Annotated in this window: 52 protein-coding genes (1 of these 52 running past the window's edge); 37 read left to right on the forward strand and 15 right to left on the reverse strand. The window is 36.4% G+C overall.

Annotated features, from left to right (window positions below):
* The first annotated feature begins 415 nt into the window (after positions 1-415).
* The 5 genes from BEN26_RS08875 (at position 416) to BEN26_RS08895 (ending at position 7,239) form a co-directional block, all read left to right on the forward strand.
* On the forward strand, positions 416-2,311 hold the full coding sequence (locus BEN26_RS08875; protein ID WP_068722572.1) for a PrkA family serine protein kinase: 1,896 nt from the start codon (positions 416-418) through the stop codon (positions 2,309-2,311).
* A 16-nt stretch (positions 2,312-2,327) separates the two neighbouring features.
* The gene (gene yhbH, locus BEN26_RS08880; RefSeq protein WP_069797804.1) at positions 2,328-3,479 is read left to right on the forward strand and encodes a sporulation protein YhbH; all 1,152 of its coding nucleotides are present in this window, start codon (positions 2,328-2,330) and stop codon (positions 3,477-3,479) included.
* A 14-nt stretch (positions 3,480-3,493) separates the two neighbouring features.
* A complete protein-coding gene (locus BEN26_RS08885) occupies positions 3,494-4,897 on the forward strand; it encodes a SpoVR family protein (protein ID WP_069797828.1) in 1,404 nt (467 codons plus the stop codon).
* 426 nt (positions 4,898-5,323) lie between these two features.
* Entirely contained in the window at positions 5,324-6,184 is an 861-nt protein-coding gene (locus BEN26_RS08890; protein WP_069797802.1) for a DegV family protein, read from the forward strand.
* Positions 6,185-6,741: 557 nt separating this feature from the next.
* Positions 6,742-7,239, forward strand: coding sequence for a DoxX family protein (locus BEN26_RS08895; protein ID WP_069797800.1), 498 nt, complete (start codon positions 6,742-6,744; stop codon positions 7,237-7,239).
* A gap of 78 nt (positions 7,240-7,317) precedes the next feature.
* On the opposite strand, the gene BEN26_RS08900 is transcribed toward BEN26_RS08895, so the two are convergent.
* Entirely contained in the window at positions 7,318-7,842 is a 525-nt protein-coding gene (locus tag BEN26_RS08900; RefSeq protein ID WP_069797826.1) for a gamma carbonic anhydrase, read from the reverse strand.
* 124 nt (positions 7,843-7,966) lie between these two features.
* Here BEN26_RS08900 and BEN26_RS08905 point away from each other — a divergent pair, with 124 nt between their 5' ends.
* Positions 7,967-9,235 (forward strand): BaiN/RdsA family NAD(P)/FAD-dependent oxidoreductase, encoded by a 1,269-nt coding sequence (locus BEN26_RS08905; protein ID WP_069797824.1) that lies wholly within the window; start codon positions 7,967-7,969, stop codon positions 9,233-9,235.
* Positions 9,236-9,284: 49 nt separating this feature from the next.
* Here the strand turns inward: BEN26_RS08905 and map are convergent, their stop codons facing one another.
* Positions 9,285-10,037 (reverse strand): type I methionyl aminopeptidase, encoded by a 753-nt coding sequence (gene map, locus BEN26_RS08910; RefSeq protein WP_255421879.1) that lies wholly within the window; start codon positions 10,035-10,037, stop codon positions 9,285-9,287.
* A 149-nt stretch (positions 10,038-10,186) separates the two neighbouring features.
* Between map and BEN26_RS08915 the strand changes: the two genes are divergently transcribed.
* A complete protein-coding gene (locus tag BEN26_RS08915) occupies positions 10,187-11,293 on the forward strand; it encodes a GerAB/ArcD/ProY family transporter (RefSeq protein ID WP_181482255.1) in 1,107 nt (368 codons plus the stop codon).
* Here the strand turns inward: BEN26_RS08915 and BEN26_RS14345 are convergent.
* Entirely contained in the window at positions 11,231-11,467 is a 237-nt protein-coding gene (locus BEN26_RS14345; RefSeq protein WP_153011971.1) for a YczF family membrane protein, read from the reverse strand. The genes BEN26_RS08915 and BEN26_RS14345 overlap by 63 nt on opposite strands.
* A 256-nt stretch (positions 11,468-11,723) precedes the next feature.
* On the opposite strand from BEN26_RS14345, the gene BEN26_RS08920 reads away from it, so the two are divergent.
* The 4 genes from BEN26_RS08920 (at position 11,724) to pflA (ending at position 19,239) form a co-directional block, all read left to right on the forward strand.
* Positions 11,724-13,007, forward strand: coding sequence for a glycoside hydrolase family 18 protein (locus tag BEN26_RS08920; RefSeq protein ID WP_069797796.1), 1,284 nt, complete (start codon positions 11,724-11,726; stop codon positions 13,005-13,007).
* A gap of 581 nt (positions 13,008-13,588) precedes the next feature.
* The gene (gene adhE, locus BEN26_RS08925) at positions 13,589-16,228 is read left to right on the forward strand and encodes a bifunctional acetaldehyde-CoA/alcohol dehydrogenase (protein WP_181482256.1); all 2,640 of its coding nucleotides are present in this window, start codon (positions 13,589-13,591) and stop codon (positions 16,226-16,228) included.
* A gap of 24 nt (positions 16,229-16,252) precedes the next feature.
* Complete coding sequence (gene pflB, locus BEN26_RS08930) at positions 16,253-18,499, forward strand: formate C-acetyltransferase (RefSeq protein ID WP_181482257.1); 2,247 nt, start codon at positions 16,253-16,255, stop codon at positions 18,497-18,499.
* Between the two features lie 5 nt (positions 18,500-18,504).
* Positions 18,505-19,239, forward strand: a complete 735-nt coding sequence (gene pflA / locus BEN26_RS08935; RefSeq protein ID WP_069797794.1) for a pyruvate formate-lyase-activating protein — start codon at positions 18,505-18,507, stop codon at positions 19,237-19,239.
* Between the two features lie 81 nt (positions 19,240-19,320).
* Here the strand turns inward: pflA and BEN26_RS08940 are convergent, their stop codons facing one another.
* The 9 genes from BEN26_RS08940 to BEN26_RS08980 form a co-directional block, all read right to left on the reverse strand.
* On the reverse strand, positions 19,321-20,412 hold the full coding sequence (locus BEN26_RS08940) for a GerAB/ArcD/ProY family transporter (protein WP_069797792.1): 1,092 nt from the start codon (positions 20,410-20,412) through the stop codon (positions 19,321-19,323).
* Positions 20,413-20,438: 26 nt separating this feature from the next.
* Positions 20,439-20,666 carry a hypothetical protein gene (locus BEN26_RS08945; RefSeq protein ID WP_068722595.1) on the reverse strand — a complete coding sequence of 76 codons (228 nt, stop codon included), beginning with the start codon at positions 20,664-20,666 and terminating at the stop codon, positions 20,439-20,441.
* Positions 20,666-21,886, reverse strand: coding sequence for a Ger(x)C family spore germination protein (locus BEN26_RS08950; protein WP_069797790.1), 1,221 nt, complete (start codon positions 21,884-21,886; stop codon positions 20,666-20,668). Before BEN26_RS08950 ends, BEN26_RS08945 begins: the two co-directional genes overlap by 1 nt.
* Positions 21,883-23,490 carry a spore germination protein gene (locus BEN26_RS08955; RefSeq protein WP_069797788.1) on the reverse strand — a complete coding sequence of 536 codons (1,608 nt, stop codon included), beginning with the start codon at positions 23,488-23,490 and terminating at the stop codon, positions 21,883-21,885. The genes BEN26_RS08950 and BEN26_RS08955 overlap by 4 nt, the downstream gene beginning before the upstream one ends.
* 131 nt (positions 23,491-23,621) lie before the next feature.
* A complete protein-coding gene (locus BEN26_RS08960) occupies positions 23,622-24,095 on the reverse strand; it encodes a GNAT family N-acetyltransferase (RefSeq protein WP_069797787.1) in 474 nt (157 codons plus the stop codon).
* Positions 24,092-25,396: a YheC/YheD family endospore coat-associated protein gene (locus tag BEN26_RS08965; RefSeq protein ID WP_084818713.1), complete on the reverse strand. Its 1,305-nt coding sequence runs from the start codon at positions 25,394-25,396 to the stop codon at positions 24,092-24,094. Before BEN26_RS08965 ends, BEN26_RS08960 begins: the two co-directional genes overlap by 4 nt.
* An 85-nt stretch (positions 25,397-25,481) precedes the next feature.
* Entirely contained in the window at positions 25,482-26,864 is a 1,383-nt protein-coding gene (locus tag BEN26_RS08970) for a YheC/YheD family endospore coat-associated protein (RefSeq protein WP_069797785.1), read from the reverse strand.
* Positions 26,839-27,936, reverse strand: coding sequence for a YheC/YheD family endospore coat-associated protein (locus tag BEN26_RS08975; protein ID WP_069797783.1), 1,098 nt, complete (start codon positions 27,934-27,936; stop codon positions 26,839-26,841). Before BEN26_RS08975 ends, BEN26_RS08970 begins: the two co-directional genes overlap by 26 nt.
* Positions 27,933-29,333, reverse strand: coding sequence for a YheC/YheD family endospore coat-associated protein (locus BEN26_RS08980; RefSeq protein ID WP_069797780.1), 1,401 nt, complete (start codon positions 29,331-29,333; stop codon positions 27,933-27,935). The genes BEN26_RS08975 and BEN26_RS08980 overlap by 4 nt, the downstream gene beginning before the upstream one ends.
* Before the next feature lie 112 nt (positions 29,334-29,445).
* Between BEN26_RS08980 and BEN26_RS08985 the strand changes: the two genes are divergently transcribed.
* From BEN26_RS08985 to BEN26_RS09005, 5 genes are all read left to right on the forward strand, one after another.
* Positions 29,446-30,549, forward strand: coding sequence for a DUF445 domain-containing protein (locus tag BEN26_RS08985; protein WP_069797778.1), 1,104 nt, complete (start codon positions 29,446-29,448; stop codon positions 30,547-30,549).
* A 61-nt stretch (positions 30,550-30,610) separates the two neighbouring features.
* The gene (locus BEN26_RS08990; protein ID WP_069797776.1) at positions 30,611-30,955 is read left to right on the forward strand and encodes a YlbF family regulator; all 345 of its coding nucleotides are present in this window, start codon (positions 30,611-30,613) and stop codon (positions 30,953-30,955) included.
* Between the two features lie 14 nt (positions 30,956-30,969).
* Positions 30,970-31,656: a metal-dependent hydrolase gene (locus BEN26_RS08995; RefSeq protein ID WP_069797774.1), complete on the forward strand. Its 687-nt coding sequence runs from the start codon at positions 30,970-30,972 to the stop codon at positions 31,654-31,656.
* A gap of 48 nt (positions 31,657-31,704) precedes the next feature.
* A complete protein-coding gene (locus BEN26_RS09000; RefSeq protein WP_069797772.1) occupies positions 31,705-31,983 on the forward strand; it encodes a hypothetical protein in 279 nt (92 codons plus the stop codon).
* A 110-nt stretch (positions 31,984-32,093) separates the two neighbouring features.
* Positions 32,094-33,407 carry a DRTGG domain-containing protein gene (locus BEN26_RS09005; protein ID WP_068722617.1) on the forward strand — a complete coding sequence of 438 codons (1,314 nt, stop codon included), beginning with the start codon at positions 32,094-32,096 and terminating at the stop codon, positions 33,405-33,407.
* Positions 33,408-33,471: 64 nt separating this feature from the next.
* Here BEN26_RS09005 and BEN26_RS09010 read toward each other — a convergent pair whose 3' ends face one another.
* The 3 genes from BEN26_RS09010 to BEN26_RS09020 all read right to left on the reverse strand — a co-directional run bounded on the left by BEN26_RS09010 (position 33,472) and on the right by BEN26_RS09020 (position 34,622).
* On the reverse strand, positions 33,472-33,660 hold the full coding sequence (locus tag BEN26_RS09010; protein ID WP_068722619.1) for a YtzJ family protein: 189 nt from the start codon (positions 33,658-33,660) through the stop codon (positions 33,472-33,474).
* A 150-nt stretch (positions 33,661-33,810) separates the two neighbouring features.
* A complete protein-coding gene (locus BEN26_RS09015) occupies positions 33,811-34,293 on the reverse strand; it encodes a sporulation membrane protein YtrI (RefSeq protein ID WP_069797770.1) in 483 nt (160 codons plus the stop codon).
* Positions 34,290-34,622, reverse strand: a complete 333-nt coding sequence (locus BEN26_RS09020; RefSeq protein ID WP_068722625.1) for a YtrH family sporulation protein — start codon at positions 34,620-34,622, stop codon at positions 34,290-34,292. The genes BEN26_RS09015 and BEN26_RS09020 overlap by 4 nt, the downstream gene beginning before the upstream one ends.
* A gap of 187 nt (positions 34,623-34,809) precedes the next feature.
* Between BEN26_RS09020 and BEN26_RS09025 the strand changes: the two genes are divergently transcribed.
* The 21 genes from BEN26_RS09025 to BEN26_RS09125 all read left to right on the forward strand — a co-directional run.
* Entirely contained in the window at positions 34,810-38,229 is a 3,420-nt protein-coding gene (locus BEN26_RS09025; RefSeq protein WP_308789536.1) for a DNA polymerase III subunit alpha, read from the forward strand.
* A 123-nt stretch (positions 38,230-38,352) separates the two neighbouring features.
* Entirely contained in the window at positions 38,353-39,585 is a 1,233-nt protein-coding gene (gene ystJ / locus BEN26_RS09030; protein ID WP_304650438.1) for an NADP-dependent malic enzyme, read from the forward strand.
* A 48-nt stretch (positions 39,586-39,633) separates the two neighbouring features.
* Complete coding sequence (locus BEN26_RS09035) at positions 39,634-40,311, forward strand: FadR/GntR family transcriptional regulator (protein WP_068722627.1); 678 nt, start codon at positions 39,634-39,636, stop codon at positions 40,309-40,311.
* 88 nt (positions 40,312-40,399) lie between these two features.
* Positions 40,400-40,582 carry a glutamate decarboxylase gene (locus tag BEN26_RS09040; RefSeq protein ID WP_068722629.1) on the forward strand — a complete coding sequence of 61 codons (183 nt, stop codon included), beginning with the start codon at positions 40,400-40,402 and terminating at the stop codon, positions 40,580-40,582.
* A gap of 24 nt (positions 40,583-40,606) precedes the next feature.
* Positions 40,607-41,473 (forward strand): acetyl-CoA carboxylase, carboxyltransferase subunit beta, encoded by an 867-nt coding sequence (gene accD / locus BEN26_RS09045; RefSeq protein WP_069797768.1) that lies wholly within the window; start codon positions 40,607-40,609, stop codon positions 41,471-41,473.
* On the forward strand, positions 41,463-42,422 hold the full coding sequence (locus BEN26_RS09050) for an acetyl-CoA carboxylase carboxyltransferase subunit alpha (RefSeq protein ID WP_069797766.1): 960 nt from the start codon (positions 41,463-41,465) through the stop codon (positions 42,420-42,422). The genes accD and BEN26_RS09050 overlap by 11 nt, the downstream gene beginning before the upstream one ends.
* Before the next feature lie 164 nt (positions 42,423-42,586).
* On the forward strand, positions 42,587-43,546 hold the full coding sequence (pfkA, locus tag BEN26_RS09055) for a 6-phosphofructokinase (RefSeq protein ID WP_068722635.1): 960 nt from the start codon (positions 42,587-42,589) through the stop codon (positions 43,544-43,546).
* 48 nt (positions 43,547-43,594) lie between these two features.
* Complete coding sequence (gene pyk, locus BEN26_RS09060) at positions 43,595-45,346, forward strand: pyruvate kinase (protein ID WP_069797764.1); 1,752 nt, start codon at positions 43,595-43,597, stop codon at positions 45,344-45,346.
* A 91-nt stretch (positions 45,347-45,437) separates the two neighbouring features.
* Positions 45,438-45,857 carry an acyl-CoA thioesterase gene (locus BEN26_RS09065; protein ID WP_255421880.1) on the forward strand — a complete coding sequence of 140 codons (420 nt, stop codon included), beginning with the start codon at positions 45,438-45,440 and terminating at the stop codon, positions 45,855-45,857.
* A gap of 12 nt (positions 45,858-45,869) precedes the next feature.
* Positions 45,870-46,271, forward strand: a complete 402-nt coding sequence (locus tag BEN26_RS09070) for an FxsA family protein (RefSeq protein ID WP_069797762.1) — start codon at positions 45,870-45,872, stop codon at positions 46,269-46,271.
* Positions 46,252-46,731, forward strand: a complete 480-nt coding sequence (locus BEN26_RS09075) for a DUF441 domain-containing protein (protein WP_069797761.1) — start codon at positions 46,252-46,254, stop codon at positions 46,729-46,731. The genes BEN26_RS09070 and BEN26_RS09075 overlap by 20 nt, the downstream gene beginning before the upstream one ends.
* Positions 46,732-47,161: 430 nt before the next feature.
* Entirely contained in the window at positions 47,162-48,499 is a 1,338-nt protein-coding gene (locus BEN26_RS09080) for a citrate (Si)-synthase (RefSeq protein WP_069797759.1), read from the forward strand.
* Between the two features lie 217 nt (positions 48,500-48,716).
* On the forward strand, positions 48,717-50,012 hold the full coding sequence (gene icd / locus BEN26_RS09085) for an NADP-dependent isocitrate dehydrogenase (RefSeq protein ID WP_181482258.1): 1,296 nt from the start codon (positions 48,717-48,719) through the stop codon (positions 50,010-50,012).
* Between the two features lie 25 nt (positions 50,013-50,037).
* Entirely contained in the window at positions 50,038-50,976 is a 939-nt protein-coding gene (gene mdh / locus BEN26_RS09090; RefSeq protein WP_069797757.1) for a malate dehydrogenase, read from the forward strand.
* 182 nt (positions 50,977-51,158) lie between these two features.
* Positions 51,159-52,001, forward strand: a complete 843-nt coding sequence (locus BEN26_RS09095) for a fumarate hydratase (RefSeq protein WP_153011974.1) — start codon at positions 51,159-51,161, stop codon at positions 51,999-52,001.
* A 17-nt stretch (positions 52,002-52,018) separates the two neighbouring features.
* Positions 52,019-52,576, forward strand: coding sequence for a Fe-S-containing hydro-lyase (locus tag BEN26_RS09100; protein ID WP_069797753.1), 558 nt, complete (start codon positions 52,019-52,021; stop codon positions 52,574-52,576).
* Positions 52,577-52,851: 275 nt separating this feature from the next.
* The gene (locus BEN26_RS09105; protein ID WP_069797751.1) at positions 52,852-54,495 is read left to right on the forward strand and encodes a peptide ABC transporter substrate-binding protein; all 1,644 of its coding nucleotides are present in this window, start codon (positions 52,852-52,854) and stop codon (positions 54,493-54,495) included.
* A gap of 107 nt (positions 54,496-54,602) precedes the next feature.
* Complete coding sequence (locus tag BEN26_RS09110; protein WP_069797749.1) at positions 54,603-55,532, forward strand: ABC transporter permease; 930 nt, start codon at positions 54,603-54,605, stop codon at positions 55,530-55,532.
* Between the two features lie 2 nt (positions 55,533-55,534).
* Positions 55,535-56,455 carry an ABC transporter permease gene (locus tag BEN26_RS09115; RefSeq protein ID WP_069797747.1) on the forward strand — a complete coding sequence of 307 codons (921 nt, stop codon included), beginning with the start codon at positions 55,535-55,537 and terminating at the stop codon, positions 56,453-56,455.
* Positions 56,456-56,469: 14 nt separating this feature from the next.
* Positions 56,470-57,498: an ABC transporter ATP-binding protein gene (locus tag BEN26_RS09120; protein ID WP_069797746.1), complete on the forward strand. Its 1,029-nt coding sequence runs from the start codon at positions 56,470-56,472 to the stop codon at positions 57,496-57,498.
* Positions 57,485-57,671, forward strand: the start of a protein-coding gene (locus BEN26_RS09125; protein ID WP_068722650.1) for an ABC transporter ATP-binding protein. The gene runs 791 nt beyond the window's last position; only the first 187 of its 978 coding nucleotides appear in the window; the start codon lies at positions 57,485-57,487; its stop codon lies beyond the right edge, outside the window. The genes BEN26_RS09120 and BEN26_RS09125 overlap by 14 nt, the downstream gene beginning before the upstream one ends.

Here is a 57,671-nt window from a genome sequence, read left to right on the forward strand (position 1 = left end):
GAGTGAGGAGCAAGCGTGGATGTGGGCGAATACAAGAAAAGGCTATTGGCGTACTGCTCATAGCCCTATCTTGACAAAAGCCCTATCTAACGAGCGATTTAAGCGAGCTGGATATCTAAGTTTTAGCGAGTGTTATTCTGCGAAGTGACGTGTAAACTTTGGAAGCGCCGTATACCGAACGGTACGTACGGTGCTGTGGGAGGTCGGCTGGTCAAATAATGGCCAGCCTCCTACCCGATTAGTTTGAGGAGGAAACAAAGCATATCAATAAGCATACATTAAAATTAAACAAGGTTAGCTATGGAAATCCATCATGTTATTTTTTGTTTAGAATATAGTAGTAGAAAAAACAAAATAATTCCCATCTTATGTTTTAGGTTTATTACATTTTGTGTGATGAGGAGAGGAGGCTACTATGGATATATTAAAGCAAATAGCCGATTATCGTGCGAAGGAAAAAGAGTTGGCTTGGGAAGGCACTTTTGTAGATTATTTGCAAATTGTAAAAGAACGTCCTCATGTAGCTCAGACAGCTCATTCTCGAGTTTATCAGATGATTGCAAACAAAGGAAAGAAAATAGTTGATGGTAATAAACAATATGAATTTTTTAGTACAGAACTATTTGGATTAGATAAAGCGATTGAACGATTAGTCGAAGAATATTTGCACTCAGCTGCTAAACGTTTGGATGTGAGAAAAAGAATTTTACTTTTGATGGGACCAGTAAGTGGTGGAAAATCGACAATTGTTACAATGTTAAAACGAGGACTAGAAAAATATACAAGAACAGATGAAGGAGCATTATATGGTATCAAAGGATGTCCCATGCATGAAGATCCTTTGCATTTAATACCAAACGATTTAAGGCCTGAATTTGAAAAAGAATTTGCGATTAAAATTGAAGGGAATTTATGTCCGTTATGTCAACTACAACTTGAAAATGAATATCAAGGAAAAATAGAAAATGTCAAAGTAGAAAGAATCCTATTCTCTGAAGATAAGCGGATAGGAATCGGAACCTTTTCTCCATCTGACCCCAAATCTCAGGATATTGCTGATCTAACGGGTAGCATTGATTTCTCTACGATTGCTGAATATGGATCAGAATCAGACCCAAGAGCTTACCGATTTGATGGTGAATTAAACAAAGCAAATCGCGGTTTAATGGAATTTCAAGAAATGCTAAAGTCTGATGAAAAATTCTTATGGCATTTATTATCTCTTACTCAAGAAGGAAACTTTAAGGCAGGGCGTTTTGCCTTAATTAGTGCAGACGAATTGATCGTGGCCCATACGAATGAGGCAGAATATAAATCCTTTATCAGCAATAAGAAAAATGAAGCTTTGCAATCCAGAATTATCGTAATGCCCATCCCCTATAATTTAAAAGTCACTGAAGAAGAGAAAATATATAAGAAACTAATCTTACAAAGTGAAATCAATGATGTTCATATCGCTCCACATGCTTTAAATACAGCTGCCATATTCTCCATATTAACTCGTCTTAAAGAATCTAAGAAACAAGGAATGGATATTTTAAAGAAACTACGTTTGTACGATGGTCAGGATGTAGAAGGGTTTAATGAGGCGGATCTAGAGGAATTACACAATGAGTATCCTGATGAAGGTATGTCAGGAATCGATCCAAGATACGTGATCAATCGTATTTCTAGTGCTTTAATAAAAGAAGGAGTAAAATGTATCAATGCTCTAGATTTATTAAGGGCATTGAAAGATGGATTGGACCAACATCCTTCTATCACTCGAGAAGAAAGAGAAAAATATTTAAATTATATTTCTATTGCTAGAAAAGAATATGATGAAGCAGCAAAAACTGAAGTACAAAAAGCATTTGTTTACTCTTTTGAAGAATCAGCAAAAACCTTAATGGAAAATTATCTAGATAATGTAGAGGCCTATGTGAATAACTCCAAAATAAAAGATCCAATCACCAATGAGGAACTACCACCTGATGAGCGATTGATGCGATCCATTGAAGAGCAAATTGGGATCTCTGAAAATGCCAAAAAATCCTTTAGAGAAGAGATTTTGATTAGGATTTCTGCTTATGCACGCAAAGGAAAAAGATTTGATTATAAAAGTCATGACCGTTTAAGAGAAGCAATTCAGAAAAAATTATTTGCTGATCTTAAAGATGTTGTAAAAATCACAACTTCAACAAAAACGCCAAACGAAAATCAGTTGAAAAAAATAAACGAAGTGAGTAAAAGCCTAATTGAAAAATATGGGTATTGCCCTGTATGTTCCAATGAATTATTGAAGTATGTGGGTAGCCTCCTAAATCGCTAAAAAAGGAGGGAAACAAATGACAGACCCCCTTTTCATCGTGTCTAAGGAAGACTGGTCACTACACCGCAAAGGTCATGAGGATCAGATGAGGCATAAAGAAAAAGTTCGTGAAGCAATAAAGAAGAACCTTCCTGATCTAGTTAGTGAAGAAAATATTATCTTATCCAATGGGAAAGAAATTGTAAAAATACCCATTCGCTCACTAGACGAATACCGCTTTCGTTATAATTACCATAAACAAAAATTAGGTGGGCAAGGAAAAGGAGATTCTAAAGTCGGTGATGTTTTAGGAAGAGATGCAACTCCAGAACCAGGGAAAGGTCAGGGAGCAGGTGACCAACCAGGTCCAGATATTTATGAGGCAGAAATTACAGTGGAAGAGATTGAAGAAATGTTATTCAAAGACCTTGAACTACCTCATTTAAAGCGAAAGCCAAATCAAGAGATAATCGTAGAGGAAATTCGATTTAATGATGTACGCAAAAAAGGCCTAATGGGGAATATCGATAAAAGAAGAACGATTCTTGAAAACTTAAAACGAAATAGTTTAAAAGGAGAAGCGAAAATCCATCAAATTTCAAACGATGACTTGCGCTTTAAAACATGGGAAGAAATTATCATCCCCCATTCAAAGGCAGTGGTGATTGCCATGATGGACACAAGTGGTTCAATGGGGATGTTTGAAAAATATATTGCTAGAACCTTTTTCTTTTGGATGGTGCGTTTTCTAAGAACAAAATATGAACATGTTGAAATTGTATTTGTTGCTCATCATACTGAAGCAAAAGAAGTGACAGAAGAGGAATTTTTTACACGGGGTGAAAGTGGAGGAACGATTTGCTCATCTGCTTATCGCAAGGCGATTGAAATTATCGACAAACGATATCCACCTGATCGTTACAATATCTATCCTTTTCATTTTTCCGATGGAGATAATTTAACTTCAGATAATGAAAGAAGCGTTTATTATGTGAAAGAACTGATAAAACGTTCAAATATGTTTGGGTATGGGGAAGTAAATCAGTATAATCGCCAGTCTACTCTAATGAACGTTTACAAGAATATAAAAGATGAGAAATTCATCTACGCGGTGATTCGGGAAAAATCTGAGGTTTATCAGGCTTTGAGAACATTTTTTACTAAAAAAGAGCTTCAGGCCGCAGAATAGGAGGTCTGAGTGTGATGATCGATATGAACGAATTAGAAAAGGCAATTGCTGAGATTACGGAAATCGCCAAAGGATTTGGACTTGATCCATTTCCAATGCGCTATGAAATTTGTCCACCGGAGATTATCTATACCTTTGGCGCCTATGGAATGCCAACTCGGTTTTCTCATTGGTCATTTGGTAAAGCCTTTCATCGAATGAAGCTTCAATATGATCTAGGACTAAGCAAAATCTATGAGTTGGTAATCAACAATAATCCAAGTTATGCCTTTTTATTAGAAGGAAATACGTTCACTCAAAATAAGCTGATTGTGGCACATGTTTTGGCCCATTCGGACTTTTTCAAAAACAATATCCGTTTTATGAACACACCAAGGGATATGGTAGAGAGCATGGCTAGAACAGCAGACAGGATACGCCATTATGAAAAAGAATATGGCAGACAAGAAGTTGAGGAATTTATCGATTCCGTATTGGCCATTCAGGAGCATATAGATCCAAGTTTGTTTAAAAAGAAGGATCGGGAAAGAAAGATTGATGAGAAACCTAAACCGAAAAAAACAAGTGAGTATGATGATTTATGGAAAATCGATAAAACCAATGAAACAGCATTAGTGAAAACAGATGAAGAGCAGAAGTTTCCTCCTTTCCCGGAAAAGGATATTGTTCTCTTTTGTGAAGAATATAGTCGAGTTTTAAAAGATTGGCAGCGAGATATTATGACCATGCTCCGTGAAGAAATGCTATATTTTTGGCCGCAGATTGAAACAAAGATCATGAACGAAGGGTGGGCTTCGTATTGGCATATGCGAATCCTACGTGAACTTGATTTAAATGAAGAAGAAACCATTGAATTTGCTAAGTTAAACGCTGGCGTTGTACAGCCTTCAAGAACATCAATCAATCCCTATTATCTTGGCGTCAAAATCTTTGAAGATATTGAAAAACGGTGGGATCATCCTACAAAAGAGGAACAAGAGCAATTAGGAAGAAAGCCAGGAGAAGGAAGAAAGAAAATCTTTGAAGTAAGGGAAATAGATGCAGATATCTCGTTCTTACGAAATTATCTTACGAAAAAACTTGTGAACGATCTAGATCTATATTTATATCAAAAACGTGGGAATGAATGGGTAATTGTCGAAAAGGATTGGGAGAAAGTTCGTGACCAACTGGTTCAGACCAAAGTAAATGGTGGATTCCCATACATTGTTGTGGAAAATGGAGATTATCTTAAAAATGGGGAGCTTTATTTGAAACACCATTACGAGGGAATAGAACTAGATATCCTGTATTTAGAAAAGACTTTGCCCCATGTTTACAAATTATGGGGACGAACGGTTCACTTGGAAACATTCGTTGAAAATAGACCTGTATTATTTTCCTATGATGGAAAGAAGACATTTAGGAAGTTTTTATAATGGTAAAAAGGGCAAATTCAAAGTTTACATTACTTTTGAGTTTGCCCTTTTGTATTCTGAATTAAAAATCAATAAAAACAGGGCCGAAAATGAAAATTCAGCTCTGTTTTTGTTTTCTTTATTATCAAAAACAATTTCTTAATCATTAAATATTCAATTCTTAAAGTTGCTGCTCTTTTTTTCTTCCCGTAAAGCTCCTTTACATGTTCTATATATGCCAATCCCCAATTTGTATTTGTGTTATCCTTGGCCATAGGCTCTCCTTTTAATTTAGGATTTGGACAGGTCTAACAAACCTAATTATAAGGAGTTTTTTTAACGATTCTCAATTCTCTATCCAATCAATTGTATAAACTTACCATTAATGATATAGTTCTATTTAAAAATATGAGTAATAAAAAATTACTCTAAAGGAGTAAGATCGTGATGAATATCAAGATTATTACAGATAGTGCTGCAGATTTATCTAAAAATGTGATAGAGCAATATAATATTGATGTTATACCATTACAAGTATTCTTAAATGATCAACAATTTGAAGATGGGGTTACGATTCAACCAAATGAGTTATTTCAGGGTATGAGGGAAGGAAACGTATATAAGACGTCACAGCCTTTATTAACACGTTTTAAAGATGTTTTTGAAAAATATGCAAAAGAAAAAACTAGCTGTATATATATTGCTTTTTCATCAGGTCTATCTGGTACCTATCAATCTTCTGTCATGATTAAAAATGAGGTGCTCGAAGAATACCCTGATTTTGATTGTGAAATTTTCGATACAAAATGTGCTTCAGTTGGTCTTGGTCTTGTCGTTTTAAAAGCTGCTCAACTGGCTGCAAATGGAAAAAGTAAAGCTGAAATTTTGGAAGCGATCGATTTTTATGCGAATCATATGGAACATGTATTCACGGTTGATAATTTAGAATACCTTTATCGTGGTGGAAGAGTTAGCCTAACAGCAGCGGTTATTGGAGGATTATTAAACATAAAACCAGTTCTTAATGTTGAGGATGGAAAGCTGGTACCAATTGAAAAAATACGTGGTAGGAAAAGGGTTTTTAAACGAATGATTGAACTGATGGAAGAGAGGGGTAACAATCTTCGAGAGCAAACCATTGGGATTTGTCATGGGGATGATGAAGAGGGTGCAGAAACACTAAAAATAATGATTAGAGAGAAGTTTGGAACAGATAAATTTTATGTAAATATCATTGGAGCTGTCATTGGAGCTCATGCGGGTCCAGGGACCCTTTCTGTTTTTTTTCTGAATAAAGAGGCAAAATAATACTTAAACGAAATTTAGTTTTTCTTTTGATGAATATTATGACCCAGAAAATCTTAGTGAAAAAGGATATACTCTTTTTTTAAAGATTAAAAAAGTATAACTTTCTTCCATTTGTCATTTATGGGTTTGTATATTCCATAAGCTGCGACATAGCGTGACTAGCAGCTTTAGCTGTGTAGCACGACTTGTACACTTTGTGTGCCTTCAGAAGTGCCCTTTTCTCCGTAATCTTTATTCATAGAAGGGCACGGATGACGGAGCGCGATGGAATATACAAACCTTTTTTATTTTGTGAAATATATCACAAACAGGTGTTTTACCTTCAAAGAAGAGTTATTTTCCCATTGGGAAAAACATTATTACTATTTTAATTAAATAAAGAACTCCTCACAATTTCATCACAAAATGTGGCTATTTTGTGAATATTTAATCAAACTTATGGTAGAATTGTGATGATAGGTTTATAATCAGAATTGAAAAGAAGTTATTCTAAATTAGAATGACTTCGAAAGTAATAGGACTTATATTTTAAAAAAATTTATAGGAGGGGAAAGAAAATGATTAAATTTTTAAAGGAAAATGTGTATGCTTCTTATGTTTTAACTCTTGTTCGTCTTTATCTAGGGTATGAATGGATTCAAGCAGGGTGGCATAAGCTTACAGGTGCAGAACCATTCAATGCACAAGGATTTTTAATGGGAGCTGTAAAAAAGGCAACAGGTGATCATCCAGTAGTTCAAAGTTGGTGGGCAAATTTCTTAGACGCATTTGCTATTCCAAACGTAGGATTATTCAACTTCTTAGTCCCTTACGGTGAATTTTTAGTAGGTTTAGGACTTATCCTTGGAGCATTAACGACAGCGGCAGCATTCTTTGGTATCTTAATGAATTATGCATTTATGTTTAGTGGTTCTACAAGCACAAACGTACAAATGTCTTTACTCACTATTTTCATTTTGGTTGCAGGATTTAACGCAGGTAAAATTGGCTTAGATCGTTGGATTATTCCTTACATTAAAAAAGCAGTTAAAAAAGATGCAACATTAGAAGCGTAAAAAACATTCATAAATTTCACTTCCATAAAATAACCCTCCTGTTTTTAGGAGGGTTATTTGCGTGATCTTAATGAACAACTATCCTTTCAATCGTGGTGAAATTGATTTGTAATATTGTCCCTTTTCTACATATTCTCTTCGAATTCGTTCCATCTCTTTTATTTCTTCTTCCGTTAATGGTCTTATGATATTAACTGGATGTCCGAAGGCTAAGGTGTATGGAGGAATTTTTTTTCTAGGTGGAACGAGACTTCCAGCACCAATCATTGCACCTTCACCAATGTCAGCCCCATCTAAAATAATGGATCCCATACCAATAAGGGCACCCTTTCTAATCGTTGCACTGTGGAGAAGAACACGGTGTCCTATTGTTACATTATCTTCAATGATGAGCGGCGTATTAGGGCTTTGATGAAGAACAGAGTGATCTTGGATATTAACACGATTACCAATGATCGTAGGTGCTACATCTCCTCGGATCACGGTATGAAACCAAATACTAGATTTTTCACCGATCGTTACATCTCCAGTAACGATTACGGAATCTGCAATAAATGCGCTAGTTGCAATCAATGGACTTTTTCCTTTATAGTTGTATAGTATCATTAATTTATCACACCTTTTGAAATCATTATTCTTGGTTCAACGAAAGTCGATAGAAGTTTTTTTTACAATAAGTGTAGCAAAAAATGATCAAGATATACAAATGAAAGTTGGTGAGGCTTGGATGTACGATTGTATTGTGATCGGTGGTGGACCTTCAGGATTAATGGCTTCAATTGCAGCTGCTGAAAAGGGGGCCAAGGTTCTTCTTCTCGATAAGGGAAACAAGTTAGGTCGTAAATTAGGCATATCTGGTGGTGGCCGCTGTAATGTAACTAATCGGATGCCTGTGAATGAGCTGATTCAACAAATTCCGGGTAATGGGCGATTTCTATATAGTGCATTATCAATGTTTAACAATGAAGATATTATTATCTTTTTTGAGAAACTGGGAATAACGCTGAAAGAAGAGGATCATGGGCGAATGTTTCCTGCTACTGATAAAGCTCAAACCGTGGTCAATGCTTTAGTCAATAGGGTAAAAGAGCTAGGGGTAGAGATTCGCACAGATGCTTCAGTTAAGACTGTTCATTATCATGAAGGTCGTACAACTGGAATTGAATTAAAAAATAGGGAAGTGATTCTAGCAAAAACAGTGATTATAGCAGTAGGTGGGAAATCTGTCCCCCAAACGGGTTCGACCGGTGATGGGTATGCATGGGTAGAAAAAGCTGGGCACACCATTACAGAGCTGTATCCGACAGAAGTACCAATTACCTCAAGCGAATCATTTATCCAAGAAAAAGTATTACAAGGCTTATCTTTACGAAATGTGGGTCTTTCTGTTTTAAATGAGAAGGGAAAGATTATCGTAACACATCAATTGGATATGATTTTTACCCATTTTGGAATTAGTGGGCCTGCAGCATTACGTTGTAGTCAATTTGTTGTAAAAGAATTGAAAAAGTCAAACGATCGTACTGTTACCATGATGATTGATCTTTTTCCTGATAAAAATGAAGAAGACGTCGTACAAGAGATCACATCAGTTCTGGAAAAGGAGCCAAAAAAGGCAATCAAAAACGCTCTGAAAGGTTATATTCCAGAACGTTATTTGTTATTTTTACTAGGCCATATAGGTATTGAATCTGATATGATTTATGCTTATTTAGCAAAGGAAAAAATAAGATGGTTAGCTAAGACAATTAAAGGTTTTACCTTCAAAGTAAATGGTACTCTCTCGATTGAACAAGCCTTTGTTACCGGTGGTGGAGTATCCATCAAAGAGGTGGATCCAAAACGAATGGCCTCAAAAAAAATGAAAGGTCTTTATTTCTGTGGAGAGATTTTGGATGTACATGGGTATACAGGAGGATTCAACATTACAGCAGCTTTTGTAACAGGTCATGTGGCTGGAAAAAGTGCGGCAGAAGAAGCGATTCAGCAACCATAGTTGAACGGTATTCTGTATATGTTTGCTTAAGCTCAAGTTGCTTGTAACACTAAATTTCCGCTTGTTCAGTTAAGATAAGTGGTCCTTTTTTTGTGATGGCAATGGTATGTTCATACTGTGCAGATAAACTTCCATCTACTGTTTTAGCCGTCCATCCGTTAAGCTCCATTCTTGTTTGGTAAGAACCGATATTTATCATAGGCTCAATTGTAATGACCATTCCTTCTTTTAATCTAGTCCCTTTCCCAGGGGTTCCAAAATGAGGGACATAGGGAGTTTCGTGAATCGTTGGACCTAAACCATGCCCGGTAAAATCTCTAACCACTGAAAATCCCTTCGATTCTACAAAACTTTGAATCTCGTAACCAATATCTCCTAAGCGATTTCCAATCACTGCTTTTTGTATTCCTCGGTATAAAGCTTCTTTTGTCACTTCTAATAATTCCTTAGCTTCTTTGGAGATTTTCCCAACCGGGTAAGACCATGCCGAATCAGCAAGATACCCATTAAAATTAACCACCATATCAATAGTAACAATATCTCCCTCTTTTAATGGGTTTGCATTAGGAAAACCATGACAAATTTCATCATTCACAGATGCACAAGTAGCAAAGGGATAACCTCGATATCCTTTTTGTTCTGGTGTAGCCCCATGTTTTTTTAAATAATCCTCAACAAATAGGTCAATCTCTAAAGTAGTGATTCCTGGTTTGATCATTTTAGCAATTTCTTTATGACAAGAAGCTAATAGTTCCCCTGCTTTTTTCATCATACTGATTTCTTTTTCACTTTTGGTGTTCACAGATAAACCTCCATTTCTAATTTTAAGGTCATATCACTATTTTATGCAGTATCTACTTCTTTCTACATCATTTTTTGACTTAGTGAATGAATAAAAAGGCTAATGTCAAAACTAAAAAAATGGAGATTAAACATAAAGGAGTACAAGCAGTGAATATTAATCCTTATCAATTATTTACATTGATCGTCTTTTTTGAATCGAGTACCGCTATTGCTGTTGGTACCGGTTCTGGTGCGAAGCAGGCAGCTTGGATAGCCATTCTGATAGGAATGTTTGCTGGTATACCATTATTTTTACTTTACCATTATCTATATCAAAAATTTCCTGAAAAACCTTTGATTAGTTATTCGCAAATGATTCTAGGCAAATATTTAGGCTGGCTCATTGGAATCATATACGTTCTATATTTTATTTATATTGCTTCAAGAGACTTAAGGGATTTTGGTAGCTTAGTTGGGGTTACCTTACTAGCTAATACCCCTTTATTGATTGTAAATATGTTTATGATTGTAGCTGTAGCTTATGCGATAGGAAAGGGAATAGAAAAATTAGGAAGACTAGCTGAATTTTTCTTTATTCCAACCATTATTCTTTCAACAGTCTTTATCACTGCGTTTCTTTATTTCTCTAAAGTGATTGAATGGAATCGATTATTGCCATTTTTAGGAGATGGGTGGAAATCGGTTCTCACAACAGCATTTCCCTTAACATTTACCTTTCCCTTTGGAGAAATGATCGTATTTACGATGATCCTGCCTAATCTCAGCCAAAAGAAAATGGCATTAAAAACAGGATTGGCAGGAATGGTTTTTAGTGGCCTTCTGATAAGCAGTGTACTTGTTCTAGAAATTATGGTTCTTGGAACCTATGAAATTCAAAACTCTCTATTTCCACTCATCCAAACTGTTGGATTAATACATATTGATTTTTTAACTCGCTTAGATGCGATTGCGGTTATCATATTATTATTCGGCGTTTTTTTTAAAGTTTCGGTTTTTTACTATGCAGCTCTTCTTGGAACAGCAGATTTGTTTAAAATAAAAAACAAGAATCAACTGCTTATTCCAATTGGTTTTATCATTCTTCTTTCTTCAATCCTAATAGCAAGTAATATTTCGGAACACCTAGAAGAAGGTCTAAAAATTGTTCCCTATTATCTTCATCTTCCTCTTCAAGTAGGGATTCCTCTTCTTCTATTCGTTGTGACTTTGATTCGAAATCGTTTGAAAACGAAACATCGAATGAAGAATGGTTAATAAAAACAGGATAATTAGAACAATTAATTCACTAAGATTCATGTGTAAAATGGCCTCGACCATTTGATTGGTAGCCTTTTTCAGTGGTATTCCCATTAATATATCCATCAAGATATCGATGCTTAAAGATGAAATAAGCAAGAGCAAAAAGATTCCTAAACCTTTCACTTTCATTTTTTTCCTCTTTTCTATGTGATGGTTTTATTTTTCCCTTTATTGATGGAAATATTAAAACAAGCCATTTTTGTTGCATTTTTCGTTTAGCAATTAGGTAGATGAGTGACATTTCAGATGGTAAAAAATTTGCTCCACAAAAGTAATAGGAATTTGTTACGAAGTAAGACGTTACTTTTGTGGGTTTTGCTAACACCTTTTAGGCGAATGCAGAATACGATGAGGAGAGGGAATAAAAAAGAAGGAGGGAAAAAGATTGCAGATCCATGTTGTTCGTAGAGGTCAAACATTATTTGGAATTGCTCAAGCATTTAATACGACTGCTCAAGCGATTACTGTGGCCAATGAAATACCCGATCCTAACCGATTAGTCGTAGGGCAAGCATTGGTTATTCCAATTGTTGGAAGATACCATTGGGTTCAACCTGGCGAATCTTTGTATAGTATTGGACGACGTTATAATATTAGTCCTAGTGAGCTGGCAAGAGTTAATCGGATATCACTAACAAAAATACTTCCTATTGGTTTTAGGTTATATATTCCCCCAAGACCAAAACCTACGATTGAAGTCAATGCTTACCTTGAACCGAGGGAACGAATTACACCTGCCCAAAGACAAGAAGTAAGAAGGGTAGGGAGGTACTTAACTTATTTAGCACCATTTAGTTTTAGGGCAAATCGAGACGGTTCATTGACTCCGCCTCCACTCGATGATATTCCTAACATTGCCCGCTCTTTAGGGATTACGAATATGTTAGTTGTTACAAATCAAGAAGCAGAACAATTTAGCAAGGAGCTAGCACATATTTTATTTACGAATGAGAGCATATCTAATCGTTTCCTTAGTAATATTATCAATACCGCTAATCGTTTAGGTTTCAGGGATATCCATTTCGATTTTGAATTTATTGATCCGAACGATCGAGAGGCATACAACCAGTTTTTAAGAAGAGCTCAAAGCAGACTAAAACCAGCTGGCTTTTTATTGTCTACGGCGTTAGCCCCAAAAACAAGTGCGGCACAAATAGGTGCTTGGTATACTGCACACGATTATAGAGCTCATGGTCAAATCGTTGATTTTTCCGTTCCCATGACGTATGAATGGGGATATACTTATAGTACACCACAGGCAGTTAGCCCTATTGGACCAGTTCGTCAAGTGATCCAATATGCTTTAACAGAAATGCCTGCCAAAAAGATTATGTTAGGGCAGAACTTATATGGTTATGATTGGCGAGCCCCCTTTAGGTATGGTGGAGAAGCAGCAAGAGCATTAAGCCCTCAGCAAGCGATTGAATTGGCTAAGAGAGAAAATGTAGCGATACAATATGATACCCGTGCCCAAGCTCCATTCTTTAAATATGTAGATGATCAAGGACGAGAACATGAAGTATGGTTTGAGGATGCAAGGAGTATTCAAGCTAAATTTGACTTAATCAAACAATTAGGGCTAAGAGGAATTAGTTATTGGAAATTGGGACTTTCCTTCCCGCAAAATTGGCTGCTTCTAGAGGATAATTTCAATATCACCAAAAGATAATCATTACCTTATTTCTTCAGTGAATCCTGAAGCTATAAAAACTTTCTTCCATTTGTCATTTAAGGGTTTGTATATTCCATAAGCTGCGACATAGCGTGACTAGCAGCTTTAGCTGTGTAGCACGACTTGTACACTTTGTGTGCCTTCAGAAGTGCCCTTCTCTCCGTAATCTTTATTCATAGAAGGGCACGGATGACGGAGCGCGATGGAATATACAAACCTTTTCTTATACTATTATGGGCTATTTATTGAACAAATGGTGAACAAACATGATCCATTAAAAATAAAAAGAAAACGAGTGTAAACGGTTTAAATTGAAGATAAATTGCTCTAATTTCGTTAAATCAACTTTGTGTATAGAGTTAATACATATTAAGATAAAAACAACAATAACATGTGAAATATTTCACAATAAAACAGAATAATTAAACCTATATAAATTTGAAGGCGCCATTTATAGTTGATAAGTTGTTGTTATAAGTAGGTTTATTTAATATTTTAGAAACAAATGAACATTTTAATTCTTTTGCTTGTTACAATTTATTGTGTATTTATTCACATTAAAAATGGAGGAGAGCATAATGGAAAAAGTGCTTGAGAAAGCAAATCATCAAAATGAAAAGATGCAAGATGAAGGGAAAGAGATGGTTCAGACTACAATTGATGAATTAGTAAAAAACGCTAAAATCGCTTTACAAGAAATGATGAAATTGAATCAAGAACAAATTGATGAGATTGTAAAGCAAATGGCTTTAGCTGGATTAGATCAACATATGCCACTTGCTAAAATGGCAGTTGAGGAAACCAGAAGAGGAATTTATGAAGATAAGATCATTAAAAATCTGTTCGCTACAGAATACATCTACCACAGTATCAAGTATGACAAGACGGTAGGGATCATCGAAGAAAATGAACTAGAAGGCTACTTTAAAGTAGCAGAACCAGTGGGTGTTATCGCAGGGGTTACACCGGTAACCAATCCAACATCTACAACGATGTTTAAAGCAATTATCTCTTTGAAAACAAGAAATCCAATTATCTTTGCTTTTCATCCCTCTGCACAGAAATGTAGCGTAGCAGCTGCAACAGTTGTTCGGGATGCAGCAGTAAAAGCTGGTGCTCCAAAAGATTGTATTCAATGGATCGAAACGCCTTCGATTGAAGCAACACAATTATTAATGAATCATCCAGGCGTTGCGCTTGTATTAGCAACAGGTGGTTCAGGGATGGTCAAATCTGCTTATAGTACAGGAAAACCTGCATTAGGTGTGGGACCAGGTAATGTACCCTGTTATATAGAAAAAACAGCCAATATTAAACAAGCGGTAACCGATTTAATTCTTTCCAAGACCTTTGATAATGGAATGATTTGTGCTTCTGAACAAGCAGTTATTGTAGATCAGGAAATAGCAAAAACGGTTAAACAATATATGATGGAAAATCATTGCTACTTCTTAAACAAAGAAGAAATAAAAAAACTTGAGAAACTTGTAATCAATCCAACCACTTGTGCAGTAAATGCATCGATTGTTGGTCAATCACCTATAAACATTGCAGAGCAAGCAGGCATTCAAGTACCAAAAGAAACCAAGATGTTAGTTGTTCCGCTAGAGGGAGTAGGAGAAGAATACCCCCTTTCTCGAGAAAAGCTTAGCCCAATTCTTGCTTACTATGAAGTAAAAAATGTGGATGAAGGAATTAAGCGAGCTGAAGAAATGGTCTTGTTTGGCGGGATGGGTCACTCTGCTGTGATTCATAGTCAAAATGATGAAGTGATTCAAGCATTTGCTAGTCGAATTAAAACAGGCCGACTCATTGTTAACGCACCATCAACTCATGGAGCGATTGGGGATATCTATAATGCCAATATTCCATCCTTAACCTTAGGGTGTGGCACTTATGGATCGAATTCAACAACAGATAATGTATCCTCTGTCAATTTAATTAATGTTAAAAAGGTAGCTAGGAGAAAAGTAAATATGCAATGGTTCAAAATTCCATCCAAAATCTACTTTGAAAGTGGTTCTGTTCAATATCTAGAAAAAATGCCTGAGATTTCTCGAGCATTAATCGTAACTGACCCCATGATGGTGAAATTAGGTTATGTGGATCGGGTCTTATATTATCTAAGAAAACGACAAAATTACGTGCATAGCGAAATCTTCTCTGAAGTAGAGCCAGATCCATCTGTAGAAACCGTCTTAAAAGGAGCCGAATTGATGCGTCAATTCCAACCAGACGTGATTATTGCTCTAGGTGGTGGCTCAGCAATGGACGCAGCAAAAGGCATGTGGCTATTCTATGAATATCCTGGAGAAAAATTCGAGCATATGAAACAAAAGTTTATGGATATTCGAAAAAGAGTTTATAAGTTCCCTAAACTTGGTGAAAAAGCAAAATTGGTTGCTATTCCAACAACATCAGGTACAGGTTCAGAAGTAACTAGTTTTGCGGTGATCTCAGATAAGAAAAATAATATTAAATACCCACTTGCAGATTATGAATTAACACCAGATGTTGCGATTATTGATCCAGATTTTGTGATGACAGTACCAAAGAGTGTAACAGCCGATACTGGTATGGACGTACTCACTCATGCGATTGAAGCATATGTCTCGGTGATGGCGAATGATTATACGGATGCACTTGCAATGAAAGCAATCCAATTAGTCTTTGAATATTTACCAAAAGCCTACCACAATCCCAATGATAAAGTGGCCAGAGAAAAAATGCATAATGCTTCTTGTATCGCGGGTATGGCGTTTGCTAACGCATTCCTTGGTATCAATCATAGCTTAGCTCACAAATTAGGTGGAGAATTCCATATTGCGCATGGTAAGGCAAATTCAATTCTTCTTCCCTATGTGATTCGCTATAACGCAACAAAGCCAACTAAATTTGTCTCATTTCCTAAATACGATCACTTTATTGCCAATGAAAGATATGCTAAAATTGCTAGAATGCTAGGATTAAAAGCGAGAACAACAGAAGAAGGAGTGCAAAGTTTAATTGAAGCCATTATTCAGTTAGCAAAAGAATTAAATATGCCACTCACCATTAAAGAAGCAGGAATCGATGAGAAAACATTCGAAGCGAAAGTGGAAGAGTTAGCAGAAAAAGCGTTTGAAGATCAATGTACAACAGCAAATCCAAGATATCCACTTGTAAGTGAACTAGCAACGATTTACCGAGAGGCTTTTCAAGGAAAAGGAATTGTATAAGATTTTAAAAGGGGCTGAATACTAATGATCAGTGAAAAAGTAATTCCAGCTTGGGCTGGATTTAAAGCAGGTAAATGGATGGAAGAGGTGAATGTTAGAGACTTTATTCAATTGAACTATACACCATATGATGGGGATGGAAGTTTTCTAGCAGGGCCATCTGATCGTACTAAGAAACTATTAGACAAAGTATTTATTTTAATCGAACAAGAGAGAAAGAATGGGGGAGTACTAGATGTTGATACGGCAACCCCATCTACGATTACCTCCCATGGTCCAGGATTTATCGATAAAGATTTAGAAGTGATTATAGGATTACAAACTGACGAAGCTTTTAAACGTTCTATTCATCCAACGGGCGGTATTCGCATGATTGAGGCTGCTTGTGAAGCCTATGGCTATGAAATGGATGAAAAGGTTCAGGAGATTTTTACGAAGTATCGTAAAACCCATAACCAAGGGGTATTTGATGCATATACAGAAGAAATGAAAAAGGCGAGAAAAACTGGGATTATTACCGGTTTACCAGATGCTTACGGTAGAGGCAGAATTATTGGGGATTATCGTCGTGTGGCATTATATGGAGTCGATTTCTTAATCGAACAGAAAAAACAAGAAAAAGCGGCAACAGAAGATGACTTTATGTCTGAAGATACGATTCGCCTTCGCGAAGAATTAACGGAGCAAATTAGTGCATTAAAAGAATTAAAGGAAATGGCATTATCTTATGGTTATGACATTTCAAAACCAGCAACCAATGCAAAAGAAGCAATACAATGGCTTTATTTTGGTTACTTAGCGGCTATTAAAGAGCAAAACGGGGCAGCTATGAGTATTGGCAGAATTTCAACCTTCTTAGATATTTATCTTGAAAGAGACCTTCAAAATGGGTTGATCACTGAAGAAGAAGCTCAGGAAATGATTGACCAACTTGTTATTAAGCTTCGTATCGTTAAATTTTTCCGTACTCCAGAGTATAATGAACTCTTTAGTGGTGATCCAACTTGGGTAACGGAATCCATCGGTGGAATCGGTGAGGACGGTAGACATTTAGTTACCAAGAACTCTTATCGTATTCTTCATACCTTATATAATTTGGGACCTGCACCAGAACCCAATTTAACGGTATTATGGTCCACTCAGTTACCAGAGAACTTTAAAAAATTCTGTGCTCAAGTCTCGATTGATACTAGTTCCATCCAATATGAAAACGACGATATCATGCGACCAGAATATGGTGATGATTATGGGATTGCTTGCTGTGTATCTGCCATGAGGATAGGAAAGCAAATGCAATTCTTTGGTGCAAGGGCAAATCTTGCAAAAGCATTACTCTATGCGATCAATGGTGGAATAGACGAAAAGAGTGGCGATAGAGTTGGGCCTTATTTTGAGCCAATTGTCGACGAAGTACTTGATTTTGATACTGTGATGGAACGTTATGACAAAGTATTAGATTGGCTAGCTAATCTTTATATGAAGACTTTAAATGTAATCCACTACATGCATGATAAATATTCTTATGAACGGATTGAGATGGCATTACATGACCGTGATATCTTAAGAACGATGGCATGTGGAATCGCCGGGCTTTCCGTTGTTGCAGACTCTTTATCTGCGATTAAATATGCAAAAGTAAAACCTGTACGTAATGAAAATGGCTTAACGATTTCATATCAAATTGAAGGAGATTATCCTAAATTTGGAAATGACGATGAACGTGTTGACAGCATAGCTTCAGAGCTAGTGGAAAGGTTCATGAATAAATTACGTCAAAATAAAACTTATCGTAACGCATTACCAACCATGTCGATTTTAACCATTACATCCAATGTCGTCTATGGTAAGAAAACAGGGGATACGCCTGATGGAAGAAAAGCAGGAGAACCTTTTGCACCAGGAGCAAATCCAATGCATGGCAGAGATATAAAAGGTGCTGTAGCTTCTTTCAACTCGGTATCCAAGCTACCTTACGAACATTCTCAAGATGGAATTTCTTATACCTTCTCGATCGTGCCAAAAGCACTGGGAAAAGAAGAAGAAAGTCGTAATTCCAATTTAGTTGCGCTCTTAGACGGTTATGCTTATCAAAGAGGGCACCATGTGAATGTAAACGTCTTTGACCGAGAATTATTACTAGATGCAATGGATCATCCAGAAAAATATCCACAATTAACGATTCGTGTATCTGGATATGCGGTCAACTTTACCAAATTAACTAGAGAACAACAATTAGATGTCATTCATCGAACATTTCACGAAAGTATGTGATAGCAATGAAAGGGTATATTCATTCTGTAGAAACCTGTGGGACTGTAGATGGCCCTGGTATCAGATTTGTCGTTTTTATGCAGGGCTGTCCTCTTCGCTGTCAATATTGCCATAATCCTGATACATGGCAGTTGAAAGATGGAAAAGAAACCGAAGTAGAAGAGTTAATGAAAGACATTAGAAAATACATCCCCTATATGAAATTTTCTAATGGAGGGGTTACCATCTCTGGTGGAGAGGCCACCATGCAAAAAGATTTTGTTATCGAATTGCTGAAGCGTTGTAAAGAAGAGGGAATTCATACAGCAATTGATACATCAGGGTTTGTTTGCTTGGAAGATGCCAAAGAAATCCTCGCTTATACCGATTTAGTTTTACTAGATATCAAACATATCTCAGCGGAAAAGCATCTGCAGATTACAGGGGTTTCTAATGAATGGACCCTACAATTAGCAAAGTATTTACATGAGCAAAAAATCCCCTTTTGGATTCGTCATGTGCTTGTACCTGGAATCACCGATAAAACCCAAGATCTTCAAGCTTTAAGAGCATTTATCAATACAATCTCATCCGTAGAAAAGGTAGAAGTATTGCCATATCATACAATGGGAAAATACAAATGGGAAAAACTTGGTTTACCAGAACCATTGCCTGGTGTGAAACCACCAACAGAGGAACAAGTAAAAAGAGCAGAACAAATTCTCGTTCCTCGAGTCACAAATCAATTGGTTGTATCGTAAACAAAAAAACGAAGCATTAGTTGAGGAAGCCTGATTTAAACTGGCTTCCTCGTTTTTTTCCTTCTTTATCTATTATCTTTTTTATAACCGTTTCTGTTTAAAATAGCTGATTGCTAACAAGATGGATGGGATTACAAAGCCAAACAATAGGGCATAAGGTGTCCATGTCGTTGTAGCAAATTCAAAGGTTTCAACAATATTTTTATTTAGAATGACAGATAAAGCAACCACGATAAAGACTAATGGCATGACAATAGGACGATAATCAGATAAATGGAACACCTGAGCGATTACTAATATTCCTGCATAAAAGCTGATTGTCATTTTTATAAAGATCATTAACATATAGGATAAAGCAATAACTGCTTCCACTCTTGTTAAAAATCTTCCAACATCAATCAATCGAGCCATATTAAATGTAGCAAAAAGGGACATTTCGGTTGGGCGAACATTTAAAACAAGGATCGTACCTAATACCACAAAAAATAAAGATAAGCCACCTACGACTACTCCGCTGATAAAAACAGATTTGATTCGTTTTCGTTGATTCACAAATGGGAGAATCATTAAAAATGCAATCGTTTCTGCAAAGGGAAAACCAAGGGTAGGAACGGTCCCCCTTAATACAGGTTTAAAACCCTCTGCAAAGATGGGATACACATTTTTAAATTTCATTTCAGGAATCAGTAAAAAGAGGGTGATCCAAAATCCTCCTGATGTAAAAAGAGAAAAAAATTCATTGGAACGCCCTATTCCTTCAATTCCTTGATTTATGACCATATAGAGTAATACTCCCGCCATTATGCTGAAGAGAATCATTGGTGTCTCAGGGAAAATAGCTGTTGTGACAAAATCAGTTGCATTCCGCATGACAAGTGCAGAAAGATGGAGAAAGAACCAAGCATAAAGCAAACCAATACCTTTCCCCAACATTGTTCCAAGAAGCGTCTCTGTAATTCCAACTAGGGTTTGATTTGGGAATTGTTCAGCTAAAGAAACCATAATATAAGTTAAACCAATTGCCAAAAGTGTTCCTAAGAACATCGAGATCCAACCATCTTGCTTTGATTTAGCAACGATGGTTGAAGGTATGATCAGCAAAGCACTACCAATGGTAAAATTAACCTCTAATAACCATAGTTGAAACCGATTGATCACTCCATTTTCTAACATAAGTGGTTCCTCCATATAGAAGTAAGTTAGCTTAATAGCTTATCTATCCAATGTTTGATTGGTTGAAAAATTAGTCTTAAGCCATTGGTTGGATTGGGAATGTAGAGATCTAACATTTTACCAATCGATAGATAAGCTGCAATCGCCATTAACCCTAGATATACATAGGCATCCCTCTTTTGTTTTTTCACCAAGAGATTCTTCACTTGTCGGTAAGAGATGATGATGATCAAAAAACCTAATCCTACAACCATCATTTATTTCCTTTCATTTCGATTTGGAATGATTTATTTTTCATTCCTATTTCTCCTATTGTTGTATTCACTTTAACATGAACTGTTAAATCGACAAATTCCTTTTCCCAGTCTTTTTTCAAGGTTTTCCATTCTTTTGAATGCTGGCGTTCAAAGGCTTCACCAAAACCAAAAATATCAACTTTATAGCTCTTTTGCACCTTTTTCAGAACATGCTCTATGTTCTTTTTGACTGTAGCATTGGTAGCCTTCTCTAAGTCTTTAATCACCGATTGTTTCGTTAAATCAATGGGGCCTAGGACAGATCCAACATTGGCATCGATTTTTATTTCTAAGTTAACCTCAGGCTTGCCATGAATCAATGTTGTTTTTATTTTTGTTTTAGAATTTATGATTTCAATCGAATGGTCTTCTCCTTGATAGGGAACAACGATGACAGTCTTATCAATTTCATCGGTTACCCAAAGAACTGCTCTTGCTTCCTCGCTATTTAGATAACCAATCACCTTATCTTGTTTAAAGACAGCAAATCCTTCAGTCTTGATCACTGATTCCTGTTTTGATGCTTGTGTTGCTTCTAAGGTATCCTTTTTTGGATTGATCGGGTTCGAGACAAAGATATAGGGAACAATTGCACTCCTTGTTGGACTTGTCAACATATTGATCAATTCTCTTAACTCCACTTGACGAGTAAAACTACCAGACTTTTGGGTGCTTTCCAGATGCTTTTTAATTGCAATCCCATTAACAGAGTCGATCGGAAATTGGGTAGATAAGACACTTTCTACCTTGCAATTTTTTGTAATTAAAATTGGAATGTCTTCACGAATTTCCGGGTCGCGATATAATAAGTCAAGGAAATCTCTGACACCGCTTTTTTTTGCTAAATTTTCATCGATCACCCATGCTTGGAGATGGGCGAAGTATAATCTCCTAGACATTTCCTTTGTCGCCTTGCGAATTGCCTCAAACTGCGTTCTTCCAGAAGTTTTTAATGTGATAAACGGAGTCATTGAGCTACTTACCCCTTGCTTTCCTGAGATAGATGAAGGGTTTATAATTTGGTAGACCAAGGTGATTTCCCCTTTTTTGGGGCCAGGATCAACACCAGCAGCTATCACAATCGCAATTTCATTGAGCTCTCGTCGATTCCAACAGCTAGTCGTCAATAAAGTGAATATAATCATAATGAGAAGTATCATCATTTTCTTTCTCTTCATGATTGATCTTCCTTTCTGTTCATACGTTGATGACCTTTAGGTGGTTTAGGCATCTCCGTATCTTCCCTCACTTCATTTGCTTGGCTAAATAAGCGAGGGCGAGTTAACAACATAAACCATGGTACTCGTGCAAAAATATCTTTTTGATCGCTAAGATTAAATGGGGCAATACCATTTAAATAGGGAATACCAAAGGAACGAAGGCCAACTAAATGAATGACAATCACCATTAAACCAAATAAAATGCCAAATAAACCAAAGCTTGCACTTAAAATAAGTAAGCCAAAGCGAATGATCCTGGCAGCGATTGCGATATCTACGACGGGTGTAGTAAAACCAGCAATCGCTGTCATTGAAACAATAATGACCATGGCGGCTGAGACAATATCTGCTTCCACTGCAGCTGTACCTAATACAAGTGCACCAACAATTGAGACTGCTTGTCCTACTGCTCTTGGCATTCTAAGACCTGCTTCACGCAATACCTCAAAGGTTAGTTCCATTAATAAGGCTTCAATAAAAGCAGGTAATGGAACTCCTTCTCGCTGAGCAGCAAGACTAATGAGCATCGTTGTAGGTAATAGCTCATGGTGAAAGGTAGTCACTGCTACATAGAGGGAAGGTAAGGTCATTGAGATTAAAAAAGTAACGATTCGTAAGAGTCGTAATAATGAAGCAATAGCAGAACGCATATAATAATCATCTGCTGCTTGAAATAACATAGGGATCGTTACAGGAACAATTAAAACAAAAGGAGTTCCATCGACGAGGATGGCTATTTTTCCCTCCAATAATTGAGCTGCGACGATATCTGGCCGTTCTGTATTGTAAACTGTTGGGAACAAAGACCATGGTGCATCTTGAATAAATTCTTCAATATAGCCACTTTCTAAAACACCATCGATTTTAATTTTGATAAGTCGTCTTCTTACTTCTTCAACGATTTCAGGGTTTGCATTTCCTTGAATATACATGATGGCAATACTTGTTTCCGTTATGGTTCCAAGACGCATTTGTTCCAGCCTTAACTTAGAACTAGGTATCTTTCTACGGATTAAAGCCGTATTGGTGCGGATATTTTCTGTAAAACCCTCTCGTGGTCCCCGTAAAATCACTTGGTTATCAGGCTCTGTGACCCCCCGATTTTCCCATCCTTTGGTGCTGGCAATCAGCGTCTTATTTTCTCGATCGATTAATATTGCTGTTGAACCCCTAAGAATTTCATTGATGATTTGCGTTTTATCTTGTGCTATTTTCACATCGCCAATATTTAAGAGTTGTTCTTTTATAAAATTTATAGGAGATAAGGAGATTTGGCCACTTGGATATTGGGTGAATAGGGTTTTTAAAAAGTCGTTGATATCGCCGTTACTAACAAGACCATCTGTATAAATAAGGGCAGCAGAAACCCCTTTTTCTTTTCCTAAAATAAAACGACGAACGATAATATCAGGACTATTCCCTAAATCTGTCGTAATCTCCTGAATGGCTTTTTCAAGATGACTAGAGATAGGTTGAATACTAGATTGAGTTTGAGTATTTGCATCAGGCTTTGAAGTCTTGGGATTTCTGTGTAATTTTTTGATCCATCTCCAGATTGACATCCGACCACTTCCTAAAAATGCTTATTAGTTATAGTGTGGTAAGAATCATGGTAAATTATGCATCGTTTAAAAAGCTGTGTGATTAGATAGATAAAAAGAAAATGAAACAAAAATAAGGAGCAAAATTCTCCTCATTTTTGTTCTTGAGCCCATTCGCTTGCATCCCAGTTTCCAATGCCTAAGACAAAGGTTGGTTTTCCGGTTGGACCCTTTGTTAGGTCAAAGGCCTTCATTCCAGCGGCAAAGCATAGCTTCAAGCTTGGTACATTATCATTAGCTACTTTTACATAGTATCGATCAATATCTTCTAATGCTTCTGTTACCAATTGATAGGCTACCCCTTGTTTTCGAACCTCTGGGTGAACCACAATGATTGCCTGATCTAGACCAAAACGAGCAATGGCCAATACACCTATAATTTTTTTTCCCTCTAAGATGACATGAATCAGATCGCCATTGCTTTGGTTAAGCTTTTGAAAAGGGGTTTTCTTTAACCACTCTATTGCTTTCCTCGTAATATGTCCATCCCCATATTTATTGATAAAACGGATTAAGGGTTGTTTGAAGCGTTCTGGTACAGAGGCATTTATCTTCACCTTTCTCATGATTTCACCTCTTTTGGAACAAATCCAGACAAATATCTAAAATATTGCAACAATCTGAGTAATGAGGTTTGACGAATATTAGGTTCATCAAATTCCATGGGTTTGGCATTTGCCTCAAAAAACCAGATATCTCCGTTTTTATCGATGCCTAAATCCATCGACATTTCTCCTAATGAATGTCCTACCTTTTTTTCAATGTGTTGAGCAATTTTTGTCGTTAAAAGAGCAGTTTTATGTTTCCATTTCTCAGTTAATTCGTTGCCAAAGGTTTCGTGAAAAACAGTATCGACAGATTGAATATAACCACCTTGAGGTACATGAGTTGTAATACTTTGCTCTCCAGCAACGCGTATACCCATTCCTGTCATATGCCATTGACCTTTACCATTTTTTTGAACAAGTACCCGGATATCGTAAGGTCTTCCTTGGTATGTGCTTAAATGGATCCCTTGCTGAATAATATACTCTTTGTTACTTGCTAGTTTTTTTACCTTTTTCCATAAGTGATTAAAATCAACAAATTGCTGATGATAGGTAATTTGTTGGGCTTGATACGTTAGATTGAATAAGTTATCTTTTTTTTGAACCTTCATAAATCCAATTCCTGCTTTACCATGAATCGGTTTAAGATATAGCATTTGATATTTTTTTAATAGGTTTTGTAAACGATTCCTTTCTAAAATCGCTGTTTCTGGTAAAATCGGTGCAAGTTCTTGTGATTCACTCATCCATTGATAAAGGGACCATTTGTTGAAAAAATGGGGATTAAAAAAGGGAATTCCTTCAGTTTCTAAAAATTGAATCGTTTGTTGAACGATAGGTAAACGTTCTTCTCTTCTTGTGGGAATACGATTATATACTACATCTGGTAGAGGCATTGAGACAGAACCCCATTTTTTTTGTTCAGGATAATAGAGGTGAGCTTTTACTGTTTTTGATCCTTGTTCTATTGATTCAGGAGTGAATACATAAACTAGCACTCCTGTTTTAATCCCTGTTTGGATGATGTCGATAAAATTCTTTCGATTTCCTCTGAATGTTTTGAAGCCACTTGTAGTTAGAATACCAACGATTGGGCCAATTTTATATTGAAGATTTTTTTTGATTACACGTACAGGGAATGCTCCTCTAAGATCGGAGACATTTTTTTTAGAACTGATAATGAAAGATTTACTTTGGTTATTATGGCCGATTGTGTAGGCCATCGACGAAATCTTAGCGGTTTGATTATAGTGAGGAAGGATTAATTTCCAAGGTTTGATAGATGAGACTCGAACCCAAGCGTAATGTGATGAATTCATAAATTTATACCCCTCCCTGCTACTTTATTTTTTCATTCAAAAGAAATACACGGACAACGGAGCGTGTTGGAATATACAAACTTATCTAGAAACCAGATAAATAAATCGGATACTCAAGCAAAGATTTAATCGATTCCTCATTTGCCTGTTTCAAACTTGGATGCTTAAAAATAGAACGACCTGGTTTTGAATTGACTTCAAAAAGCCAAACATGATGATTTTTGTCTACACCTACATCTAATCCTAATTCACCAAGGGGTTGATTTAGGTTTTGTTCTAAATATTTAGCAATCTGGATACTTTTACTTTGTATTTCTTCAAGCACATAGGAAGTATCCTGTTTAAAGATTTCTTTTATAAATTCCGATGCATTGATCAGTTGGCCACCTGTTCGAATATGGGTAGTTACACTACCTTTTCCTGCTGCTTTTGCACCGATTGCAATCAATTTCCATTGATTCCTTTTATTTTTGTGTAATTGTACCCTAAAATCGACCGGCCTGTGTTGATATTCAACTAAAGTGATTCCTTGCTGAATAATATAACGGTTAAGTCTAATTGGCTGTTTGGTTAGAAAGGTAAAAAGGGCATTTATTTGTTTAAAATCAAATGATTGATTGAACTGTCTATTTCTAAATTGAAGCGTATACGCGTTGTTGGTTTTTGTTATTTTGTAGATTCCCTTGCCTAAGCTTCCTCCAGCAGGCTTTAAATAGACGATCGGGTATTTCTTAAGCATACTTTTTAACAAAGGAAGAGAGGGATTAATATGCGCCTCTGGGATAGAACTTTTTATTGTAGGATCGTTAGCTAAGATCTTATTGATCTCCCATTTATTAAAAAAGTTATAATTAAATAGTTTTCCTCCGTATTGAAGATATTGTTGTTTAAAGTGTTGTACAGATTGATTTTGTTCACTTCCTCGATTCAAGACACGATTATATACAACGTCTGGTAAAGAAATGGTAGCATATTCCCATGTTTTTTTTTGATTCGCTGTTGGGAATAGAAAAATTCCTTTAACCGTTTTATCTCGCCAATTGACGGCACCTGGTTGAAATACAAAGTAATAGGCTGGATAAGAACCCTCTTTTTTTAATAGGTCAAAAAAGAATTTACTAAAGGGATGTCGAAAGTGTTTCAGTGATTCCAGAAAATCCGTCCCTGAATAAGCAGAAGTTAAAATCCCAATAATTGGCCCAATTTGTAGACCACGGTGATCACGCTTGATCATGAGCTTTTTGTGATAGGGCAGTTTGATTTTCTTTTCGATTAAAGACGAAATGAGAAGTAAATCTTGATTAGATTGGTGTTGAAGAACACGAACCATGATCGGCTCTTTTAAGCCAAAATAAATAGGGATGGTTTGATTAGGTGTTAAATGAAGTTGTTGCAATAAAGATTTTGAAAGCCAGATCGTGTCTTTATGCTGATCAACTGTTTTAATGTTGACTAAAATAGGAACCACCTTCTTTAGATAGAAATTCCATATATTCAATCGGTTGAGTCATTGACTTTCTACTTAACTCAAACTCGCCTAATAAAGAAAAAACTTGGCGACCTGGTTTGGAATTAGCCTCAATCACCCATACCTTGCCTTGACGATCGATACCTAAATCCAGGCCTACTTCAAATAAATGACCATGAATCGATTCGATAAAAGGTGGAATGCTTTCAGACAGTGATGAAATAAGGTTTTGAATTTTATTCGCTTTTGCTACGCCAAACTCTTCAAGAAGCAGTTTATTTACTGGTTGAACTGTACCACCACCATGGAGATTAGAAGTAATATTGGTGGAGTCGCCTATTCTTGCTGCCATTCCTGTGATTTCCCATATTCCAACATAGTTTTTTTGGACTAAGACTCTAATATCATAGGGCTGTTTTGATTTTGTAGTAAGGTCTAAATATTGCTGAATAATATACTTTTTTCCACTGATAAAATTTAATATCCATTGACTTAATTGGCTACGATTGAGAAATATTTGTTGAATTTTTTGATTGGCTTGATTACGTCCAACCATTTCATATTGATGATGTTTTTTTTGAACCCTGATGATTCCTTTACCATGACTACCACTTATGGGTTTGAGGATGATAGGGAAGTGGTCTAACCACGTAAATGATTGTTGAACTCCTTTAAAAATAGCTGTTTTAGGAAGGTGTTCCTTATAGATTGGATTCGCTGATAGAATTTGATAGAGTTGCCATTTCCCATGTAAAGCTTCACTAAGGAAGGTGATTTGTTTTTCCTTTTTCATTCGCTCAATATAAGGTCTATATTTGCTATAATCCGTAAAAATCCGGTCATAAACAAAATGGGGAATGGGGAACCAACCTTCCACCCATTTTTTTGAAGGTAGATTAAATTGAAATCCTCGTACTCGTTTATTTTTCCAATCGATTTGATCGGGATAAAAGACATAAACCAGTATATTACGTTGTTTTCCTATTAGTTGAAGGTTTTGATAAAAACCCTTTTCGAGGAATAGACGATTTTTTATTTTCCCCACCATAATACCTAATATTGGTTTATTCATTGGTTTCCACCTGACTTCAAGCGTTTTTTCCCTATTTTTGTTTTCAAATGATTTTTAAATCCGGAAACAAAAAGCACATATTTTAATAGTTGCATCACAGATGGCCTTGGTCCATTTAATTGAGATTCTTCCGTTTTTGAAGGTTTTGAATTAACTTCTAAAAGCCACACATTTCCGTTTGTGTCTAAGGCGAGATCAATTCCAAACTCAGCAAAATTTCCTGTGGATGATTCTTCAAGATGTTGTGCAATCGCTAATGCAAGGGTTCTAAATCTCTGCTTAGAGATTTTTTTGTCTTTCACAGAATCAGACAAACGGATCGTTTTCATTACACCACTTTGTGTGCCACCACGAGCCAAATTTGAGACAAAATGTTGATCACTGGCTATTCTAGCAACCATCGAGGTGATCGCCCATTTTCCATATTTGTTTTTTTGAGTGAGAATGCGGAAATCAATGGGTCTTTTTTCAATTTGAATCAGTGGTAAGCCTTGTTGAACCAAGTAAGGCTCTGTATTTAGTCTGGGTTGTAAGTGTTTAAACATTTGCCCGATAGAATGAAAAGTATGGGTAATCGAACCTTGGGAACGGGAATATTGGACGATAAACAAATGATTATTTTGCTTTTCGATTCTGATAATCCCCCGTCCTAATGCACCATTTGTTGGTTTTAAATAAAGGATAGGATATTTGACTAACATCTCTTTTATAGTTAAGATTCCTTTATAATATCTCGTTTCTGGCATCATTGAGTGGATGGGGGTTGGCTTTAATATTTCGTAGACTTGCCATTTATTCAAGAAATGTTCATTAAAGAAATGAAGATGGTATTGTTGTTTTAAGTTTGTAATCGATTCTTTTAAGGATTTCTCAATGTTTCGTGAGGATATTCTGTTGTAAACAACATTGGGAATAGGAAAAATATGTTTTAGCCAATGTTTGTCTTTAAGTACCCACCCTGTCACACTTTGTGTTTGTTTGTTGATATCTTTCATTGTAAAAACATAGGTTAATAATCCTTTGCTTTTTGATACCATGGAAATTTCCTCACAAAAGGTAGTTAATTTCCCAAAGGGTGCTTGTGGGTGTGAGGAGTCGATATGCTGAACGAGAATGCCAAGTATGGGTCCTAATTTAAGGCCTTCTGCTGTATCGTATCGAGCATGGATTTGTAAACCATTTGGTATTAATAATTTTGTAGCGATAGAAGAAGGGATTCTTAACAAATGACTGAAGTTTGAACTTACTCTTACCATCACCTCAGTTTTTTTGTTGCCAAAGGAAATAGAAAATGGTTTTTGAAGTGGAAGGTTTAATTGACTGATCAGTTTTGGATTCACATAGATGATATTGTTTTTGATTTCATGTTCCTCTACTTGAATGGCCAATACTGTCATGTTTTTCATCCCCTTCCTTAGGTTGTGCCAAAGCAAAATAAGCTAATTCATAATATGTTTAGGTGACTAACATGGTGTTAGGCTAAGGTCACATAGAAAGAGGGAATTATTTATGTTTTTCATTATGATATCTATAGGAATAGGCGCGTTGATTGGTGCTTTTACCAATGCATTAGCGATCAAAATGTTATTTCGACCATTCAAATCATGGAAGATTGGAAGCTGGCAAGTTCCTTTTACCCCTGGTTTGATTCCAAAAAGAAGAAGTGAGATTGCAGAACAACTGGGACATATGGTTGAGAACTATTTATTTACCGCAGAAGGGTTAAAACAATTTATTGAAAAATCGGGAATCAGGAACCAATTATTAGAGAAATTACAGCTAAACATACAGGAGTTGGTTCAACAGAATCAAACAGTCAAAGAGATGATGAACCCATTCTTATCTGAGGAATGGAAGGCAAAGATAAAAGGGATGATTCAACAAAAGGCTCTAGATTATTTATCTAGAGATGAGGTAAGGGCAAAATCCTTAGTAGACTTCTTATCTGAACCAGCTTTAATCAAAATTGAAGATCGTTTAGGACAGCTTTCCCAAATGTTTATTCAGGAAATTAAAGACTTTCTACACTCATTAAAGGGAAAAGTTTGGCTTGATTCGATTGTTAAACAATTATTTGAAGGCAAAAGAATGATTAGTTTTTTAGCTGGTATGCTGTTAGAAGGCGAACAAATTCAGCAAAAACTTTTATCCTATTTTGATCAAATACTTGAAAAGCCTGATACACAGCAAGTTTTTCAAACTTTTTTAGTTAATGAGTGGAACCAAATGAAAGAGAAACCGATTGGCGATTGGCTAGATGACTTCGACCCTATCTTACATACGCAATTGGAGGAGATCTTAGAAAAAGGATTGGAGAAGGCTCAGAATCTCCCCTTCCAGCAAGTGATTGATCTATTAAATAAACATAACTTTTTAGAAAGAGCCTATCATTGGTTTTTTGAGCTTTTTCAAGAAAAAATGGACAAGATCTTTTCCTATTTATCGATTGCAGAGGTAGTGAAGACCGAAGTTAACGCTTTTTCTTTAGAAGAATTTGAAAAAATGATTTTGGAGATTACCAATCGAGAATTAAAGATGATTACTTATCTTGGAGGAGTATTAGGGGGATTTATCGGGCTTTTCCAAGGGGTTTTGTTTCTTTTCTTTAAATAAAAAAGGTTTTAAGATGGAAAACGATAAATATATATAAAAAGAAAAAAAGGAGGGAAGTATCATGTCAAATCCTTATGACAAGGCCTATGAACTAGCGAGAGTGATTGAAGAAAACGAAAATTATAAGACGGTGAAGGAATTAACAATAAAAGTGATGTCAAATCCGGATCAGATGAAGCTGATTGAAGAATTTCGCAGGAAACAGTTTGGCATGCAAGAAAAACAACTAAAAGGCTTACCCATTGAACAGCATGAGCTTGAAGAGACTAACCAATTATATAAAAACTTAAGTGCAAATCCAGAGATTAAGAAATTACTTGATGCAGAAGAAAGGCTAAGCATGTTATTTGTAGATATCAATCGAATTTTAACTGAACCATTAGAAAAAATTTATAAAAAATCATAGAAAGGGTGGAAAGAATGGAAATTCGTTATCATGGACATAGTTGTCTAGAATTAAGGGGACAAAAAGGCTCTCTAATCATTGATCCTTTTATTACGGGAAATACCCATGCAAAAGTTTCTGTAAGTGAAATTAAGGTAGATTATATTTATCTTACTCATGGGCATGGAGATCATATTGGCGATGCTGTACAAATAGCCAAAAATAATGATGCTACCATTATTGCCCCCTTTGAACTAGCCACTTACATGGGATGGCAAGGTGTGAAGGCCCATCCATTACACATTGGTGGAAGTTTTGCTTTTCCTTTTGGTCGTGTTAAGGCAACCCAAGCATTTCATGGCTCAGGATTTGTGAATGAAGCGAATCAACAAATCGTCTATCTCGGTATGCCAAGTGGTGTGGTTGTGGAGATGGATGGAAAAAGGATCTATCATGCAGGTGATACCGGGCTATTTGGTGATATGAAGTTATTAGAAAACGAACAACTTGATATTGCCTTTCTACCGATTGGAGATAATTTTACGATGGGGCCAGAGGATGCTCTGCTAGCAGCAGAATGGATTAAAGCGAAAAAGGTGGTACCAATTCATTTTAATACATTCCCAGTCATTCAACAGGATCCAGAGCAGTTCGTTGCTCGCCTAAAAGCCAAAGGGATGGATAGCGAAGTCATACCAATGAATCAGTGGATAAAGCTTTAGTTCTTTTTTACCATCTTTGGACATACATTGGATGTGGGAGGGATTAAAATGAAAATATTTAAAACGATTATTTATCTCATTCTCACATTAGCTGTTATTTTTTACGCGATTCCAAGGGTTCCCTTATTTGATTCGTCTAGTTTGGCAAAAGCCTTTAGTATCGTTTGGTTCTTCTTTGCATTACTCATTCTAGGTTCTCATTTAGACCATTTGCTAGGATTAGATGAGGAGAAAAGAATACGCTTAGCACACTTAGAAAAGGTTCGGCTTTGGAGAAAAGAACAACATCTCTTACAATCTTCTAAAAGGCATTACGAAAAAGCGTAATGCCTTTTGTCTTCATTGAATCCAAATCATTCTTTTTGTTATAATTGATTATAACAGAAATGATAGCTGATGTTAGAACAGCTATTTTTAAGAAAGTTTGGGTGAAAAGATTGACGACAAAACATGAACAGATTCTAAGATATATTGAAGAACTTCCAGTAGGGACAAAAATTTCTGTACGACAGATGGCAAAAGAACTAGAAGTTAGTGAAGGAACTGCCTATCGGGCAATTAAAGAGGCAGAAAATCAAGGATATGTAAGTACGATTGAACGGGTTGGGACAGTAAGGATCGAAATGAAACAAAAAGCAAATATAGAAAAGTTAACTTTTGCCGAAGTGGTTAATATTGTGGATGGACAGATTTTAGGAGGTAGGGGAGGCTTACATAAAACCCTAAATAAGTTTGTGATTGGCGCGATGAAATTAGAGGATATGATGAAATATGTTGATCCTGGCAACCTATTGATTGTAGGTAACCGGGTTCAAGCACATAAACTTACATTAAAACAAGGAGCAGCTGTTCTTATTACTGGCGGATTTGATACAAGCGAAGAGGTTAAAGAGTTGGCAGATGAAATGGAATTACCGATTATTTCATCAAGCTATGATACCTTCACTGTCGCTTCTTTGATCAATCGCGCAATTTATGATCGTTTAATTAAAAAAGAGATTGTCATGGTGGAAGATATTATTCCTGAACAGGCTGAAGTGACTTACTTGAATGATGATCAGACCGTTGGTGATTGGCAACGTTTAGTTGAGAAAACCCATCATAGTCGTTTTCCTGTTGTAGATCATCAATTAAAATTAGTAGGAATTGTCACGCCAAAGGATATTGTGGGGAAGGAATCTTCAGTCCCCATTGATAAAGTGATGACCAAAAACCCAATCTCTGTTACAGCAAAAACCTCTGTTGCTTCAGCAGCCCATATGATGGTTTGGGAAGGTATTGAGTTGCTACCAGTCGTAGATACTTACCGTCGTCTGATTGGAGTGATTAGTCGTCAAGATGTGATTAAGGGTTTACAGTATATTCAAAAACAGCCGCAAATTGGAGAAAAGATTGATGACTTGGTGAATAAACAATTTGAGGAACGTAAAATAGAAGATGGCTCGATTATCTTTGTTGGAGAAGTAAATCCGCAAATGACAAACCAGTTGGGGGCATTATCAAGCGGACCCCTTATTAGCCTGATTACAGAAGCAGCTCATCGTGTATTAAGGCACCATAAAAAAGGAGATCTTGTCCCTGAAAATTTAATGATCTATTTTGTAAAACCTGTGCAAATCGAAAGTGAGATCGAAATACGACCTAAAGTGATCGAAGTTAGCCGTAAATTTGGGAAGGTCGATGTAGAAGTCTATCATAAGAACCAATTGGTGAGTAAGGCCATGATTACTTCTCAAGTATTAGAACGTTAACCATCAAGATAACCCGACATTTCATAGGAAGAGATGTCGGGTTTATTAGGTAGATTCTTTTTTGCTATTCATCGGCTTTGACGGGAATAAACCAGCAACCTTTTTCTGTTTCATCAATATGAACAGAAATATTTTCTTCTTCTAACATTTTTTTAACTAATGAGATGACCTCTTGTGTTTCAGCAAACGCAGAGAAACCATTTTTAATTTCTGCTACCTTTCCCCTAGCAATCTCTTTGCGATTTATTACCATTTCTTTTCCCTCCTTTTTAATCATTAAAGAAAGTACTACTTTCTTTTCATTATCATAATGGGACCCCACAAAAGAAATCAGAATAACACTTATACCTATTTTACACAAGGTTAAACGTTTTTGCGACCTACAAAGTAAAATTTCACAGGATTATGAATCTTGTTCATGGGCAGATAGCCAGATCTCTGTCGTCGATTGAATATATATAATCTTTACCTTGACTAAAAAAGTTTTATCCTTTGTTTTGAATGATTTATTATTTAGCAGCTGGTAGATAAATTCAGGATTTTTTCCTACCTCTATTACATTCTTACCTACAAGAAAACGAATTTCAGCCGTTAATGTTTCCAACAAGGCGGTTTCGTCGAATGGATCTAACTTATTTTCAATATGGAAAGTAACGATCCTTATCAATTGGTTTTGTTTTCGTTCTTTTTTTTCTTGTTCTAAACTACTGATATATAATTTGTTATCATTCAATTCTTTTTGCAACTGAGCATTTTTAATATGAAGTTGGTCTAATTGGTTGCCATGTAAAAATAATGCAATGAACATACCAAAGTAAATTCCCATCATAAAAAATAACAAAGTGCGGATCAATGGTTTATGAAGTACCCAGGAAATATATCTCATGATGTAATATCCCCTTTTGCTAACAAAACGATGACTAATTTTCCTGAGTAGGCACCTGCTAATCCCATAATAATATAGATGATTTGTTTCATCATCGGTGATAAGTCCCCACCCAGTACACCTGTTTCAAGTATTTTAAATGAATCAAACGTTCCTCCAAGAGCAACAACTAGTGCCCAAATACGCAATTTATCTGACAAGTCTATCATGGTATGGATCGGAGGCTGTTTTGTAAATAATGCGCCTAATCCGCCAAAAAGAGAACCTCCAATCATGACGCCAAAGGCAACAAAATAATTCATAAAGAGATTTCTGATAAATTCTTGCATCTTAATCCCCTCTAACATATAATCATTTTTTTTTACCGCGTTAGAATATACAAACCTTTTTATACTTAAACTTATGGAAAAAACCTTAAGAACATGAATGAAAAACGTAGTGTATAAAACATAGGCTACCTTGACGAAAAAGGTATAATAGGAATGATTAGAAGTTTTTTATGAAGGAGAAATTACGATGGTAGAAATGGTGGAATTCGTCCATCTTCATGTACATACAGAATACAGCTTATTAAATGGAGCTTGTCGAATTGAGCCGCTAGTAAATAAGGCAAAAGACTTAGGGATGACTTCTTTAGCCATTACCGATCATAGCGGTATGTATGGTGTGATTCCTTTTTATAAAGCATGTCAAACTGCTGGGATCAAACCAATTATCGGTGTAGAAATCTTAGTGAACGGCTTCCCGCTTGTACTTCTTGCTGAAAATAATCTAGGGTACCAGCATTTAATGAAACTTGTTTCTATTTCTCATCTAGAATCTTCATCTTTTCAACCCACTATCGATAAGAAAGCATTGCAACAGTATCATGAAGGAATCATCGCTTTAAGTGGTGGATTAACTAGTGAAATTAGTCAATATTTGGTTCAACAACAATATAAAAAAGCACTGGAAACCGCACTTGAATATCAAAAATTGTTGGGTACCGATCACTTCTACTTAGAAATACAGAATCATGGATTACCTGAACAAAAACAAGTGAATCCTTTATTCATTCAGTTAAGTGAAGAAACGGGAATCCCATTGGTTGCAACAAATAACGTACATTATATTGAGAAAGAAGATGCATTGATACAAGAAGTATTAGAAGCGATTGGAGCAGGGCATACATTAGATCAATCAGAGCAGGCAAAACTTCCTACAAAGGAATTTTATTTAAAAGATCAAGAAAAGATGAACCAGCTATTTGCAACTGTAAAAGGTGCGGTTGAAAATACAGTTCATATTGCCAATCGATGTGATGTAACGATCGAATTTCATCAATTGGCTTTACCAAAATTCCCTTTACCATCTTCTATTCGTGCAGAAGAATATTTAAAAGCGTTGGCACAAAAAGGATTACAAAAAAGGTATAAGCAGATTACTGATCAGCTACAAAAACGATTAATGAAAGAATTAGCGGTCATTGAAAAAATGGGATTTGCCGATTATTTTTTAATCGTTTGGGATTATATGAAATTTGCCCATCAACAGGGAATTATGACAGGACCTGGGAGAGGATCAGCTGCAGGAAGCTTGGTTGCGTATGTCCTTGGGATCACAAATGTTGATCCGATAAAGTATGGGTTATTATTTGAACGTTTTTTAAACCCTGAACGAGTAAGTATGCCAGATATAGATATTGATTTTAATTATGAGAGACGTGACGAGGTGATCCAATACGTTTCAAAAAAATATGGACATGACCGAGTTGCACAGATTATTACGTTTGGTACATTTGCTGCAAAAGCAGCGATTCGCGATGTGGGTAGGGTATTAAATATTCCTTATATCGAAGTGGATAAAGTGGCCAAATTAATTCCTTCCCAATTGGGGATTACGTTGGAGCAAGCATTGACAGAAGTTGATGAATTAAGAGAGCTTTATCAGAAAAATGAACGAATGAGGGAATTGATCCAGATTGCTATGAAAATTGAGGGAATGCCAAGGCACCATTCTACCCATGCAGCTGGAGTTGTCATTGCTGACCAAACATTAACGGTATATACCCCTTTACAAAAGGGGCAAGAGAAGGTTTCCTTAACCCAATATCCAATGGGAATCTTAGAACAACTAGGCATGTTAAAAATGGATTTTTTAGGATTGAAAAATCTCACGATTATCGAAAAAACATTGGCTTGGATCAAAAAATCAAGAAATAAACAAATTCAATTGCATCATTTAGATGATTCAGATCCATTAACCTATCAATTGTTGAGTCAGGGACATACAAAAGGGGTGTTTCAATTAGAATCACCTGGAGTAACTAAAGTGTTAAAAGAGCTAAAACCTAGCCATTTTGAAGATATTGTAGCGATTTTAGCTTTATACCGCCCTGGCCCAATGGAATCTATTCCAGACTATATTCAGGCAAAACATGGTAAAAAGACCGTTCAATACCCAGACCAAAGTTTAGAGCCGATTTTAAAAGATACCTATGGAATCATCGTCTATCAAGAACAGATCATGCAAATTGCATCGAAAATGGCTGGTTTTAGTCTAGGTGAAGCTGATTTGCTTCGAAGGGCTGTAAGTAAAAAGAAAAGGGAGATTTTATTAGAAGAAAGAAATCACTTTGTTCATGGTGCCATTCAAAACGGAATTGAAGAGAAAAAAGCAAATGAAGTATATGATTTGATCGTTCGCTTTGCAGACTATGGTTTTAATCGATCCCATGCAGTTGCTTATGGTGTGCTTGCTTTTCAAACCGCATATTTAAAGGCACACTATCCAGTAGAATTCATGACAGCCCTTCTCTCTGAATCGATGGGTAATCAAGATAAAATAGCAGAGTATACGGATGAATGCAGGAAAATGGGGATTGAAATTTTGCCTCCAGATCTTTTGCAAAGTGATGCTAGCTTTACTGTCCAGGATGGGAAAATTCGATTTGGTCTAGCAGCCATTAAAAATATTGGTATCCAAGTGATTGAATCGATCATTCTACTACGTCAAAAACATTCGACTTTTTCTTCACTTTTCGATTTTTGTATGAAGGCTGATTCTAAGGTGTGTAATAAAAAAACGTTAGAATCGCTTATTTTAAGCGGTGCATTAGATCGATTTGGGATTCATCGGGCAAAACTGATGGCTAATTTGGATGATTTGATCGAAAGGGTTCAAAAAAAGAAGAAATTACAGGAAGATTTGCAAATTCATTTGTTTGCAGATTTAGAAGTAGGTACAAAAGAAGAGGATTTTGATTGGTTTGAGGTTCCACCCTTTTTAGAACAGGAACAATTACAAAAGGAAAAAGCAGTTTTAGGCATTTACGTATCAGCACATCCTCTTAGTGCCTTTAAAGAGATTCTAAATGAATACAGTACACATTCTTACGATGTGCTGGTTCAACTTAGCGAAGGAACCTCTGTTGTAATCGGAGGATTGTTAAATGATCTAAAGCTGATCTTGACAAAAAAGGGGCAACAAATGGCTTTTGGCCAAATAGAGGTTGATTCAAATCTGTTAGAATTGGTGATATTTCCTAAAGTTTATGCTACCTATCGGAACCAATTAGTAAAGGATGAGGGAATTCTTGTTCAAGGAAAAGTTCAACATCAAGAGCATCGAACAAAACTGATTGTAGAAAAAATTACTTTATTGTCCCAAGTAAAAGAAAAAAGAAACATAAAAAAACAGTCAAATCATAAACATAAAACAAGCCCTAGAATGGTGATTAAAATTAGTGAAGCTAATGAAAACAGTAAAACTCTAAACCAATTGAAACAAGTCTTAGCAGACAACTCTGGAACCATACCAGTCATCCTCTTTTATGAAAAAAATAAAAAAACACGACAGCTAGCGAAGGAATACTGGGTAGAGGGAAGACCATCATTATTCCAAACCATTGAAGAAATATTAGGTAAAAACTCTTTTGTTATGCAGGAAAAACTTTAATAAAATTGTGAAAAAATTAGAATTTAGTTTTATATCCTAATATCTTTTGATATAATGGTGGTGGTCAGACCACTTCCTAGTTTTTAGCAACCATCTAAATTATAATCGGGGAGATGAATATCTGTGTCTACATTGAAAGAAGAAGCATTAAAAATGCATCGCGAAAACCAAGGAAAACTTGAAGTGCATGGAAAAGTTGCTTTGGCAAATTCCCATGACTTAAGTTTGGCTTATTCGCCTGGGGTTGCTGAACCATGTATGGCTATTCATGATGACAAAGAAAAAGCTTACGATTACACCATGAAGGGGAATTTTGTTGCTGTTGTATCTGATGGAACAGCAGTATTAGGGCTTGGACATATTGGTCCTGAAGCTGCACTACCAGTAATGGAAGGCAAATCCGTATTGTTTAAAAACTTTGCAGGTGTTGATGCTTTTCCAATCTGTCTTAACACGACAGATGTGGATAAAATTGTAGAAACAGTTAAATTATTAGAACCTACTTTTGGTGGTGTAAACTTAGAGGATATTGCTGCTCCAAATTGTTTTATCATTGAAGAAAGACTAAAAAAGAAATTAAACATTCCTGTTTTTCATGACGATCAGCATGGAACAGCAATTGTAACTTTGGCAGGACTCATCAATGCTCTTAAATTGGTTAACAAAAAAATGGAAGAAATAAAAGTCGTTGCAAATGGAGCAGGGGCTGCAGGTATTGCCATTATCAAATTGTTAATGAGTATGGGTGTAAAGAACGTGATTATGTGCGATACCAAAGGAATTATTTATGAAGGTCGCCCTAATGGGATGAATCCTGTGAAAGAACAAATCGCAAAAATTACAAATCATGAGAAAATCCAAGGTTCATTAGTAGATGCGCTTAAGGGGGCAGATGTTTTTATTGGGGTATCTGTCGCAGGTGCAGTTACTCAGGATATGGTAAGATCCATGAATCAAGATGCAATCATTTTCGCTATGGCAAACCCAGTTCCAGAAATTTTCCCAAATGAGGCAAAAGAAGCAGGGGCAAGAATTGTAGGAACTGGTCGATCTGATTTACCAAACCAAGTGAATAATGTATCCGCTTTCCCGGGTATTTTTAGAGGGGCGCTAGATGTTCGCGCTAAAGAGATTAACGAGGAAATGAAGATTGCAGCCGCTTATGCAATTGCTAACTTGATTGAAGAAAATGAACTTCATGACGATTATGTGATTCCAGATGCTTTCGATCCTCGCGTAGCACCAAAAGTTGCAGCTGCTGTTGCTAAAGCAGCGATGGACTCAGGAGTTGCTAGAATCACTGTGGATCCTCAAGAAATTGAAGAAAAAACAAAAAGATTAGCTGTAATTAAATAGTTGTAGGATAAGTTGATGAGATGGTTTTGAGATAGGAGAGGTGGCTTAATGCTCGATGATACTAAAGAGCTTAAATTATATCAGGAAGTTTTACTAAGGATCAACCAAATCATTGAAGCAGACAATCTATCTACAGGAGACCGGTTACCTTCTGAAAGAGAACTTGCTGAGCGATTAGGTGTGGGAAGATCTTCTGTAAGGGAAGCGTTGAGAGCATTAGAGTTATTAGGTTTAATTACTACCCGTCGTGGTGAAGGAACGTTTATCGAAGATTATACTGCCCACCACTTAGTAGAAATTCTAGCTTTTTATATCCTTAGAAATGAAAAATCAAAAAAAGATCTTTTAGAGATTAGAAAAATCATTGAGCTTGATGCCGTACGATTAGCGGCTGAGCGGATGGATGAGAGTAAGATTAGGCAAATAGAAATGGTGATTGAGGAATCCGTCAAAAAACTTGAGTCTGGTATCCTTCCATTAGAGGAAGACTATTTTTTCCATGAATCAATTGCATTGGCTAGTCGTAATTATCTTCTTTATCGAATTTGGAAACCTGTCTTTGATTATGGGAAAACGATATTGAAAGAATCGTTAGGGAGAAATGGAAGACCTGAAGTATCCATACAAGAGCATCAAAATATTTTAAAAGCATTAAAGGCACGTAATGTAGAAGAAGCAGTAATACAAATGAGATTGCATCTGGAGAAAAGTGAATTTTTTGCTTAAAATATGACATTTTTGAGGCTATTCTTTGAAATCTTGATAAATATCGCTATAATGAAAGTATTGTTAAGGTTTTTGAGGAGGATACTTCATGTGGACTGTCATTTATATTGCACCTAATGAAAAGATAGCTGAAAAAATTCGAGATCAATTAACTACTGAAGGATTTTTAGTCAAAATTAGACAAAGTCATGTTTTGAAACAGTATGAGATCCTAGTACCAGAAGGAGAATTAGATGAAATAAGAGAGGTATTGGCGACGATTCTTCCTTAAAACCATCCTATGTGAGGTGTTGGTGTGTTAAAGGATTTTTTTTATAAACGAAGAAAATATGCAACGATCCCTTCTGAGAAGGCTAGAAAAGATATTCCAGAAGGAATGATTGTCAAATGTGACAAATGTGGCAAAATTACTTTTGCAAAAGAAATACAAAAAAATCTTCATGTATGCCCTCATTGTGATCATCATATGTCTGTTTCTTCTCCTGAACGCCTTATGATGACGCTGGACCAAGGAAACTTTTTTGAATATGATGCGGATTTGATCTCTTCTGATCCTCTTCATTTTGAAGGCTATATCGATAAGTTAAAAAAGGATATGGATAAGACGAATTTAAATGAAGCCGTTGTGACTGGTGAAGGAACGATTGGTGGTTTTCCTGTGGTCGTTGGTGTAATGGATTCACGCTTTCGTATGGGAAGTATGGGTTCTGTTGTTGGTGAAAAAATTGCAAGGGCAATTGAGAAAGCAATTGTAAAAAAATATCCCTTTATTTTATTTTCTGCATCCGGTGGAGCAAGAATGCAAGAAGGTATTTTAAGCCTAATGCAGATGGCGAAAACAAGTGCCGCATTAGCAAAATTGCACCAAGAGGGTATTCTATTTATCTCTGTATTAACGAATCCTACGACAGGTGGGGTGTCTGCTAGTTTTGCATCATTAGGTGATATCAATATTGCAGAACCTAACGCATTGATAGGTTTTGCTGGCCGGAGAATTATTGAACAAACGATCCGCCAAAAACTACCTGATGATTTTCAAACAGCAGAATTTTTATTAAAGCATGGTCAATTAGATATGATTGTTCATCGAAAAGATATGAAACAAACATTAGCGAAACTTTTGGATTTACATATGGTAAGGGGGGAAGCTAATGGCTTTTGAGCTACCTTTTGAAAAACCCCTCATAGAACTACGTAAAAAAATCGAAGAGTTAAAACAATTTACATCTAAAGAAGGTATCGACTTTTCAAAAGAAATTGAAGAGCTAGAAAAGAAAGCAAGAAATCTTGAACAAGAAATTTATGGACAACTTACTCCATGGCAAAAGACGCAAATTGCTAGACATGGACAAAGGCCTACTACATTAGACTATATTGAGCATATTTTTACTGAATTCATTGAGTTCCATGGAGACAGAGTTTTTGGCGACGATCCAGCGATTGTTGGTGGAATCGCAAAATTAAATGGGGAACCGGTTACTGTTATTGGTCACCAGAAAGGAAAAGATACGAAGGATAATATTCTACGTAATTTTGGTATGCCTCATCCGGAAGGCTACCGAAAAGCTCTACGGCTAATGCAGCAGGCTGATAAGTTTCATCGACCTATCATTTGCTTTATTGATACACCTGGTGCATATCCTGGAATTGGTGCTGAGGAAAGGGGGCAAAGTGAGGCCATAGCTAGAAACTTAAGAGATATGGCTTTATTTAAAGTACCGATGATTTGTATCGTGACAGGCGAAGGTGGAAGTGGTGGAGCTCTTGCTTTAGGGGTGGGTAACCATTTATATATGTTAGAAAACGCGATTTATTCTGTCATCTCTCCAGAGGGAGCAGCAGCTTTATTATGGAAAGATGCGACTCAAGCTTCAAAAGCAGCCAATACAATGGGAATTACTGCTCACCATGCCTTTGAGTTTGGGATTTCAGATGGTGTGATTAAAGAGCCTCTAGGCGGGGCACATAAAGACATTAAATTTCAATCGAAGGAAATTAAGAGGTATATTGAAGAATCGCTTGCAACCTTATCTTCGTTAAGTCCAACTCAGTTGGTAGAACAACGTTATCAAAAATTTAGAAAAATCGGTCAATACTCCTCATTGATCTAAATGAAAAGAAAGTCTATAAAAGTCTATAAAAAGTTTGATTTCATGGTATAATAATGTTGATCAAGGTACCCTAAAAAAGGGTACACTCTTTTTTGTCCACTATGGACTTAAAATGTCCCTTATGGACATTTTATGGTATAAAAGTATACAAAGAGGTGAGAAGCATGAAGCGAATTGCAGTACTAACAAGCGGTGGAGATGCACCTGGTATGAATGCAGCGGTTAGAGCCGTTGTTCGAAAAGGTTTTTATCATGAGTTAGAGGTTTTTGGTATTTATCATGGATATAGTGGTCTAATAAACGGGGAAATAGAGAAATTGGATTTAGGCTCTGTAGGTGATATTATTCATCGAGGGGGAACGATCCTTTATACAGCGAGAAGTGATGAATTTAGGACACCAGAAGGCCAAGCAAAGGCAGTAGAACAATTACAAAAGCATGGAATTGAAGGCCTTGTCGTTATTGGTGGAGATGGTTCTTTCCGTGGAGCACAAAAGTTAATTCAACATGGCATTGCTGCCATTGGCGTACCTGGTACGATTGATAATGATATTCCTGGTACAGATTTTACTATCGGTTTTGACACAGCAGTCAACACAGTGATTGATGCGATTGATAAAATAAGGGATACGGCAACATCGCACGAACGTACATATATAATTGAAGTGATGGGTCGCAATGCAGGGGATATTGCCTTGTGGTCAGGTTTAGCAGATGGTGCAGAAAGTATTATTATTCCCGAAGCCTACTACAACATGGATGAAATCATTGAACGCTTAGAACGTGGCCATAAACGGGGTAAAAAGCATAGTATTATTATTGTAGCTGAAGGCGTAGGTAGTGCGGTTGAGTTTGGTAACAAAATTAAAGAACGAACAGGTTTTGAAACGAGAGTAACCGTATTGGGTCATATTCAAAGGGGTGGATCTCCAACAGCTTTTGACCGTGTATTAGCTAGTCGTTTAGGCGCTGAAGCTGTTGAATTGTTATTAAAAGGTCAATCCGGTAGAATGGTTGGTATTCGCTACAATCAAATCATTTCTTTGGACATAGATGAAGCTTTAATGCAAAAACATCAAGTTGACTTAGCGTTGTACCAATTAGCTAGTATTTTAGCTATTTAGAAAAGATAAGAAGAGTTATTAATGTTGTAGAAGGGTGGAAAAAAGAGAATGAGAAAAACAAAAATCGTTTGTACGATTGGCCCAGCGAGTGAAAAGGTAGAAGTATTAAAAAAACTCATTCATGAAGGAATGAACGTAGCTAGACTTAACTTTTCTCATGGGGATCATCAAGAACATTTAGCAAGGATTCATAACATCAGGCAAGCTGCAAAGGAAACAGGAAAAACAGTTGCCATTCTCTTAGATACGAAAGGTCCTGAAATTCGCACAGGTGTGATAGGTGCACCTGAAGTTGAATTAAAACAAGATGGGACGATAATTTTAACCACGGATGAAATCATTGGCGATGAAAATAAAATTTCGATTACATATGCAGGTCTTCCAAATGATGTACAACCTGGTTCTAAAATCTTAATTGATGATGGATTAATTGGGCTAGAGGTTATAAAGATTGAAGGCAATGAAATTCATTGTAGAATTTTAAATGGTGGTATTCTCAAAAGCAAAAAGGGTGTAAATGTACCGGGAGTAAAAATCAATTTGCCTGGTATCACAGAAAAGGATGCAAAGGATATCCTATTTGGAATCGAGAATGACCTTGATTTTATAGCTGCTTCTTTTGTGAGAAAAGCGAGTGATGTACTTGAAATTCGCAAGATTTTAGAGGAACACAATGCAGACATTTTGATTATCTCCAAGATTGAAAATCACGAAGGTGTTGAAAATATTGATGAAATCCTACAAGTTTCCGATGGGATCATGGTGGCTAGAGGGGATTTAGGTGTTGAAATCCCAGCTGAAGAGGTACCTCTTGTTCAGAAGATGATTATTGAAAAGTGTAATAAAGCTGGTAAACCAGTCATCACCGCTACCCAAATGTTAGATTCCATGCAAAGAAATCCACGTCCAACCCGTGCTGAAGCAAGTGATGTGGCAAATGCAATTTTTGATGGTACTGATGCCATTATGTTATCAGGTGAAACTGCTGCAGGGAAGTATCCTGTAGAATCAGTTGCAACGATGGCAAGAATCGCAGTAAGAACAGAAGAGGCTCTTAATTACAAAGAAATTTATAATAAGAGAAGCTTATTACAGCAAACTACTGTAACCGATGCCATTAGTCAGGCAGTAGCTAATACTGCTATTGATTTAGAGGTAAATGCAATTTTAACGCCGACTGAAAGTGGACAAACTGCAAGGCTTGTTTCTAAGTATCGTCCAAAGGCTCCAATTATTGCGATCACACCAAATCCGAAAGTGATGAATAAATTAAGTGTTAGTTGGGGAGTATATCCCATCTTAGGGCAACAAATTAGAACAACGGATGAGATGATCACACATGCTGTTGACGGGGCTCTAAATGCGGGAGCTATTAATCAAGGGGACTTGGTCATTATTACAGCAGGTGTTCCAGTAGGCAAAACAGGCACGACAAATTTAATCAAAGTACATTTAGTTGGTGATATCGCAGTAAGAGGACAAGGAATTGGAAATCGAGTCGTAACCGGGAAAGTAATAAAAGGGAAAACAGTTGAGGAAATAGCGAGTAAAATGGAAGATGGAGCAATCCTTGTTACTTACTCCACAGATAAGGACATGGTAAGTTCTTTTGAAAGAGCAGCAGCTGTAGTTACTGAAGAAGGTGGATTAACCTCACATGCAGCGGTGGTAGGGATTAACTTAGGAATTCCTGTGATTGTCGGTGCTGAACAAGCTTATGAAAAATTTGAGGACGGTATGATCGTTACAGTTGACCCAGAACGAGGCTATGTCTATGCGGGACAAATTCCAATGATATAATAAATAGATAAGTTGATACATCAAGAGACCGTTATTAAGACGGTCTCTTTCTCTAGAATTTTATTGCTAAAGAAGTAAGGGGGAAATAACAGTGGAATGGACAGAGACACCGATTCGTGTTCGCTATCAAGAGACTGATCAAATGGGTGTTGTGTATCACGCCAATTATTTTGTTTGGTTTGAAGTGGCGAGAACGGAAATGATCAAAAAATTTGGGATCAGTTACAAAAAACTAGAAGAAAAAGGCTTACTATTACCAGTTTTTGATGTATCCTGTCAGTATAAGGTTGCAGCAAAATATGATGATGATTTATTGATTCAAGCCCGATTAAAAGCATATAGTAGTCTAAGAATGACCTTTGAGTACCAGGTGATACGTGTTACTGATGAAAGATTGCTAGCGACAGGTGAAACAAGTCATGTCTGGATAGACAAGAACTTTAAACCTGTTCGATTAGAAAAAGTAGCACCAGAAATTCATCAAACCTTAATCAGTTTAGTTAATCTTTAAGGGGGAGAATCTGTGTTCAGAACCATTGTATTTTTAATGATTGCGATCCCTGCCTTGGAGATTTGGGGGCTTATCAAAGCTGCTCAATTTATCGGTGGGGTGCAAACGTTTTTGGCTGTCATTTTAACTGGGGTTATTGGAGCCTTTTTAGCCAAAAAGGAAGGATTAAAAACATGGAATAAAGCTCAGATCGAGCTAAGAAATGGACAACTACCAGGAGATGCGATCTTAGATGGGATTAGTATTTTTGCAGGAGGACTTTTATTACTCACGCCAGGTTTTTTTACAGACACAATCGGTTTTTTTATGATTTTTCCCGTTACTAGGAAACTGATAAAGGGGTATCTAAAAAGATGGTTAGAACGAAAAATTCAAACAGGACGATGGTATTTTTATGATCCAAATTCCAAATGAAATCATTTTTCTAATTTTATTGTTAGGAATTGGGCTACTAAGTAAGAATCAATCGATTGTGATAGCCGTGGCCATTCTTCTGGTTATTCGCTTAAGCCATTTGGGAGACCGCATTTTTCCGCTGTTGGACAAGCATGGAATGAATATCGGCATTATAATGATCACGATTGCTGTATTAGTCCCTATTGCTAAAGGAAAAATCCAACTGCAAGATTTAATCGAATCCTTTAAGTCAAGCTATGGTATCATTGCGATTATATCTGGAATGATCGTCGCTTTGTTTGCAGCAAATGGCATTCAATTATTAGAAAAATCACCGCAAATCACAATAGCCTTAGTATTAGGCACGATTTTTGCCGTGGTTTTCCTTAAGGGAATTCCCGTTGGCCCTTTGATTGGTGCTGGGATTGCAGTGACATTGATTAAAATATTTGAATGGTTAAAATACTTTTTCGGCTAAGAGAAGAGGGAATGAATCTATGTAAGCAAGATTTATTCCTTTTTTTGTTCAATTTTAAACAAATTAGGCAAAGGCATAAAAAATGAAAAAAAGAAGTAAGTGTTAAACAAGATTTCTAAAAAGATTATACTACTTCATAATCCAGAAATTCTCCATCTTCAAAAAGCCTTGGTAATTCTATTTTTGTACAAAGTTTAATATAATAGAGGATATAAATGTCAATATATACAAAAGAATATAATTTTTAAGAAAAATTAGAATAGTAGTTCACAAAATTGCAATAATATATTACAATATATTCAAGATATTATTATTTAACTAAAATTCTGAATATATAGAGATCATTTTTTGGTTCGTTGATTTGAGGATATGTATCTTTCATATCTTCTAATTATAAAAATGAAAAAAGGGGAGAGGGTGAGGTGTTTATATGTCTACTTTAAAGAACGTACTCGCCAAAAAAATTGAGGAGCACAGAAAAAGAACGACAAAGCTCTTAGTTGAAAGTGGCGATGTCAAAATTAGCGATGTGACGATCGCACAAGCAATTGGTGGGATGAGAGGAGTCAAAGGTCTAGTTACTGACATCTCTTATTTGGATCCATTTGAAGGGATTCGCTTCAGAGGGTATACAATACAAGAAGTTATGGAAGGTCTTCCAAAACCTGACGGCAAAGATTACCCTTATGTAGAAGGATTCTTTTATTTACTTTTAACAGGTGATATCCCCACAAAAGAACAAGCTGAAGAAGTAGTAGAGGATATGAAACATAGAGCAAAAGTTCCAGAGTATGTGTTTGATATTCTTAGGGCGATGCCGAGAGATTCACATCCCATGGTAATGTTTTCGGCAGCAATTGTATCGATGCAAAGAGAGTCAGAGTTTGCTAAAGCCTATAACGAGGGAAAATTTAATAAATATAATAGTTGGGAATACATGTATGAAGATGCATTAAACCTGATGGCAAGATTACCACAAGTTGGAGCTTTTATTTATAGGCTAAAATACAAAGGTGATACACAAATTGATCCAGATCCAACTCTTGATCTTGGTGGAAACTTTGCTCATATGATGGGATTAGAACCTCCTTATGATGAAGTAGCTAGAATGTACTTTATTCTTCATTCAGATCATGAAAGCGGCAACGTATCTGCTCATACCACTCACTTAGTCGCATCTGCTTTATCTGATGCTTATTATTCGCTATCTGCTGGCATCAATGGATTAGCTGGTCCTCTTCATGGCCTTGCAAACCAAGAGGTGCTTGCATGGATTCAACAATTTATGGAAAAATTAGGTGGTCAAGTTCCTACAACAGAACAATTGAAAAAAATTGTATGGGATACGCTTAATAGTGGCCATGTTATACCTGGATATGGTCATGCAGTTCTTCGTAAAACTGATCCAAGATATACTTCTCAAAGAGAATATTGCTTAAAGCATTTACCAGACTATCCTCTATTCCAACTTGTCAGTAAGCTTTATGAAGTTGTTCCTGATATTCTAAAAGAGCAAGGCAAAGCAAAAAATCCATGGCCAAACGTAGATGCTCAATCTGGTGTTATCCAGTGGTATTATGGTCTTACCGAATATGATTTTTATACAGTTCTATTTGGAATTGGTAGAGCACTAGGTGTTCTTGCAAATATTACATGGGATAGAGCGCTTGGTTACCCAATTGAAAGACCAAAATCTGTAACAACTGATATGTTGGAAGAATACGCAAAACAGGCACAAGAAGCAAAGAGTAACGAACATAGAGCCTAGATGATTTTGTTGTTTATAATAAGAAAACTGGAAGCGTTTGCATCATAATTTATTTGTAAAGGAATATAAAAAAATTAACAAAATTTTAAAAATGGATTGACGTTCTAGTTTTTAATATGCAGAATAGGAATTAATTGGGGTGTTTAAGTTTTCTTAAACCCCCTTGATTCATTCATATTAGACAAAAAACAATGGGAGAAATGGGAGGTAACAGACGATGTCAATTTTTGAAAAGTTTGACATGCCAACAAGAGGGGAAAAGATTACCATTGAAAATGGAAAATTAAATGTACCAGACAATCCAATCATTCCATTTATCGAGGGGGACGGGACAGGGCCAGATATTTGGGCAGCTTCTGTTCGAGTGCTAGATGCAGCAGTTGAAAAGGCATATGGCGGCAAAAGAAAAATTGAATGGTTTGAAGTTTACACTGGAGAAAAATCTTTCGAAAAATGGGGAGAATGGCTTCCAAAAGATACTTTAACAGCGATGAAAGAGTATTTGGTAGGAATAAAGGGTCCATTAACTACACCGATTGGTGGTGGAATTCGTTCCTTAAACGTTGCATTACGCCAAGAATTAGATTTATATGCTTGCGTTCGCCCTGTTCGTTATTTCCAAGGGGTTCCTTCTCCAATTAAGCATCCAGAATGGACAGACATGGTGATTTTCCGTGAAAATGCGGAGGATATTTATGCAGGTATTGAATGGCAAGAGGGAACAGAAGAAGTTCAAAAAATTGTCCGCTTCCTAATCGATGAAATGGGCGTAAAGAAAATTCGCTTCCCTGAAACCTCGGGTATTGGAATTAAGCCTGTATCCAAAGAAGGTACATACCGTTTAGTTCGTTCAGCTATTGACTATGCCTTAGAAAATAATCGTAAGAGTGTAACGTTGGTTCATAAAGGAAATATTATGAAATTTACTGAAGGGGCTTTCAAAAACTGGGGTTACGAAGTAGCTGAAAAGGAATATGGTGATAAAGTATTTACTTGGGCACAGTATGATCGCATTGCGGCTGAACAAGGTACAGAAGCTGCAAATAAAGCACAAGAAGAAGCATTAGCATCAGGCAAACTATTGATTAAAGATGTGATTGCAGATGCATTCTTACAACAAATCTTAACTAGACCAAAAGAATATGATATCATTGCTACCTTGAACTTAAATGGTGATTATATTTCTGATGCTTTAGCCGCACAAGTGGGTGGAATTGGTATTGCACCTGGAGCCAATATTAACTATACAACAGGTGTCGCATTGTTCGAGGCTACTCATGGTACAGCACCAAAATATGCGGGATTAGATAAAGTGAACCCATCATCTGTTATTCTATCTGGAGAAATGATGTTACGTTATATGGGATGGACAGAAGCTGCAGACCTCATTATTTCTGCTATGGAGAAGACCATTTCCAATAAAACAGTAACTTATGATTTTGCTCGTTTAATGGAAGGTGCAACGGAATTGAAATGCTCCGAATTTGGAACAGAATTAATTAAAAATATGTAATTCCAAAAAAATGGAGGGGATCACAATGGCAATGAAACGGAATAAAATTTCTGTGATTGGTGCTGGTTTTACTGGAGCTACAACTGCCTTGTTTTTAGCTCAAAAAGAATTAGGAGATGTTGTACTAGTTGATATTCCTCAACTAGAAAACCCAACAAAAGGGAAAGCCTTAGATATGTTAGAAGCTACTCCAGTTTTAGGGGTGGATGTAAATATTGTCGGTACAAGCAACTATGAAGATATTACTGGCTCTGATCTTGTGATTATTACCGCGGGAATCGCTCGTAAACCTGGAATGAGCCGTGATGATCTTGTTAATACAAATGCGGGTATTATAAAATCCGTTGCAGAACAAGTAGCAAAATATGCACCTAATTCCTATATTATCGTCTTATCCAATCCTGTAGATGCAATGACCTATGTTGCTTATAAGACAACAGGTTTCCCTAAAGAGCGCGTGATAGGGCAATCGGGTGTACTTGATACTGCTCGTTTCCGTACCTTTATCGCCCAAGCTCTTCATGTTTCTGTTGAAGATGTAAATGGGTTTGTATTAGGTGGCCATGGAGACTCGATGGTTCCTCTTGTTAGATATTCATTTGCTGGTGGCATTCCGTTAGAAACATTATTATCAAAAGACCAATTAGATGCGATCGTTGAACGGACACGTAAAGGTGGTGGCGAGATCGTCAATCTATTAGGAAATGGTAGTGCTTATTATGCACCAGCTGCTTCACTTGTTCAAATGGCTGAAGCCATTCTAAAAGATAAAAAACGAATCATTCCAACCATCGTTTATTTAGAAGGTGAGTATGGATACAATGATATTTATCTTGGTGTGCCAACATTGATTGGTGGAAATGGTATTGAAAAAGTATACGAATTAGAATTAACAGAAGAAGAAAAGGCTGCACTTAATAAATCTGCAGAAGCCGTTGAAGCAGTTATCAAGTTAGTTCGATAAAAAATAGATTACGCTTCAAGAGATAAACCCCGGGATTCCCGGGGTTTATAACCGTATAAGAAGGTATAAGCTTATTAAAGTAATAAAGTAAAGTTTAACAAAAAAATTGAGTGAATATTAAAAAAGCTATGATAAAATAAAGTTAGACAATGAAGAATTCAAAAAGGTTGGAGGGGAGATCTGTGAGGGAGATTCACGTAGATAGCATTATTGATGCAGTAGCAGAAATGGTTCAAACAGCTAACTTTGACTTAGGTGAAGATGTTGAAAACGCTTTCAAACAAGCGTTAAAAACAGAAGAATCTCAAACAGGTAAAGATGTTTTAAACCAATTATTAGAGAATGTCAGCATTGCAAGAAACGAAAGGGTGCCAATCTGTCAAGACACTGGATTTGCTGTGTTTATTGTTGAGTTAGGCCAGGATGCACATATTGTTGGTGGAAACTTAAATGATGCGATTAATGAAGGCGTACGTCGTGGGTATAAGGATGGTTACCTCCGCAAGTCAATCGTAGGCCATCCACTTGAGAGAAAGAATACTGGAGATAATACACCTGCCGTTATCCATATCGAAATAGTAGATGGAGATCAAGTGAAGATACATATGGCTGCAAAAGGTGGCGGTAGTGAAAATATGTCGTTTGTCAAAATGATGAAGCCTTCGGATGGGGTTGAAGGGGTAAAAGACTTTATCGTTGAATGCGTGAAGACAGCTGGACCCAATCCATGTCCTCCAATTGTGGTTGGTGTGGGAATTGGTGGCACTTTTGAAAAAGCTGCATATTTAGCTAAAAAGTCTTTATTTAGAGAATTAGGAAAACGAAGTCACCTAGAAGATATTGCACAGTTAGAAGAAGAATTACTAGGTAGAATCAATAAATTAGGTATCGGGCCTCAAGGTTTAGGTGGTCGAACCACTGCTTTAGATGTTCATATAGAAATCTATCCTGCACATATTGCTTCTCTTCCAGTAGCAGTAAATATCAATTGCCACGCTGGAAGACATAAAGAAGTAGTATTGTAAGGAAAGGAGTGACGAGGATGGCAACCGTTCATATAACAACACCTGTTTCTGCGGAGGAAATTTCAAAATTACAAGCTGGAGATCAAGTATTCATTTCTGGAGTGATCTATACAGCTAGAGATGCTGCTCATAAAAGATTAGTAGAATTGGTGGCAGATGGAAAAGATTTGCCGTTTGACATCAAGGATCAATTTATCTACTTTGTAGGACCAACACCTGCAAAGCCTGGAAAAGTCATTGGATCAGCTGGGCCAACGACAAGCTATCGGATGGATAAATATTCTCCTATTTTACTAGAGTTAGGACTTCGTGGAATGATTGGAAAAGGGAGTCGAAGTCAGGATGTAAAAGACTCTATGGTGAAAAATAAAGCAGTATATCTCGCAGCTGTTGGTGGAGCAGCCGCATTAATTGCCAAAACGATCAAAAAAGCAGAAGTAATTGCTTATGATGATTTAGGACCAGAAGCGATTAGAAGATTAGAAGTAGAAAATTTCCCAGCAATCGTTGTAAATGATGTGCATGGCAATGATCTTTATATTCAAGGAGCAGAACAATATAGAATCGTAGATTAACCATGTATTTACATTTGTTTAACATTTATTTAACATTATTTTAATATAGTTTTAAACAAGCGAAAAATACCACTTGTCAATTAGCCGATATTCAGTATAATTATTGATATAGTTTAAATAATATTTTCTAATTACACTGTATATATAAAATGTTCAGAAAATAAAGTATTCAGTGATTAGAAAAAAGATTACGTGGTATCTATTTCTACTATTTTTTAAGTAAGGTTGAATTTCAACCTTTACTATAAAAAAACATAACATAAGGGGGTCTTTTAATGAAGAAAACTAGCAAATGGCTAGTGCTAATGATTGCAATCATTATGGTTGCAAGTGTTGTACTTGCTGGTTGTGGTGGTGGAACCAGCACAGATGGCGAGAAAAAAGATCAAACTGCAGGAGAACAGCCTGCGAAAGAACAAGTTTTAAGGCTTAATGCAAAGACTGAACCACCAAGTTTAGACCCAGCTACTACGACTGACTCAACCTCAGGAGATATTTTACGTGAATTGATGGAAGGTTTAGTTCGTTTAGATGAAAATAGCCAGGTAAAACAAGGTTCTGGTATGGCTGAAAGCTGGGAAATTAGTGATGATGGCTTAAAATATACTTTCCATCTAAAAGATGCTAAGTGGTCTAATGGTGACCCTGTTACTGCACATGACTTTGAATTTGCATGGAAACGTGTATTAAATCCTGATACAGCATCTGACTATGCTTACCAATTATATTACTTAAAAAATGGTGAAGCTTATAATGCAGGTAAAGCAAAAGCTGAAGACGTAGGGGTTAAAGCACTTGATGACAAAACTTTAGAAGTAACGTTAGAAGCTCCTACACCTTTCTTCTTACAATTAACTGCATTCTATACTTTATTTCCTGTAAATCAAAAAGTTGTAGAAGCTAATAAAGAATGGGCTGCTGAAGCTGCAACATATGTTAGTAATGGTCCTTTCAAATTAACAAAATGGGAACATGATTCCGAAGTAGTGATTGAAAAGAACGAAAACTACTGGAATAAAGACAAAGTGAATTTATCCAAAATTTCTTGGGTTATGATCAATGATGATAACACTGAGTATCAATTATTTCAAAACAATGAGTTAGATATCGCACAACCACCAACTGAATTAACCAAAGAGTTAATCGACAAAGGTGAAGCAACAAGTAAACCAGTCTTAGGTAACTACATGTTTGTCTTCAATGTTGAAAAAGAACCATTTACTAACAAGTATGTTCGTCAAGCCTTTGCTGCTGCGATCGACCGTGAGTCATTGATTAACAATGTAACTCAAGGTGGCCAAATACCTGCATATGCTTTTGTACCACCGGGGGCATCTCCTGATATGGGAGTAGATTTCCGTGAGAAAAATGGAGACTTCGTTAAGAAGCCTGCTGAAGCAAAAGCATTATTAGAAAAAGGAATGCAAGAGTTAGGGTTAAAAACATTCCCTAAAGTAACATTATCTTATAACACAAATGATGGTAATAAGAAAATTGCTGAAGCAGTTCAAGCAATGTGGAAACAAAATCTTGGTGTTGATGTAGAATTAACAAACCAAGAATGGAAAGTTTACTTAAAAACTTTAAGTGCTGGAGACTACCAAATCGGACGTTATGGATGGTTAGCTGACTACATGGATCCAATGACATTTATGGATATGTGGGTAACTGATGGCGGAAATAACGATACAAACTGGAGTAATGCAAGATACGATGAATTGATCAAACAAGCAAAATCAACTGGCGATCAACAAGTTCGATTAGCTGCATTCCAAGAAGCTGAACAAATCTTAATGGATGAAATGCCTATCATTCCAGTTTATTTCTATACTCGTGTGTTCATGCAACATGACAATGTGAAAAATGTTGTTCGTCATGCTGATGGAAGTTCCGACTTTACATGGGTAACGATTGAGTAGTAAAATAGTATAGTTAATGTTTGAAAACAGGTTAGGGTTAGAGAGGTATGCCTATGGGTATGCTTCTCTACTTCTTTGTCTGTGCCATTTTTATGGAGGTGTTAGACTTGCTAAGATTCATACTTCAAAGATTAGGGATGTTAATCATCACCCTTTGGGTTATTGTGACATTAACCTTTTTTTTAATGCATGCAATCCCTGGGGATCCATTTACACAAGAGAAGAAATTACCACCGCAAACGATTGAAAACTTAAAGAAGCATTATGGGTTGGATAAATCACTTCCTGTACAATATTTAGATTACTTGGGAAACGTTGCAAAATTAGAACTAGGTCCATCTTTTTCATCTAAGACATTGACGGTTAATGATATTATCAATAACAATTTTCCTGTTTCTGCACAATTAGGGTTACAATCTTTAATCATTGCTTTAGGTATAGGACTTACATTAGGAATAATCGCGTCATTAAAGCATAATTCAGGACTAGATTATACAGCGATGGTTATTGCTGTATTAGGCGTATCTGTTCCTAATATCGTCTTGGCTCCAATTTTGATTGACATATTTGCAGTGAAACTTGGGTGGTTTCCAATCGCAAGATGGGGAACTTTTGCGCATACTATTTTACCTTCAACAGCACTAGGTATGCACTCAATGGCAGTTATCGCTCGATTGATGCGTTCCAATATGTTGGAAGTTTTAGGACAAGACTATATTCGTACAGCGAAATCGAAGGGACTTAATTCTTTCCAAGTGATTTGGAGGCATACCATTCGTAATGCCATTATGCCTGTTATTACGATTTTAGGTCCACTAACTGCTACACTTTTAACGGGCACTTTTGTTGTTGAACAAATTTTCGGTATCCCTGGATTAGGTAAATATTTCGTAACTAGTGTGACAAATCGTGATTACCCAGTTATTTTAGGTACAACTATTTTCTATAGTGCAGTTTTAATTTCTGCGAATTTTCTAGTTGATCTAGCCTATGGATTTATTGATCCAAGAATCAAAATTGGAGCTAAGGGGGAATAAGCATGCCAGAAATCACAAATCAAAGCTTTCAACGTATCAGTCATGACCGTGACCAGGCTGAAAAAATTGTTCGTCCTAGCTTAAACTTCTGGCAGGATGCATGGAGACGTTTGAAGAAAAATAAACTTGCTATGTTAGGTTTATGGATAATCGTTTTTTTGGCAATTATGGCTCTTATAGGTCCGCATTTAACACCTTATGATTATAGAACTCAAGATTTAACTATTACCAATCAACCAATGAGTGTTGAACATTGGTTTGGGACAGATGATCTTGGCCGTGATGTGTTTGCGCGACTTTGGTCAGGAGCACGAATTTCATTATTCATTGGTTTAACTGCAGCATTAGCCGATCTGCTTATTGGTGTCATCTATGGTGGAATTTCTGGTTATGCAGGTGGCAAAGTTGACCAGTTTATGATGAGGGTTGTTGATGTATTATATGGGCTTCCATATTTACTTGTTGTTATTCTTTTAATGGTCGTCATGGATCGTGGTTTGGGAACGATTATTCTTGCATTAATTGCAACTGGATGGATTGGTATGGCGCGTTTGGTCCGTGGCCAAATCCTACAAATAAAAGAAATGGAATTTATATTAGCAGCTAGAACATTAGGTGCGAATACAACAAGATTATTATTTAAACACTTAATTCCAAATACATTAGGGCCAATTATTGTTAGCATGACTTTAACTGTTCCTGGTGCAATCTTCTCAGAAGCATTCTTAAGTTTTATTGGTTTAGGTGTACCCGCGCCTTTAGCAAGTTGGGGTACAATGGTAAATGAAGGAATTGTTACAATTCTTTCTGGCCATTGGTGGAGATTGGCATTCCCTGCCTTTATGATTTCATTAACGATGTTTGCCTTTAACGTATTTGGCGATGGTTTGCGAGATGCGTTAGATCCTAGATTAAGAAAATAAGGGAGGAGAGAATCATGGCAGAAAAAGTGTTACAAGTCAAAGATCTAGAAGTCTCCTTCTTGACATATGCTGGAGAAGTTAAAGCCGTTCGTGGCTTATCATTTGATGTTGAAAAGGGAGAAGCTGTCGCAATCGTAGGAGAATCTGGTAGTGGAAAAAGTGTTACCTCTCAATCGATTATGAAGCTGATTCCAACACCACCTGGTGTATATAAAAACGGAGAAATCATTTTTGAAGGTAAGGATTTGATTAAATTATCCAATAAAGAAATGGAAGAAATCCGTGGTTCTTCAATTGGTATGATTTTCCAAGACCCAATGACATCATTAAATCCAACAATGACAGTAGGTAGACAAATTTCTGAGGGCTTAATTAAGCATCATGGAATGAATAAAGCAGAAGCTTTAAAACGATCTGTTGAGATGTTAGAACTTGTAGGAATTCCTAACCCTGAACTACGTGTTAAACAATACCCACATGAATTTAGTGGTGGGATGAGACAAAGGGTTATGATTGCTATTGCCTTGGCATGTAGTCCAAAACTGTTGATTGCAGACGAACCAACGACTGCTTTGGATGTTACAATTCAAGCGCAAATTCTTGATTTGATGAAAGATTTGCAAAGTAAATTAGATACTTCGATTATTATTATTACTCACGATTTAGGCGTTGTAGCTGATATTGCACAAAAAGTAATTGTTATGTATGCGGGTCAAGTTGTGGAACAAGGATATTTAGATGATATCTTCTATAACCCACAACATCCATATACCTGGGGATTATTAAAATCCGTACCACGCTTAGATTCTAAAGGTCATCGTTTAGATTCAATCGAAGGAACGCCACCAGATTTATTAGCCCCGCCAAGTGGATGTCCGTTCCATCCAAGATGTCCTTTTGCAATGGAGATTTGTACAAAGGAATTCCCTGAAGCGTCGATCATTGGCCCAGGTCATAAGGTTCATTGTTGGCTACAACATCCGCAAGCACCTAAAGAGGGTACACCATTAGCGGTAGGAGGTGCGAATCATGAGTCAAAATAAACAAAGTGGCAATAGTGAAACGATTTTAGAGGTAAAAAATTTACAAAAGCACTTTAAAGTTGGAAATGGTGTTGTAAAAGCGCTAGATGGTGTTACTTTTAGCATGAAAAAAGGGGAAACCCTAGGACTTGTTGGTGAATCAGGATGTGGAAAGTCAACAACAGGAAGAACCA

This window comes from Tepidibacillus sp. HK-1 (genome assembly GCF_001748485.2).
Classification (GTDB): domain Bacteria; phylum Bacillota; class Bacilli; order Tepidibacillales; family Tepidibacillaceae; genus Tepidibacillus_B; species Tepidibacillus_B infernus.

Excerpts from the sequence above, each read along its gene's own strand:
- BEN26_RS08875 (WP_068722572.1), top strand. The coding sequence starts at position 416 with ATGGATATATTAAAGCAAATAGCCGATTATCGTGCGAAGGAAAAAGAG.
- yhbH (WP_069797804.1), top strand. The coding sequence starts at position 2,328 with ATGACAGACCCCCTTTTCATCGTGTCTAAGGAAGACTGGTCACTACAC.
- BEN26_RS08885 (WP_069797828.1), top strand. The coding sequence starts at position 3,494 with ATGATCGATATGAACGAATTAGAAAAGGCAATTGCTGAGATTACGGAA.
- BEN26_RS08890 (WP_069797802.1), top strand. The coding sequence starts at position 5,324 with ATGAATATCAAGATTATTACAGATAGTGCTGCAGATTTATCTAAAAAT.
- BEN26_RS08895 (WP_069797800.1), top strand. The coding sequence starts at position 6,742 with ATGATTAAATTTTTAAAGGAAAATGTGTATGCTTCTTATGTTTTAACT.
- BEN26_RS08905 (WP_069797824.1), top strand. The coding sequence starts at position 7,967 with ATGTACGATTGTATTGTGATCGGTGGTGGACCTTCAGGATTAATGGCT.
- BEN26_RS14345 (WP_153011971.1), bottom strand. The coding sequence starts at position 11,467 with ATGAAAGTGAAAGGTTTAGGAATCTTTTTGCTCTTGCTTATTTCATCT.
- adhE (WP_181482256.1), top strand. The coding sequence starts at position 13,589 with ATGGAAAAAGTGCTTGAGAAAGCAAATCATCAAAATGAAAAGATGCAA.
- pflB (WP_181482257.1), top strand. The coding sequence starts at position 16,253 with ATGATCAGTGAAAAAGTAATTCCAGCTTGGGCTGGATTTAAAGCAGGT.
- pflA (WP_069797794.1), top strand. The coding sequence starts at position 18,505 with ATGAAAGGGTATATTCATTCTGTAGAAACCTGTGGGACTGTAGATGGC.
- BEN26_RS08940 (WP_069797792.1), bottom strand. The coding sequence starts at position 20,412 with ATGTTAGAAAATGGAGTGATCAATCGGTTTCAACTATGGTTATTAGAG.
- BEN26_RS08945 (WP_068722595.1), bottom strand. The coding sequence starts at position 20,666 with ATGGTTGTAGGATTAGGTTTTTTGATCATCATCATCTCTTACCGACAA.
- BEN26_RS08950 (WP_069797790.1), bottom strand. The coding sequence starts at position 21,886 with ATGAAGAGAAAGAAAATGATGATACTTCTCATTATGATTATATTCACT.
- BEN26_RS08955 (WP_069797788.1), bottom strand. The coding sequence starts at position 23,490 with ATGTCAATCTGGAGATGGATCAAAAAATTACACAGAAATCCCAAGACT.
- BEN26_RS08960 (WP_069797787.1), bottom strand. The coding sequence starts at position 24,095 with ATGAGAAAGGTGAAGATAAATGCCTCTGTACCAGAACGCTTCAAACAA.
- BEN26_RS08965 (WP_084818713.1), bottom strand. The coding sequence starts at position 25,396 with ATGAATTCATCACATTACGCTTGGGTTCGAGTCTCATCTATCAAACCT.
- BEN26_RS08975 (WP_069797783.1), bottom strand. The coding sequence starts at position 27,936 with ATGAATAAACCAATATTAGGTATTATGGTGGGGAAAATAAAAAATCGT.
- BEN26_RS08980 (WP_069797780.1), bottom strand. The coding sequence starts at position 29,333 with ATGACAGTATTGGCCATTCAAGTAGAGGAACATGAAATCAAAAACAAT.
- BEN26_RS08985 (WP_069797778.1), top strand. The coding sequence starts at position 29,446 with ATGTTTTTCATTATGATATCTATAGGAATAGGCGCGTTGATTGGTGCT.
- BEN26_RS08990 (WP_069797776.1), top strand. The coding sequence starts at position 30,611 with ATGTCAAATCCTTATGACAAGGCCTATGAACTAGCGAGAGTGATTGAA.
- BEN26_RS08995 (WP_069797774.1), top strand. The coding sequence starts at position 30,970 with ATGGAAATTCGTTATCATGGACATAGTTGTCTAGAATTAAGGGGACAA.
- BEN26_RS09000 (WP_069797772.1), top strand. The coding sequence starts at position 31,705 with ATGAAAATATTTAAAACGATTATTTATCTCATTCTCACATTAGCTGTT.
- BEN26_RS09010 (WP_068722619.1), bottom strand. The coding sequence starts at position 33,660 with ATGGTAATAAATCGCAAAGAGATTGCTAGGGGAAAGGTAGCAGAAATT.
- BEN26_RS09015 (WP_069797770.1), bottom strand. The coding sequence starts at position 34,293 with ATGAGATATATTTCCTGGGTACTTCATAAACCATTGATCCGCACTTTG.
- BEN26_RS09020 (WP_068722625.1), bottom strand. The coding sequence starts at position 34,622 with ATGCAAGAATTTATCAGAAATCTCTTTATGAATTATTTTGTTGCCTTT.
- BEN26_RS09025 (WP_308789536.1), top strand. The coding sequence starts at position 34,810 with ATGGTAGAAATGGTGGAATTCGTCCATCTTCATGTACATACAGAATAC.
- BEN26_RS09035 (WP_068722627.1), top strand. The coding sequence starts at position 39,634 with ATGCTCGATGATACTAAAGAGCTTAAATTATATCAGGAAGTTTTACTA.
- BEN26_RS09040 (WP_068722629.1), top strand. The coding sequence starts at position 40,400 with ATGTGGACTGTCATTTATATTGCACCTAATGAAAAGATAGCTGAAAAA.
- BEN26_RS09050 (WP_069797766.1), top strand. The coding sequence starts at position 41,463 with ATGGCTTTTGAGCTACCTTTTGAAAAACCCCTCATAGAACTACGTAAA.
- pfkA (WP_068722635.1), top strand. The coding sequence starts at position 42,587 with ATGAAGCGAATTGCAGTACTAACAAGCGGTGGAGATGCACCTGGTATG.
- pyk (WP_069797764.1), top strand. The coding sequence starts at position 43,595 with ATGAGAAAAACAAAAATCGTTTGTACGATTGGCCCAGCGAGTGAAAAG.
- BEN26_RS09075 (WP_069797761.1), top strand. The coding sequence starts at position 46,252 with ATGATCCAAATTCCAAATGAAATCATTTTTCTAATTTTATTGTTAGGA.
- BEN26_RS09080 (WP_069797759.1), top strand. The coding sequence starts at position 47,162 with ATGTCTACTTTAAAGAACGTACTCGCCAAAAAAATTGAGGAGCACAGA.
- icd (WP_181482258.1), top strand. The coding sequence starts at position 48,717 with ATGTCAATTTTTGAAAAGTTTGACATGCCAACAAGAGGGGAAAAGATT.
- mdh (WP_069797757.1), top strand. The coding sequence starts at position 50,038 with ATGGCAATGAAACGGAATAAAATTTCTGTGATTGGTGCTGGTTTTACT.
- BEN26_RS09100 (WP_069797753.1), top strand. The coding sequence starts at position 52,019 with ATGGCAACCGTTCATATAACAACACCTGTTTCTGCGGAGGAAATTTCA.
- BEN26_RS09105 (WP_069797751.1), top strand. The coding sequence starts at position 52,852 with ATGAAGAAAACTAGCAAATGGCTAGTGCTAATGATTGCAATCATTATG.
- BEN26_RS09115 (WP_069797747.1), top strand. The coding sequence starts at position 55,535 with ATGCCAGAAATCACAAATCAAAGCTTTCAACGTATCAGTCATGACCGT.
- BEN26_RS09120 (WP_069797746.1), top strand. The coding sequence starts at position 56,470 with ATGGCAGAAAAAGTGTTACAAGTCAAAGATCTAGAAGTCTCCTTCTTG.